Origin of the sequence: Acinetobacter sp. YH12128, from assembly GCF_013418655.1 — a bacterium.
In the GTDB taxonomy this organism is placed as follows: domain Bacteria; phylum Pseudomonadota; class Gammaproteobacteria; order Pseudomonadales; family Moraxellaceae; genus Acinetobacter; species Acinetobacter amyesii.
The window spans coordinates 1-57,671 of the sequence record NZ_VPBO01000010.1; the positions used below are offsets into that span (position 1 = coordinate 1).

57 protein-coding genes (1 of these 57 running past the window's edge) are annotated in these 57,671 nt (G+C 40.9%); 33 read left to right on the forward strand and 24 right to left on the reverse strand.

Features of this window, described 5'->3' with window-relative positions; all coding sequences use genetic code 11:
• Positions 1 to 517: 517 nt before the first annotated feature.
• The 3 genes from FTU64_RS06905 to bfr all read left to right on the forward strand — a co-directional run bounded on the left by FTU64_RS06905 (position 518) and on the right by bfr (position 3,445).
• Entirely contained in the window at positions 518 to 1,306 is a 789-nt protein-coding gene (locus tag FTU64_RS06905) for a hypothetical protein (RefSeq protein ID WP_180011991.1), read from the forward strand.
• Between the two features lie 353 nt (positions 1,307 to 1,659).
• Positions 1,660 to 2,634 (forward strand): 23S rRNA (adenine(1618)-N(6))-methyltransferase RlmF, encoded by a 975-nt coding sequence (gene rlmF / locus FTU64_RS06910; RefSeq protein WP_180059460.1) that lies wholly within the window; start codon positions 1,660 to 1,662, stop codon positions 2,632 to 2,634.
• A gap of 346 nt (positions 2,635 to 2,980) precedes the next feature.
• The gene (bfr, locus tag FTU64_RS06915; RefSeq protein WP_180059461.1) at positions 2,981 to 3,445 is read left to right on the forward strand and encodes a bacterioferritin; all 465 of its coding nucleotides are present in this window, start codon (positions 2,981 to 2,983) and stop codon (positions 3,443 to 3,445) included.
• A 57-nt stretch (positions 3,446 to 3,502) separates the two neighbouring features.
• Here the strand turns inward: bfr and FTU64_RS06920 are convergent, their stop codons facing one another.
• The gene (locus FTU64_RS06920; RefSeq protein ID WP_373886573.1) at positions 3,503 to 4,036 is read right to left on the reverse strand and encodes a peroxiredoxin; all 534 of its coding nucleotides are present in this window, start codon (positions 4,034 to 4,036) and stop codon (positions 3,503 to 3,505) included.
• 223 nt (positions 4,037 to 4,259) lie between these two features.
• Between FTU64_RS06920 and FTU64_RS06925 the strand changes: the two genes are divergently transcribed.
• The 6 genes from FTU64_RS06925 to FTU64_RS06950 all read left to right on the forward strand — a co-directional run bounded on the left by FTU64_RS06925 (position 4,260) and on the right by FTU64_RS06950 (position 9,459).
• Positions 4,260 to 4,991: a YqiA/YcfP family alpha/beta fold hydrolase gene (locus FTU64_RS06925; RefSeq protein WP_180059463.1), complete on the forward strand. Its 732-nt coding sequence runs from the start codon at positions 4,260 to 4,262 to the stop codon at positions 4,989 to 4,991.
• An 86-nt stretch (positions 4,992 to 5,077) separates the two neighbouring features.
• The gene (gene bioA, locus FTU64_RS06930) at positions 5,078 to 6,370 is read left to right on the forward strand and encodes an adenosylmethionine--8-amino-7-oxononanoate transaminase (RefSeq protein WP_180059464.1); all 1,293 of its coding nucleotides are present in this window, start codon (positions 5,078 to 5,080) and stop codon (positions 6,368 to 6,370) included.
• Positions 6,367 to 7,524: an 8-amino-7-oxononanoate synthase gene (locus tag FTU64_RS06935; RefSeq protein WP_180059465.1), complete on the forward strand. Its 1,158-nt coding sequence runs from the start codon at positions 6,367 to 6,369 to the stop codon at positions 7,522 to 7,524. The genes bioA and FTU64_RS06935 overlap by 4 nt, the downstream gene beginning before the upstream one ends.
• Before the next feature lie 7 nt (positions 7,525 to 7,531).
• Positions 7,532 to 8,320 (forward strand): malonyl-ACP O-methyltransferase BioC, encoded by a 789-nt coding sequence (gene bioC / locus FTU64_RS06940; RefSeq protein WP_180059466.1) that lies wholly within the window; start codon positions 7,532 to 7,534, stop codon positions 8,318 to 8,320.
• A complete protein-coding gene (bioD, locus tag FTU64_RS06945; protein WP_180059467.1) occupies positions 8,317 to 8,961 on the forward strand; it encodes a dethiobiotin synthase in 645 nt (214 codons plus the stop codon). The genes bioC and bioD overlap by 4 nt, the downstream gene beginning before the upstream one ends.
• A 39-nt stretch (positions 8,962 to 9,000) precedes the next feature.
• Entirely contained in the window at positions 9,001 to 9,459 is a 459-nt protein-coding gene (locus tag FTU64_RS06950; protein ID WP_180059468.1) for a nucleoside deaminase, read from the forward strand.
• Between the two features lie 104 nt (positions 9,460 to 9,563).
• On the opposite strand, the gene FTU64_RS06955 is transcribed toward FTU64_RS06950, so the two are convergent.
• The 5 genes from FTU64_RS06955 to FTU64_RS06975 form a co-directional block, all read right to left on the reverse strand.
• Entirely contained in the window at positions 9,564 to 9,977 is a 414-nt protein-coding gene (locus FTU64_RS06955) for a biopolymer transporter ExbD (protein WP_078190075.1), read from the reverse strand.
• An 18-nt stretch (positions 9,978 to 9,995) separates the two neighbouring features.
• Complete coding sequence (locus FTU64_RS06960) at positions 9,996 to 10,421, reverse strand: biopolymer transporter ExbD (RefSeq protein ID WP_078190074.1); 426 nt, start codon at positions 10,419 to 10,421, stop codon at positions 9,996 to 9,998.
• Positions 10,422 to 10,435: 14 nt separating this feature from the next.
• Positions 10,436 to 11,299 carry a MotA/TolQ/ExbB proton channel family protein gene (locus FTU64_RS06965; RefSeq protein ID WP_078194237.1) on the reverse strand — a complete coding sequence of 288 codons (864 nt, stop codon included), beginning with the start codon at positions 11,297 to 11,299 and terminating at the stop codon, positions 10,436 to 10,438.
• A gap of 28 nt (positions 11,300 to 11,327) precedes the next feature.
• Positions 11,328 to 12,026, reverse strand: coding sequence for an energy transducer TonB (locus FTU64_RS06970; RefSeq protein ID WP_180026721.1), 699 nt, complete (start codon positions 12,024 to 12,026; stop codon positions 11,328 to 11,330).
• 148 nt (positions 12,027 to 12,174) lie between these two features.
• On the reverse strand, positions 12,175 to 14,841 hold the full coding sequence (locus tag FTU64_RS06975) for a TonB-dependent receptor (protein ID WP_168379578.1): 2,667 nt from the start codon (positions 14,839 to 14,841) through the stop codon (positions 12,175 to 12,177).
• A 771-nt stretch (positions 14,842 to 15,612) separates the two neighbouring features.
• Between FTU64_RS06975 and FTU64_RS06980 the strand changes: the two genes are divergently transcribed.
• The 6 genes from FTU64_RS06980 (at position 15,613) to FTU64_RS07005 (ending at position 25,059) form a co-directional block, all read left to right on the forward strand.
• Entirely contained in the window at positions 15,613 to 17,340 is a 1,728-nt protein-coding gene (locus tag FTU64_RS06980; protein WP_180055390.1) for an ABC transporter substrate-binding protein, read from the forward strand.
• 67 nt (positions 17,341 to 17,407) lie between these two features.
• Positions 17,408 to 19,171 (forward strand): ABC transporter substrate-binding protein, encoded by a 1,764-nt coding sequence (locus FTU64_RS06985; protein ID WP_373685813.1) that lies wholly within the window; start codon positions 17,408 to 17,410, stop codon positions 19,169 to 19,171.
• Positions 19,172 to 19,194: 23 nt separating this feature from the next.
• The gene (locus FTU64_RS06990; protein ID WP_180059469.1) at positions 19,195 to 21,210 is read left to right on the forward strand and encodes a M3 family metallopeptidase; all 2,016 of its coding nucleotides are present in this window, start codon (positions 19,195 to 19,197) and stop codon (positions 21,208 to 21,210) included.
• Between the two features lie 10 nt (positions 21,211 to 21,220).
• A complete protein-coding gene (locus FTU64_RS06995) occupies positions 21,221 to 22,159 on the forward strand; it encodes an ABC transporter permease (RefSeq protein WP_078190067.1) in 939 nt (312 codons plus the stop codon).
• 7 nt (positions 22,160 to 22,166) lie between these two features.
• Positions 22,167 to 23,306: an ABC transporter permease gene (locus tag FTU64_RS07000; RefSeq protein WP_078194230.1), complete on the forward strand. Its 1,140-nt coding sequence runs from the start codon at positions 22,167 to 22,169 to the stop codon at positions 23,304 to 23,306.
• A 13-nt stretch (positions 23,307 to 23,319) separates the two neighbouring features.
• Positions 23,320 to 25,059: an ABC transporter ATP-binding protein gene (locus FTU64_RS07005; protein WP_180059470.1), complete on the forward strand. Its 1,740-nt coding sequence runs from the start codon at positions 23,320 to 23,322 to the stop codon at positions 25,057 to 25,059.
• Between the two features lie 50 nt (positions 25,060 to 25,109).
• On the opposite strand, the gene rluB is transcribed toward FTU64_RS07005, so the two are convergent.
• The 3 genes from rluB to FTU64_RS07020 are packed head-to-tail and all read right to left on the reverse strand — an operon-like array spanning position 25,110 to position 27,657.
• Entirely contained in the window at positions 25,110 to 26,228 is a 1,119-nt protein-coding gene (gene rluB, locus FTU64_RS07010) for a 23S rRNA pseudouridine(2605) synthase RluB (RefSeq protein WP_180059471.1), read from the reverse strand.
• Between the two features lie 41 nt (positions 26,229 to 26,269).
• Entirely contained in the window at positions 26,270 to 26,866 is a 597-nt protein-coding gene (gene scpB / locus FTU64_RS07015) for an SMC-Scp complex subunit ScpB (RefSeq protein ID WP_168379583.1), read from the reverse strand.
• Positions 26,863 to 27,657: a ScpA family protein gene (locus tag FTU64_RS07020; RefSeq protein ID WP_078190062.1), complete on the reverse strand. Its 795-nt coding sequence runs from the start codon at positions 27,655 to 27,657 to the stop codon at positions 26,863 to 26,865. The genes scpB and FTU64_RS07020 overlap by 4 nt, the downstream gene beginning before the upstream one ends.
• Positions 27,658 to 27,996: 339 nt before the next feature.
• Between FTU64_RS07020 and FTU64_RS07025 the strand changes: the two genes are divergently transcribed.
• Positions 27,997 to 28,716: a GNAT family N-acetyltransferase gene (locus FTU64_RS07025; RefSeq protein ID WP_180059472.1), complete on the forward strand. Its 720-nt coding sequence runs from the start codon at positions 27,997 to 27,999 to the stop codon at positions 28,714 to 28,716.
• Positions 28,717 to 28,730: 14 nt separating this feature from the next.
• Here the strand turns inward: FTU64_RS07025 and FTU64_RS07030 are convergent, their stop codons facing one another.
• The 3 genes from FTU64_RS07030 to FTU64_RS07040 form a co-directional block, all read right to left on the reverse strand.
• Positions 28,731 to 29,060 (reverse strand): hypothetical protein, encoded by a 330-nt coding sequence (locus FTU64_RS07030; protein WP_180059473.1) that lies wholly within the window; start codon positions 29,058 to 29,060, stop codon positions 28,731 to 28,733.
• A 103-nt stretch (positions 29,061 to 29,163) separates the two neighbouring features.
• Positions 29,164 to 29,781 (reverse strand): L-threonylcarbamoyladenylate synthase, encoded by a 618-nt coding sequence (locus FTU64_RS07035; protein WP_078190059.1) that lies wholly within the window; start codon positions 29,779 to 29,781, stop codon positions 29,164 to 29,166.
• A gap of 89 nt (positions 29,782 to 29,870) precedes the next feature.
• Positions 29,871 to 30,533, reverse strand: a complete 663-nt coding sequence (locus FTU64_RS07040; RefSeq protein WP_180059474.1) for an elongation factor P hydroxylase — start codon at positions 30,531 to 30,533, stop codon at positions 29,871 to 29,873.
• Positions 30,534 to 30,630: 97 nt separating this feature from the next.
• Here FTU64_RS07040 and FTU64_RS07045 point away from each other — a divergent pair, with 97 nt between their 5' ends.
• The 8 genes from FTU64_RS07045 (at position 30,631) to FTU64_RS07080 (ending at position 35,723) form a co-directional block, all read left to right on the forward strand.
• A complete protein-coding gene (locus tag FTU64_RS07045; RefSeq protein ID WP_078190057.1) occupies positions 30,631 to 31,188 on the forward strand; it encodes a DUF177 domain-containing protein in 558 nt (185 codons plus the stop codon).
• Between the two features lie 77 nt (positions 31,189 to 31,265).
• On the forward strand, positions 31,266 to 31,448 hold the full coding sequence (gene rpmF, locus FTU64_RS07050; RefSeq protein ID WP_004279227.1) for a 50S ribosomal protein L32: 183 nt from the start codon (positions 31,266 to 31,268) through the stop codon (positions 31,446 to 31,448).
• Between the two features lie 205 nt (positions 31,449 to 31,653).
• Positions 31,654 to 32,634, forward strand: a complete 981-nt coding sequence (gene fabD, locus FTU64_RS07055; RefSeq protein WP_180059475.1) for an ACP S-malonyltransferase — start codon at positions 31,654 to 31,656, stop codon at positions 32,632 to 32,634.
• Positions 32,631 to 33,365 carry a 3-oxoacyl-ACP reductase FabG gene (fabG, locus tag FTU64_RS07060; RefSeq protein WP_078190055.1) on the forward strand — a complete coding sequence of 245 codons (735 nt, stop codon included), beginning with the start codon at positions 32,631 to 32,633 and terminating at the stop codon, positions 33,363 to 33,365. Before fabD ends, fabG begins: the two co-directional genes overlap by 4 nt.
• 85 nt (positions 33,366 to 33,450) lie before the next feature.
• Positions 33,451 to 33,687 (forward strand): acyl carrier protein, encoded by a 237-nt coding sequence (gene acpP, locus FTU64_RS07065; protein WP_078190054.1) that lies wholly within the window; start codon positions 33,451 to 33,453, stop codon positions 33,685 to 33,687.
• Positions 33,688 to 33,878: 191 nt separating this feature from the next.
• Positions 33,879 to 34,352 (forward strand): peptidoglycan-binding protein LysM, encoded by a 474-nt coding sequence (gene lysM, locus FTU64_RS07070; protein ID WP_180008199.1) that lies wholly within the window; start codon positions 33,879 to 33,881, stop codon positions 34,350 to 34,352.
• A gap of 108 nt (positions 34,353 to 34,460) precedes the next feature.
• Entirely contained in the window at positions 34,461 to 35,429 is a 969-nt protein-coding gene (locus FTU64_RS07075) for a hypothetical protein (protein WP_180059476.1), read from the forward strand.
• A gap of 51 nt (positions 35,430 to 35,480) precedes the next feature.
• Positions 35,481 to 35,723: a hypothetical protein gene (locus FTU64_RS07080; protein ID WP_180059477.1), complete on the forward strand. Its 243-nt coding sequence runs from the start codon at positions 35,481 to 35,483 to the stop codon at positions 35,721 to 35,723.
• 69 nt (positions 35,724 to 35,792) lie between these two features.
• Here FTU64_RS07080 and hemJ read toward each other — a convergent pair whose 3' ends face one another.
• Together hemJ and FTU64_RS07090 are read right to left on the reverse strand one after the other, a co-directional pair.
• Positions 35,793 to 36,245 (reverse strand): protoporphyrinogen oxidase HemJ, encoded by a 453-nt coding sequence (hemJ, locus tag FTU64_RS07085; protein WP_180059478.1) that lies wholly within the window; start codon positions 36,243 to 36,245, stop codon positions 35,793 to 35,795.
• 68 nt (positions 36,246 to 36,313) lie between these two features.
• Positions 36,314 to 37,543, reverse strand: coding sequence for a beta-ketoacyl synthase N-terminal-like domain-containing protein (locus FTU64_RS07090; RefSeq protein ID WP_111885033.1), 1,230 nt, complete (start codon positions 37,541 to 37,543; stop codon positions 36,314 to 36,316).
• A 273-nt stretch (positions 37,544 to 37,816) separates the two neighbouring features.
• Here FTU64_RS07090 and FTU64_RS07095 point away from each other — a divergent pair, with 273 nt between their 5' ends.
• The 7 genes from FTU64_RS07095 (at position 37,817) to rimI (ending at position 45,681) form a co-directional block, all read left to right on the forward strand.
• Positions 37,817 to 39,277: an EcsC family protein gene (locus tag FTU64_RS07095; RefSeq protein ID WP_180059479.1), complete on the forward strand. Its 1,461-nt coding sequence runs from the start codon at positions 37,817 to 37,819 to the stop codon at positions 39,275 to 39,277.
• 155 nt (positions 39,278 to 39,432) lie between these two features.
• A complete protein-coding gene (gene rpsL, locus FTU64_RS07100) occupies positions 39,433 to 39,807 on the forward strand; it encodes a 30S ribosomal protein S12 (protein ID WP_000246374.1) in 375 nt (124 codons plus the stop codon).
• Positions 39,808 to 39,985: 178 nt separating this feature from the next.
• Positions 39,986 to 40,456, forward strand: coding sequence for a 30S ribosomal protein S7 (gene rpsG, locus FTU64_RS07105; RefSeq protein WP_005011815.1), 471 nt, complete (start codon positions 39,986 to 39,988; stop codon positions 40,454 to 40,456).
• A gap of 131 nt (positions 40,457 to 40,587) precedes the next feature.
• Complete coding sequence (fusA, locus tag FTU64_RS07110; protein WP_180004228.1) at positions 40,588 to 42,723, forward strand: elongation factor G; 2,136 nt, start codon at positions 40,588 to 40,590, stop codon at positions 42,721 to 42,723.
• Positions 42,724 to 42,816: 93 nt separating this feature from the next.
• Entirely contained in the window at positions 42,817 to 44,007 is a 1,191-nt protein-coding gene (gene tuf / locus FTU64_RS07115; RefSeq protein WP_180002848.1) for an elongation factor Tu, read from the forward strand.
• A 216-nt stretch (positions 44,008 to 44,223) separates the two neighbouring features.
• Positions 44,224 to 45,105: a metal-dependent hydrolase gene (locus FTU64_RS07120; protein ID WP_078193116.1), complete on the forward strand. Its 882-nt coding sequence runs from the start codon at positions 44,224 to 44,226 to the stop codon at positions 45,103 to 45,105.
• Between the two features lie 117 nt (positions 45,106 to 45,222).
• Positions 45,223 to 45,681 (forward strand): ribosomal protein S18-alanine N-acetyltransferase, encoded by a 459-nt coding sequence (gene rimI, locus FTU64_RS07125; protein ID WP_180059480.1) that lies wholly within the window; start codon positions 45,223 to 45,225, stop codon positions 45,679 to 45,681.
• Between the two features lie 84 nt (positions 45,682 to 45,765).
• Here rimI and FTU64_RS07130 read toward each other — a convergent pair whose 3' ends face one another.
• From FTU64_RS07130 to trxB, 3 genes are all read right to left on the reverse strand, one after another.
• Positions 45,766 to 46,581 (reverse strand): arginyltransferase, encoded by an 816-nt coding sequence (locus tag FTU64_RS07130; protein ID WP_180059481.1) that lies wholly within the window; start codon positions 46,579 to 46,581, stop codon positions 45,766 to 45,768.
• A 21-nt stretch (positions 46,582 to 46,602) separates the two neighbouring features.
• The gene (gene aat, locus FTU64_RS07135; RefSeq protein WP_180041054.1) at positions 46,603 to 47,334 is read right to left on the reverse strand and encodes a leucyl/phenylalanyl-tRNA--protein transferase; all 732 of its coding nucleotides are present in this window, start codon (positions 47,332 to 47,334) and stop codon (positions 46,603 to 46,605) included.
• A gap of 110 nt (positions 47,335 to 47,444) precedes the next feature.
• Positions 47,445 to 48,398 carry a thioredoxin-disulfide reductase gene (gene trxB / locus FTU64_RS07140; protein ID WP_180024006.1) on the reverse strand — a complete coding sequence of 318 codons (954 nt, stop codon included), beginning with the start codon at positions 48,396 to 48,398 and terminating at the stop codon, positions 47,445 to 47,447.
• 253 nt (positions 48,399 to 48,651) lie between these two features.
• On the opposite strand from trxB, the gene FTU64_RS07145 reads away from it, so the two are divergent.
• Positions 48,652 to 51,765: a DNA translocase FtsK gene (locus FTU64_RS07145; RefSeq protein ID WP_180059482.1), complete on the forward strand. Its 3,114-nt coding sequence runs from the start codon at positions 48,652 to 48,654 to the stop codon at positions 51,763 to 51,765.
• A 43-nt stretch (positions 51,766 to 51,808) separates the two neighbouring features.
• Here FTU64_RS07145 and FTU64_RS07150 read toward each other — a convergent pair whose 3' ends face one another.
• Positions 51,809 to 52,705, reverse strand: coding sequence for a LysR family transcriptional regulator (locus tag FTU64_RS07150; protein WP_180059495.1), 897 nt, complete (start codon positions 52,703 to 52,705; stop codon positions 51,809 to 51,811).
• 104 nt (positions 52,706 to 52,809) lie between these two features.
• On the opposite strand from FTU64_RS07150, the gene FTU64_RS07155 reads away from it, so the two are divergent.
• Positions 52,810 to 53,712, forward strand: coding sequence for an AEC family transporter (locus tag FTU64_RS07155; RefSeq protein ID WP_180026554.1), 903 nt, complete (start codon positions 52,810 to 52,812; stop codon positions 53,710 to 53,712).
• Positions 53,713 to 53,793: 81 nt separating this feature from the next.
• Here FTU64_RS07155 and FTU64_RS07160 read toward each other — a convergent pair whose 3' ends face one another.
• The 6 genes from FTU64_RS07160 to FTU64_RS07185 all read right to left on the reverse strand — a co-directional run.
• Positions 53,794 to 54,081: a PA4642 family protein gene (locus FTU64_RS07160; RefSeq protein ID WP_067766167.1), complete on the reverse strand. Its 288-nt coding sequence runs from the start codon at positions 54,079 to 54,081 to the stop codon at positions 53,794 to 53,796.
• A 288-nt stretch (positions 54,082 to 54,369) separates the two neighbouring features.
• A complete protein-coding gene (gene minE, locus FTU64_RS07165) occupies positions 54,370 to 54,642 on the reverse strand; it encodes a cell division topological specificity factor MinE (RefSeq protein WP_078190039.1) in 273 nt (90 codons plus the stop codon).
• A gap of 2 nt (positions 54,643 to 54,644) precedes the next feature.
• Complete coding sequence (gene minD / locus FTU64_RS07170; RefSeq protein WP_067670152.1) at positions 54,645 to 55,457, reverse strand: septum site-determining protein MinD; 813 nt, start codon at positions 55,455 to 55,457, stop codon at positions 54,645 to 54,647.
• Positions 55,458 to 55,522: 65 nt separating this feature from the next.
• Entirely contained in the window at positions 55,523 to 56,242 is a 720-nt protein-coding gene (gene minC / locus FTU64_RS07175) for a septum site-determining protein MinC (RefSeq protein ID WP_078193110.1), read from the reverse strand.
• 125 nt (positions 56,243 to 56,367) lie between these two features.
• Positions 56,368 to 57,432 carry a preprotein translocase subunit SecA gene (locus FTU64_RS07180; RefSeq protein ID WP_373683471.1) on the reverse strand — a complete coding sequence of 355 codons (1,065 nt, stop codon included), beginning with the start codon at positions 57,430 to 57,432 and terminating at the stop codon, positions 56,368 to 56,370.
• A 15-nt stretch (positions 57,433 to 57,447) separates the two neighbouring features.
• Positions 57,448 to 57,671 carry the final stretch of an acyltransferase gene (locus FTU64_RS07185; RefSeq protein ID WP_168379082.1) on the reverse strand. 700 nt of this gene lie beyond the right edge of the window, so 224 of the gene's 924 nt are visible here — the last part of the coding sequence; its start codon lies off the right edge, out of view; its stop codon occupies positions 57,448 to 57,450.

The following is a 57,671-nucleotide window of genomic DNA, read 5'->3' on the forward strand; positions in this document are numbered from 1 at the left end:
TTATAATCAGCGAAGAATTCAAAAAGGCTTGGATTTTAAGACACCAAATCAAATGGCAGAAGACTTTTATCGGTTAGCTGCCTAGAATCTCCCAAGTGAAAGTCTCCTGCTAATTCAGCACACATCAAAATACTAGATACCATTTTTATCTAAGTCAAAGAGAATGAAGAATATTACTTATACCCGTTTTTAGAAGATCTGATTATAGGTATTAATCATAAAAGTACGAAGCAATCTGTAGCCAATCTATTTGGCCCCCCCCCCCGAAAGAGAAGGTGACAGTTGGCTTAAATACAGAATATTTGATAACTATTTACATTTTGAATTTGATGATTCATTAGAGTTAAAACAAGTCACAATAGGCAAATGTTGAGACTATTATATTAATTTTTATGTATTTTTTTAAATTTAAGACCTAGACCAGTGCCTAGGTTTTTTCATTTCGTATAACAGCCATTATGTTAAATGGAGGAGATCTGACATAATTCTTGGCTTCAGTTAACTTTCTAAAAATCTTATGACTACACTTAATATCGAAAAGAAAGCAAATCCCCTTTTAAGTGATGAGGCTCAAGAATTGTTGTGTTTTGCAACAATTAGTGAATCTAAATCTTGGAAAGATGTTCTCAATTTGTATTTAGAAATTAAAGCAAAAAATGCTCCTAAGAAAGTGTTAATGCTTTTAGAAGATATAGGACAGTGTGAATATACGTCTATGCATGCTTCGATGGGAGATGGACTTTATTTTGATACATCGGAAATTATTGAAGAGGGTGAAGATGAAGATATAAGCTATGACAACACCCTGCCATTTCAGGTTAAGTATCATATTGATCAATTATTAAGATCTGAAAATAAGGTGAACATTCATGATCTACATGGAAAATTTAATTATAGTGATCAAGACCTATCTGTTTTATTAAAAATTAATGAGCAGCCTGAAAAAATTTTAGATGAAGTTATTCAAATTAAATTAGTTAATTCTGAAAATGATCATGAAAAATTTGCAGCACAGCTCAATGGATATTTTAGTTGTGATCTATCTCCTTTTGAATCTTTCAGTTTAATCCAATATTTGGATAAGAATTTTGATCTAGAATATGTTGGCTTAGGTGCGAGTTTATTATTTTTTATCAAGAAGCCAAGCTTTACCTTAGAGAAACTGGATTCTCTCTTCGAAGAATTAGATAACATTTATTCTTATAATCAAGAAACTAGTAGTAGGTTGAAACGACATTTATCAGATCATAATTATATGATCTTACCGTATGTTGATTCTCTAGATATATTTGATTTAGATGGATAATGAATATTAAGTTCCCCTAAAATTAACATAATACACGCTATACGAATACTAACTTTTATTTCATATAAATCATTATTTTATGCTGATATGAAAAGCCCTATCATCACAGATTGGGCTTTTTTGTTGATTCTTCATCTTCCACGGTTTTTTTAATGAAATCTAATGCTATAGCAACCAAAAATGTACAGATTAAATAAGAATAGATGTCCACGTGGTTATTGATTTGCAGAAAGACAAATAACAGGTTGGGGGAGCAATTGGGGGGTAAATTCACGTACAATATCAACTAATTTGCAGGTAGATATCCTGCCTTATCAGATGATTCTGTTCTCCCGTTGAATATTGGCATACATATGGCGCAAGCAAAGAAATCTTTTCCGCAGCAAAAGTCGGAATTACATGCACGAAATCTGCACCGTAGTCGTTACGATTTTCCTCAGTTAATCAAGAGCTGTAAGGAACTTGCACCTTTTGTCAGCCCAAATAAATATAACGATTTATCGGTAGATTTTTCTGATCCGCACGCTGTGAAAATGTTGAATAAAGCATTGCTCAAGCATTTTTATGGCATTCAATATTGGGATATTCCTCAAGATTATCTTTGTCCGCCTATTCCGGGGCGAGCGGACTATATCCACTATTTGGCTGACTTGTTGAGTGCTAACAATAAAGGTCTGATTCCAGCTGGAAACACCGTTCAAGTCTTAGATATTGGCGTTGGCGCGAACTGTATTTATCCGATCATTGGTCATCGAAGCTATGGCTGGAAATTTGTCGGCTCAGACATTCATGCTGCATCGGTTAAAAGTGCCCAATTTATTGTGGAGGCAAATCCGAATCTGCGTAAAGGTATTCAGATTCGATTGCAGAAAAAAGCGAGCAATATTTTCATTGGTGTGATCAAACCTTCAGATCGTTTTGATTTGACCATGTGTAATCCGCCATTTCATGCCTCGCAAGATGAAGCCAACGCGACAGCAACGCAAAAATTAAGAAAACTGGGCAAGCCGGTTGATCGTACCAAGGTGGTGTTAAACTTTGGAGGTCAAAAAAACGAACTCTGGTGTGATGGCGGCGAAGAACGATTTGTCTGCCAAATGGTGCAAGAGAGCATTCAGTTTGCAGAGCAATGCCTTTGGTTTAGTACACTAGTTTCCAAGAAAACAACATTGCCAGTGCTTTTAAAGGCCTTAGCGAAGAGCGGCGCAGTGGATGTGAAAACTATTAAAATGACTCAGGGACAAAAAGAAAGCCGTTTTGTCGCTTGGACTTTTTTAGATTCAAAGCAGCAGCAAGCATGGAACAATGCACGTTGGACTTCAGCTTAAGTCTGTCTTCTTTGGAAATTTGGGTCATCAGTGCACTATTCCATGAATAGAGGCGAGGCATTGCAAGTATGGCGTCTTGGATCAATCCGGCGAATTTTTGCTAAACAAGACGCATTGTTAATTGTTACAAAAAACAGCATCTAGCGATTTTTGCTTATTTTGTGTTCTAAGCGCTTTGAATATTCTGCAAGGGCTTCTTTTATATGTGAAAAATGCGCGGAATTGAACTGCAAATGCGTATGTTTATCATTTAAATTTTATATAAATCATAAGCTTACAAAAATTATATTTTGCATTCATTTTGAAACTTGTCCATAATATTTGAAAAGGGTATGGAGTGAAGAAAATGCGTGGCAATCCAGAAGTCGTAGACTACTTAAATATGCTGATCGGTGGCGAACTGGCTGCTCGTGATCAATACTTAATTCATTCCCGTATGTATGAAGATTGGGGTTTAAGTAAAATCTTTGAACGTATCGATCATGAAAGCCAAGAAGAAGGCTCACATGCAGATGCATTGATTCGTCGCGTATTGTTCCTTGAAGGAACGCCGAATATGAATCGTGATGATATTGAAGTTGGTACAGACGTTGTGACCTGTTTAAAAGCAGATTTAGCGCTTGAATATCATGTTCGTGAGAAACTTGCACAAGGCGTAAAATTGTGTGAAGAAAAGGGTGACTATGTGACCCGTGACATGCTACGTCAGCAAATGTCAGATACTGAAGAAGATCATACCTACTGGCTTGAAAAGCAAATGCGTTTGATCGAACTGATTGGCTTACCAAACTATATTCAGTCTCAAATATAAATTTCGAAAGAATCTAAAGACCCAGCACAAGCTGGGTTTTTTATTAAGTCATGAAAACTATTGTTGTAGTTTTTTGATATCTGCCAAAACTTGCGCCGCATGTGTCTGTGTATTCACACTGGTGTAGTGATACACAATAATGCCTTTCGGATCAATCAGAAAGGTTTCACGTTTGGCAACTTTCAAAATCCCTAAGTTTCGTACAATACCTAGCTGAGTCGCCAGCTTATGCTGTTGGTCGGCAAGAATTGGAAAGGGAAGTCCGAGTGCTTTAGAGAACTTTTGATGTGATGCAACATCATCTAAGCTTGCGCCCAAAACAACCGCATTAGTTTTAAAAAATTGTGGATACAGGGTTTTAAATTGATTGGCTTCTTCTGTACAACCGGGTGAGTTGTCTTTGGGATAAAAGTACAGAACAAGCCATTTCCCTTGATATTGCTTCAGTTCGTGCCATTTTCCATTTTGATCTTGCAATTTAAAGTTGGGTGCGGGTGTGCCTACCCATTGTTTTTGTTTGTTTTGACTGGTGCTGAGTATTGATGTTTCGGCAACTGTGATTTGGGTAGTTGCTATTAAAGCATATGTCATGAAACAGATTTTTAGCAATGAAGAAACTTTCATAGAGCATCAGTTTATATCGTTCTTTATCTGATCTTAGCAAATTTTAAAGCGCTGTAGGCTAGCTGATTTTATATTTATCAAAGTCGATTGCGAATGTCTTTTGGCAAATCGGTTGATGTGCTGAAATGCCACTTTCAAACTTGCTTTGAGCTTTTATACTATTTGGAATCGTTTAATTTTAGAGTTTGCATTGAAACAAAAGATTTTACTTATTACTGGTTGGGGCGGCGGTCGTAAATTACTGGCTCCTTTACAGCAGGCATTGATCGCGCAAGGTTATCAGGTCGAATTATGGAATATTTTTGATGCCTTAAATCTAGAAGTGCTTGAACAGAAAGTTGAATCGGCGCAGCAATTTGATGTGATTATTGGCTGGTCTCTTGGTGGCCAATTGGCAACGATTTTGGTAGATGAAATTCAAAAAAAATATCAACAACAGAAAGTGCTGATCACATTAGGTTCAAATCCAAGTTTTGTGGCTGATGAAAAGTGGCCTGCTGCGATGGATCAAGTGAGTTTTCAAAGCTTCAAACAATCTTTTGAGCAGGATGCAATTTCGACCCTAAAAAAGTTTGGTTATATGGTTTGTCAGGGCGCTGATAGCAGCAAGCAAGATTTCATCACCTTGCAAAATTTGATTCAAGCGCAAAATTTAGATGTGCTTCGAGCAGGATTGAACTGTTTGGAGAAGCTTAATAATGTCAGTATCTTGAAAAACTACACAGGTCATCAATACCATATTTTTGCTAAGCAAGATTATTTGGTTAGTTACAAAGTTGAACGCTTACTGCGTAATTTAGCTGTAAAGTTTTTGGAGACTGAATTGGTTTCTGGCTCACATGGCTTTCCATTGTTTGAATCTGAAGTCATAAGTTGCAAAATCTTCCAATATTTAAAGAAAATAGAACAAATCTCTGAATAGCTGGGCTTTATGGCAATTTATTTTTCATTGGCGTGGGGGTAACATCTTGCCACATTGATGTTTTAGCCTGATACATGGAGTGAGGGATGGTCAATTTAACCGATCTACAATTTGATCAGCAGCATATTTGGCATCCCTATACATCGATGACTCAGCCCCTTCCAACGTTTAAAGTGAAACGTGCGCAAGGGGTAATGATTGAGCTTGAAGATGGTCGTCAATTGATTGACGGTATGTCTTCATGGTGGTGTGCGATTCATGGTTATAACCATCCCGAGCTAAATCAAGCTGTGACCGATCAACTGCAACAAATGTCACATATCATGTTTGGTGGATTGACGCATGATCCTGCGATTCAACTTGCTAAGTTACTGTTAAAAATCACCCCGCCCAGTTTAGATAAAATTTTCTTTGCCGATTCAGGTTCGGTTGCTGTCGAAGTGGCCTTAAAAATGGCAGTGCAGTATTGGGCGTCTTTGCATCAACCGAATAAAACCAATTTTGTCACTCCACGTTCTGGCTATCATGGCGACACTTGGAATGCGATGTCTGTGTGTGATCCCGTGACAGGGATGCATCAGATATTTGGTTCCAGTTTGCCCAATCGTATATTCGTTCCAGCACCGCAAATTGGCTTTGACCAAGTGTGGAATCCTATGGATATTGCTGAACTAGAAAAGACACTTGCTGAACAGCATGAAAATATTGCGGGATTGATTCTAGAGCCGATTGTGCAAGGTGCAGGAGGCATGCGTTTCTACCATCCTGAATATTTGCGTCAAGCTAAATTACTCTGCGAAAAATATAATATCTTACTGATCTTTGATGAAATTGCCACAGGCTTTGGGCGAACAGGAAAGCTCTTTGCTTGGGAATGGGCCGCAGTTGAGCCAGATATTATGTGTATTGGTAAAGGACTGACAGGCGGTTATATGACCTTGTCTGCAACCCTGACTACGCAGAAAGTCGCGAATACTATTAGCCAAGGCGAAGCCGGCGTGTTTATGCATGGCCCAACCTTTATGGCGAATCCGCTGGCGTGTGCAGTTGCGCTGAAAAGTACCCAACTTTTAATGCAACAGGACTGGGCGAGTAATATTCAACGTATAGAACAACAGCTAAAGTTGGGCTTGAGTTCGTTAGCTAAACTCAATTATGTGCAAGATGTGCGAATACTTGGTGCTATTGGTGTGGTGGAATTGACCTTTAATGTCGATATGAAAACGCTACAACAGGAGTTTGTTCGTCGTGGTATTTGGATTCGTCCATTCGGTAAGCTAGTGTATGTGATGCCACCCTATATTATTTCTGAGTATGAATTAAAAATTTTGCTAGAACAAATGGTTGAGGTGGTGAAAAACATGGGGCAGTCGGTATGAATCTGCTTAGCCATTTTTCAGATCAACTTGATCAACTAAAACAGCAAGGCAACTTACGTCAGTTCACTTCGAATCATCAGCATGATCGTTACATTAGTATTCACGATCATACCATGTTGAATTTAGCGTCAAATGACTATTTAGGTTTGGCTTCAAACCTACATCTACGTGAACAATTCTTTGATGAAACCCCGAACGCACAGCGTTGGATGAGTTCATCCTCATCGCGTTTATTGACAGGAAACTTTTCTGAATATGAACAACTTGAATCAACATTAAGTGATGCCTTTCATGGTCGATCTGCACTGTTATTTAACAGCGGCTATCACATGAATATCGGGATTTTACCTGCACTGGCAGACAGTAAAACCTTGATATTGGCGGATAAGTTAATTCATGCCAGTTTGATTGATGGCATCCGATTATCGAGTGCGAAATATGTACGTTATCGCCATAATGATTTGGCGCATCTTTCTCAGCTTTTATGCAAATATCATGAAGATGAGGCTTTTGAGCGGATCATTGTGGTGACTGAATCGATTTTCAGTATGGATGGTGATGAAACCGATTTGGCTGAACTGGTAAGGATCAAAAAACAATTTCCCAAAGTGATGTTGTATGTCGATGAGGCACATGCAATCGGTGTGCGCGGTGAGCGTGGTTTAGGCTGTGCTGAACAATATCAAGTGATTGATGATATTGATCTTTTAGTCGGGACATTTGGTAAAGCACTGGCTTCAATAGGGGGGTATCTCATCTGTCATGCGATTATTCGTGACTATTTGATTAACTCGATGCGACCGTTGATTTTTAGTACTGCACAGCCCCCGATCTGTATGGCTTGGACAGATTTTATTTTCAAGAACGTTTTAAATTTAAAAGAAGAGCGTCACCATTTACAACAAATCAGTCAAAGTTTGCAGCAAGCTGTGCAAGCTAAAGGTTTTGATTGTCCATCTACATCACATATTGTGCCCGTCATTATTGGCGAGTCGAATAAAACAGTTGCCAAGGCTCAATCATTGCAAACGGCAGGTTTTTATATCATGCCTGTACGTCCACCCACTGTGCCGCAGCATAGTTCGCGCTTACGCATTTCACTCACTGCTCAGATTACACAAACAGATCTTGATCAGTTGACTCAATTGTTGTGAGTGACTTGTGAATAATATTGAGATTGATAAATCCCAAGTGGCGTTGCGATTTGCTCAGGCAGGGCAGAGCTATGCTGAACATGCCGTTGTACAAAAAGAGATTGCTCAACATTTATTTGAGTTGATGCAGCAGTATTGTCCAAAGTTGCAAAATCATCCTGTAGAAACCGTTTTTGAAATCGGATGTGGTTCGGGGAATTTAAGCCATTTGATGCTGGAAAATATGCAAATCAATCATTTGGTTTTAAATGATCTATATGCAGAAATTCAACAGCATTTTTCATCAAGTCAGCAGATTCAGTATTGGCTTGGAGATATCGAACAACTTGAATTTCCACAGCATATCGACTTGATCGCATCTAGTTCAGCTTTGCAATGGGTAGGGAACTTAGCGGGCATTGTTGAGAAAGCCTTTCAAAGTTTAAATCCAGAGGCATATTTTTGTTTTTCGACCTTTGGGCAGCAGAATTTACAGGAAATAAAAGCTTTGACTGGGCAGGGTTTGGACTACCTCGATGTTGATATGCTTCAAATCATATTAAGTCAAAATGGTTTTGAAATTCTGCATCTTTCAGAGCAGACAGCGGCATTATATTTTGATCATCCAAAGCAGGTTTTGCAGCATTTAAAAGCGACAGGTGTGACTGCGACAGCCTCACATTTTCGTTGGACGAAACAATCGCTCTTTGATTTTTATTCAGCATATCAACAGTTTTCTTTGCGTGATGAATCTGGGCAGATGCGTTATGCACTGACCTATCATCCGATTTTTTGTATTGCACGGAGAATGCCATGACAGGGCAAGTTTATTTCATTAGTGGGATCGATACAGGCATCGGGAAAACATATACCACGGGCTATTTGGCTAAAATATGGAATGAACAAGGGGCGCGAACGATCACGCAAAAGTTGATCCAAACAGGCAATGTCGATATTTCTGAGGATATAGAACAACATCGTCAAATTATGGGTACGGGGTTGTTGGTCGAAGATGAAACCAAACTCACGATGCCTGAAATATTTAGTTATCCTGCGTCGCCACATCTCGCCACCAAACTCGATGGACGTGACATTGATTTTGCTAAAATTGAATATGCGACAAAACGTTTAACTGAAAAATATGACAACGTTTTACTCGAAGGTGCGGGTGGTTTGATGGTGCCATTGACTACGGACCTTTTAACCATCGATTATGTTGTAGAGAAACAATATCCCGTTATTTTGGTGACATCAGGTCGTTTGGGCAGCATTAATCATACGATTTTAAGTTTGGAAGCATTAAAAAGTCGTGGCTTAGTGCTTTATGCACTCGCTTATAATTTAAATGATGAATCGCAAGATGCATTGATTTCTAAAGATACTGCTGAATATTTAAAAGCATATTTAGCGAAACACTTTCCACAAGCATTATGGATTGATGTTCCTGTATTGGCATAATGGGCTAACTCTATATATTGACAATGATTGGGTGTAATTATGACGGATCATGCGTTTATAGAACTTGCGATTCAACTTGCGAAAGAAAATATTGAGCAAGCTGGTCGACCATTTGGTGCTGTGATCGTTAAGCATGGCGTTGTGGTGAGTACAGGGGTGAATCAAATATTAATCTCAGGCGATCCCACATCTCATGCCGAGTTAAATGCATTAAGACAAGCCGCACAAAATTTAAATACGACGTCTTTGAAGGACTGTGTCGTTTATGCGAGCGGACAACCGTGTCCAATGTGTTTGGCGGCTCTGCGAATGGTTGGAGTTGAAAAAATTGTGTATGCCTATTCAAATGCTGATGCAGAAGCCTCTGGTTTATCTACAGCAGAGATTGCCGAAAAATTAAGACATGAACCACATGAACAGCAAGGGTTGAGTTTTAGTCAGTTAAAGCCAAACTCTGATCATGAGCTATATGATTTTTGGAAGCAGAAAAATACTTAATAAATACTATGTGTTTATTTCTGAGTCACTAACTGTATAGATTTCTGTGAAGAATTAAAAAAGCCAACTGAGGTGATCAGTTGGCTTTTTTTGTTGGGGAGCAATTATTGATTTGCTGAGACCCCAATTTTTTTGACATTCAAACGTTGTGCTGCGGCCATCACCATTGCGACATCTTTATATTCTGTCATTTTGTCAGGTTGCACTTTGATCGTATCCTGATCTGCTTGTTGTGCAACACCAGCAAAAAGTGTTTCTAAAGCTTGCTTATTGGCAACGGGTTGACCATTCCAAAATAATTTACCTTGTGCATCAATGCGTAAAGTGACCGGCTCAGGCGGCTTTTCATTGGTTGGCGGTGGCGTACCGTTTGGCAAATCAATATTGATCGAATTATTTGGAATTGGAATTGTGATAATAAACATAATGAGCAAAACCAACATCACATCGATCAATGGCGTCATGTTGACGTCCAACATAACATCATCGTCTTTATCGGAACCGACATTCATTCCCATACCTTGTCCCTCATCCGATTATGGTGCGGCAACAGGAGTAGTGACAAAAGCAATTTTGCCAATTCCTGCTGCTTGTGTTGCACTAATGACTTCATCAATCGCTTCATATTTTGTCACCTGATCGCCACGGATATGAACTTCAGGTTGCGGACGCTTTTTAGCTTCCGCTTGTAGTCGACTGATCAGCGTATCTTTATCTGCAATGTATTTTTCATTCCAGAAGATATCGCCATTTTTATTGACAGCAATCTGAATATTGATCGGTTTGGTTTCATAAGGAGTGTTCTTTTCCTCAGGTAACTTCACCGGAACTGTATGGATTGCAACAGGTACTGTAATTAAGAAAATAATGAGCAGTACCAACATAATATCAACCAAAGGTGTTGTATTAATGGCTGAAATTACATCATCTTCGTCACCATCTGAATTGACCATCATTCCCATGGCTGATGCCTCTCTTATTTGGTGTCGTTATTATTGTTTTTGATCTCACCGCTTAAAAGTACGGTGTGTAGATCTGAACCAAAGGTACGAACATTATCTAGAACTGCCTTATTACGACGTGTTAACCAGTTATAGCCAAGAACCGCAGGTACTGCTACAGCCAAACCAATTGCCGTCATAATCAGGGCTTCACCGACTGGGCCAGCAACTTTATCAATAGATGCCTGACCTGAAATACCAATTGCCGTTAAAGCATGGTAAATACCCCAAACTGTACCGAACAAACCCACAAATGGTGCAGTCGAACCGACAGTTGCGAGAAAAGCCAATCCACCACTTAAATGGCTTTGAATTTTATCGATAGCACGCTGGATTGAAATAGTCACCCATGTGTTGAAGTCGATACGTTCCAGCAGATTACCGCCATGTTTTTTGGTTGAATTAATGCCTTTTTCTGCAATAAAGCGGTATGCACTCGATTCGTCTAAGGTTTCTGCTGCGCTATCAATTGAAGCAGCATCCCAAAATTTAGCTTCGGCTTCTTTGCCTTGACGTTTAATTTTAGCTTGTTGAATAAATTTAGTGACCATGATGTACCAAGTTCCAATCGACATCAGGACCAAGATAAAGAGTGTCGATTTAGCAACGATGTCACCTTCACGCCATAGTGCTTCTAAGCCATACGGGTTATAGACTTCTTTGGTTGCTGTAGGCATTGGTGGCGGTGCAGGTGTATTTGTTGTATTCGTAGTTTCTACTTGTGTTGTTGCAGTATTTGCAGATTCTTCAGCAAATGCTGCTTGCAGTGGGAGTAATGTACTTGTTACTAAAACTGTAGCAGATGCAAAAATACGCGCAGATTTCATCATTTTATTCATTTATATTCTCCAAATTTTTGTAGATTCATTAATCAAGTTTAAATTCGTATTCAATATCAAACCAATCTTCAACTGGCTCACCATTTTTGAGTGCAGGCTTAAATGTACATAAGCTGAATGCTTTGCTAGCAGCCTTATCTAGAGATTTAGTACCACTCGATTTTTTGACCTTCACTTGTTTCGCACTGCCGTCAGGCCCAACCAATACAGAGATGCGGACAGTTCCTACTTCTTCTGCCATTGCAGCTTCACGAGGGTAATCTGGTTCTTTACATCCAACGCTACCCTCAGATGCACCACGTGTTTCCCCAGCTGGTTTTGGAGCAGGGGCAGGAGCGGGTGCTGCCGCAGCGATTGGTGCAGGTGCTGCAACAGGGCTAGGAGATGGAGAGGCTGTAGGCGTAGGTGTTGAAACGGCTTTCACTGTTTGTGTTGGTGCAGCTTTTTCAACAACCTTTTGTTCAGGTTGAGGGTCTGGTGTTTTGAGCACTTCCTTAACGAGTTTTGGTAATTCAGGTGGTTTTTCAATTGGTTTCGGTTTTTCTGGCTCAGGTTTTTTATCTTGAATAATGATTAATTCAACAGGTTCTTCTACAGTTTTCTCACCTTTTTTGGACAGGCCAGTAATTAATCCGTAGAGTACAATGAGATGCAGAAGAATGACTGCCCCAATTCCGATCAGGCGTTTGCCGGAATTATTTTCTAATTCGGAAAAGCTTTTGCCCATTACTACTCCTGAAATGTGAGACAAACAATCAATAGTGAAATTGGCACTTGAGATATAAGTGTTTTTTGCATTTTTTATGTTTGACTAATTAAATAAATTAACGCTACTAACACGGTTAGACGAGTAACCGTGTTAGCAAAGTTATGTTTTAGAAGAATTTATATGTACCACGTACAAAGTAAGTACGTCCTGTTGGATCGCTGTAGCGAGGGTCATAACCATACTGTGCATTGTTTTTTGCGTCAGATGCAGCTGGCTCGGCATCAAACATATTTTTGATACCTGCTGTAAGCTCTAGATTTTTAAAGCCTTTGTAAGTACCTGCAACGTTATACAAGGTATAGTCAGCAACATCACGAGTTTCAGATGCGTCTTCATAACCGCGGGTGAATTGTTGTTCGAAACGCAATCCCCAGTTTTCATATGCCCAATTTAGGTTGGCCGTATGTTTCCAGCGGACAACTGCAGGGTCATCATAAACACCGACTAAGCCTTCCCATTCACCGCCTTTTTCAGTTTGGTAATCCATTTTGATGACATAAGTACCATCAATACCGAAGCCCCAACGTCCTGTAGGTGTATTTGGAGTTTGATAATTTAGACTTAAATCAACACCAGAAGTTTTTAAACCACCCATGTTTTGCAGTGTTGTATTTAAATACTGAATTCGGCCATCTGGTGCATATACAATTAAGTTACCGTATTGACTAAGATTGTCGAAAATCATGTCAGGTGTAATTGAACCAACAAGATCTTCAATTTCAATATTGTAGTAATCAGCAGTAAAGACTAAGTTTTTGATTGGTTCAAAGACGAAACCAGCTGTATATGATGTTGATTCTTCAGGTTGAAGATCTGGGTTACCACCTTGCTTGCGTTTGAATTGCATACCACATTGGTCGGCGTAGTTAACATCATTTGGCTTGCCCTCAGCATCACAAAATCTTGGATTGTCGAAGCTGGCGCTAGTGTATGTTTCGCTTTGTGGAGCGTTGATTTCCCAAAGGCTTGGGGCACGGAAACCAGTGCTATATGACGAACGGAACATCAATTGCTTTGTCGGTTCCCAACGTAATGAAACTTTCGGGTTGAATGTATCGCCGAAATCACTGAAATCATCATAACGCGCTGCAAGTTGAGCTTCTAAGGTTGGTAAAATCGGAATGTGGAATTCTGTAAAGAATGCTGTATTTTCACGATCACCTTTACTGATTGGTTTATCAGGGTCTATACCACTACCAGGAACTAAAGCGACAATCGGTGAGTTTACTTTAGCCTCCCAATCTTGCTTAGTGAAACTACCACCGAATGCAAAACCAACTTCACCCGCAGGTAGTTCGAAAATTGGTCGGCTAATTGTGAAGTCAACAGAAGTTGATTCTAAACTCGCGACGTTTGTTTTACCTCTAACATCAAAAGTCGACCATTTCCCTGCATCTTCAGGTGCTTGCGCACCAAATGGATTAAGTGTTCCATCATTCAGCGCATCTTGTACTTTCTCCATGTTGAGATAGCCGCTCTTGAAGCTGTCACTTGATTCACCTTTGGCATATGTCACCCCAGCATTCACATCCCAGCCTAAAGCTTCACCTTCAATTCCGGCAAAGACACGATTCGATTCATTAATGGTGTGTGATACACGATTACCAGCTTGAGAACGAAGATAAAGGGCAGCTTCATCATCTTTTAAACCAGTTATACCTGGAGTTATGCCATTGCCAGGGTAGTATTTACTTGTATTCGGAATAGTTAGGCTACCACCCCAAACATCTGGAGCAATAGAAGTGGTGACTTCGCTTTTTGTATAGATGTATTCAGCAACAGCATTGATATTGTCATTGATTTTAATTGTAGCTTTACCAAGAGCAGATAGTGTTTCTTCTTCCGGAATAATACCAATCAATGCTTGGGTATTAAGTAAACAGCGTGTACCAGAGACAAATGTATTTGGTGCATTATTACAGTTATCGTTGATATACGGGTTAACAATACCAACGCCTGAATCACCGATATTTGCAGGGAATCCAGCTGTCGATCCAATTGCCATACCGAGTTCAGGAATTAAACCGCCACGTTTACTGACTTTACGATCTTTAGCCCAGATTGGGTCGGTTTTACGATAATCGATAACACCATAGACATTAAAACCTTGTTCATCTAAATCGCCATAACCACCAAAAATAGAGACGTCCTTTTTATCGCCTCCAGCTTCTTCAGGTGCAAATATACCTCCGCTAATACCAGCGCCTGTATATTGTTTTTTAGTGATAAAGTTGATTACACCTGCGATTGCATCTGCACCATAAACGGCAGATGCACCATCACGTAGGACTTCGACGCGGTCTACCATTGCCAATGGAATGATATTCAAATTGACTTCTGAAGTACTGAATGGACTATTTGCCAGACGGCGACCATTTAAAAGGACAAGTGTTTTATCGGTACCAATACCACGTAAATTTGCTGAAGAACCAGAGGTATTACTTTTACCAATATTCTGGGAAGTCACAAAGCCAGCCTGGTTAGCACTGACTTTATTCATCGCTTCTTCCACAGTGGTAACACCCTGTTTAATTAATTCTTCAGCTTTAATCACCGTAATTGGTGATGCACTCTGTGCTGCTACCCCTTTAATTGAAGAGCCTGTTACGGTCACTTTAGCTACTTTTGGCTGAGCTTTCTCTTCTTCGTCCGTATTATCTGCTGCATGCGCTAAAGATAAACACAGCATACTTAAACTAAGAGTACTTAATTTAAGTATTGTTTTGCTAAATGGTGTGCCCCCCACAGATTTAGCATTTTTTTTCTCTTTCATAGTAAAAGTATTCCTTTTTGTTGTAGTTAGCGATATTGCTTGATTCTTTTTAAGCAATTCAAGTGCCATATTTATATTTAAATTTTATTTTCAAATATAAAATACTGATAAATATCTACATTATTGATTTTAAATTGGAGAAATTTAAGATGAACGGTAAGTATATTTTTTAAAATTATCCTTTTGATTGGGGTTTGTTGGGAATTTAACATTTGATCAAAAAAAATTTAAAAACATGATTAGGTGCAAATTAAACCATAAAAAGTGTGATTTAATTCATATTTATGTGTTTGATTTATAAGGCTAATAAGAGAAATAAATAAAAAATAAAAACCATAAATTCAGTGGCTTAGTTGTCTGTTGTCTGTCATTTCATCTGAACATGATCCATTATGAATCAGGAATGTATTATATTTGTGCAGAATGTGCATGGATGAGTACACATCCAAGAGTTGAATTTTTGATAAAAACGAGCTTTACTCGGAAAGTCGCTATTAGTATAAATTTATCTTAAAAAATGAATTTAAAAGGATATTTAATTCAGATAACTTTCAACCAAGGAGTGGTGGCATGAATTTCGCTTTATATTAATTGCTGTATTAAGTTCTACGTTTAAAACTCAATTTAAACTAGATTGTTTTATTTTAGTGAGGGTGGCTTTATTTAAAGTCTGCTTGCGGCTTTGTATTATTAAAAAATCATCAGAAAGGAAAAGGTTTGGAAACTAGAAAATTTAAAATAGCGCTCCTTGCATTATTAATTTCAACAGGGATGATGGCCGAGGTTCAAGCTTCTGCACAATCGAATAAAGTTTTAAATATTGCATTTGAAGCACCTGATGATGGTTTTGATATGGTCAAAACCTATAATTATTATAGTGGCAATATTGCGGAAGCGATTTTTGAACCCTTATTAAAATATGACTATCTAGCACGTCCTGTTGTTCTTGTTCCAAATACCATTGAAGCGATGCCAAAGATTGAACAAGAAGGAAAAGTCTATACCTTCAAAATCAAACGAGGCATCCATTTTTCAGATGATCCAGCCTTTAAGGGGAAAAAACGCGAGCTGGTTGCGCAAGATTACATTTACGCAATTCAGCGAATTTTAGATCCAGCTAACCGTTCTCCGACTTATTCATTTATTGATGGCAAGATCTTAGGGGGGGATGCGGTCGTTGCGGATGCAAAAAAGTCAGGAAAATTTAATTACAATGCAGCAATTGCCGGCCTAAAAGCGATAGATCCTTATACTTTGCAAATTACTTTGACGCGCCCTGACTATAATTTCCAATATATTTTGGCCTATGTTACGTTTGGAGCAGTTTCAAAAGAAGTTGTTGAATTTTATGGCAATAAAATTGCACAACATCCTGTAGGAACGGGGCCGTATCAGCTCAGTAAATATGTGCCACGTAGCAAGATCGAACTGGTTGCAAACCCGAATTATCGTGGTTTTGTTTGGAATTTTAAATCGACAGGCACAGCTTGGGACAATCAGTTAGTTAAAGAAATGAACGGGAAGAAAATGCCGCAAATCGGCAAAGTTTCCGTCAGTATTATTGAAGAAGAACAGTCACGGTGGTTAGCATTTAAAACAGGGCAGCTGAATTTTGATAAATTGACCTCAAATGCAGTACCGCAAGCCTTAGATTCGCAAAATAAACTTAAGCCTGATATGCAAAAGCTCGGCATTAAGCATTATCCAAATAAAGATGCTGAAATCACCTACAGCATGTTCAATATGCAAGACCCGCTTGTCGGTGGTCAAAGCCTTGAAAAGATTGCGTTACGCCGTGCTATCAGCATGTCATACAATCAAGCTGAAGCGATTAAACAGTTATATCAAGGGCAGGCCGTAAAGGCTGAAATGTTTTTGCCAGAAGGTGTGAGTGGCTTTAATCCAAAATATCGCAGCAGTTTGGGATATAACCCATTGCTGGCCAATAAATTACTGGATCGATTTGGGTATAAGAAAGGTGCTGATGGTTATCGAACCTTGCCCGATGGTAAAGCGTTGACCTTAAAAATAAATACTGAAAATAGCTCTAAATCAGTGATTCAATCTGAGTTGTGGAAAAAAAATCTCGATGCCATTGGGATACGGGTACAGTTTAAGGTCAGTAACTTTGCTGATAATTTAAAAGAAGCAATGCAATGTAAATATATGATGTGGTCAGGAGCGTGGATTGCAGATTATCCTGAAGGGGAGAACTTTGCTCAATTACTATATGGGCCAAATTCAGGACAAGGGAATTTAAGTTGTTATCAATCTAAAGCTTATGACGCTTTATATAAACAAGCAATTGTGTTGAAACCTAAAGATCGTGAACCTTTTTATGAAAAAATGAACCGTCAAATTGAAGCGGATAACCCTTGGATTATCCATTCTACACGGATTCGTAATTGGTTAATTCACCCTGAAATTCAGGGGTATAAAACACATCCAATGATGAACACCAGTTGGCAATATCTCGATATTCAGCCTAGTAAAAAATAATTGAGTCAGGATTACAATGAAGCGAAATTCGAATTTTACGCTAACCAAATTTGCTACAGCGTGTTTGATGGGGGGAGTGCTATTCAGTGCGATGCCGACATTAGCAATGGCAAAGAATCCAGCAGATCCAAATAAAGTTTTACGTCATATTTTCCCTGTCGCAGAAACAGGTTTTGACCCAGTTGGCGTACATGATCTGTATTCTGCACATGTGAATACCTCAATCTTTGAAACCTTATATACCTATGACTATTTAGCATCACCAGCAAAGTTGGTTCCTAAAACGGCGGCTGCGATGCCAGAAATCAGTGCTGATGGTTTGACTTATACCATTCGCCTGCAAAAAGGCATTTATTTTGCTGATGATCCTGTGTTTAAGGGCAAGAAAAGAGAGTTAACCTCGGCTGATTATGCATATACCTTTAGACGTTTAGTCGATCCACAACTTCGCTCACCAAACAGTTGGCTACTCGATGGCCGCATTTTAGGCATGGAGAAGGTTTTAGATAAGGCGAAAAAAACAGGTAAGTTTGACTATGATGCACCAATTGAAGGCATACAAACCCCTGATCGGTATACCCTTGTCATTCGTTTAAATTCTCCAGATCAAAACTTTCCAATGTTATTGGCTCATCAACCTGCATCGGCTATGGCACGTGAAGTGGTCGAAAAATATCGAGACAAAGCGGGTTTTGTGATGGGTAAACCGGTGGGTACAGGGCCATATATTTTGACGCGCTGGACACCTGGCTCACGAATTATTTTAAAGGCCAATCCCAACTATCGTGGTTTTGTCTGGGACTTCAAGGCATCAGATGCCAAAGATGAAAAGATCGTAAAAGCCATGCAAGGCAAAAAAATGCCACAAATTGGTGTGATTGATATTCAGGTGATGGAAGAATCACAATCACGTTGGTTGACCTTTGCAAAAAATGAAGCTGATTTGTTGGTGCTCGATGGAGATTTGTCGGTACAAGCCTTAAAAGATGGAGAGCTAAAGCCTGAGTTGGCTAAAAAAGGCATCCAAATGTCGCGCATTTCTGACCCCTCTATCGACTATCACTATTGGAATATGCAAAACCCTGTGGTTGGTGGTTTTAGTAAAGAAAAAATTGCATTACGTCGTGCAATGGCGATGGCTTATTCAGCAGATAATCAAATCAAAATTTTGATGAATGGTGATGCGCAAAAATTACAAAGCCCAATTCCATTCGGTGTTGTCGGCTATGACCCGAATTATAAGTCGAGTATTCCATATTCGGTCAAAGCGGCAAATTTATTGCTCGATCGTTATAACTATAAAGTCGGCGCAGATGGTTGGCGTACTCAACCGAATGGTAAACCGCTAACGATTGAAATGACGATAGCGGGCAATAGTAGCCGTAGTCAGCAGTCGGGCGAATTTTGGAAGAAAACTTTTGATAGCATCAAAATAAAAATGACAACAAAGTCGATGCCATTTGCAGAAGCTTTAAAAGCCGAAAAACAGTGTAAAACCATGTTTAAAGCATCTGCATGGATCGCAGACTATCCAGATGCAGACAATTTTATGCAATTGTTCTATGGCAAAAATATTAATGTCACCAACAACGGCTGTTCAAAAATACCTGAATACGACCGTTTATATGAACAAACACAGCGTATGAAACCGGGACCAGAGCGGGATGCAGTCTATCGGAAAATGTCACGCATATTAGAAGTGTATATGCCTGTCCAAATTAATTATGCACGTTACCGTAGTGTGTTGTCGCAACCACGCGTGATTGGTTATAAAAAGCATCCAATTTTGGCAACAGAATGGATGTACATCGATATTGACCCGAAAAAATAAAATGGAACAAAACTGGAGAAATTATGAAAAATAAAGCTTTGAAACTCACCACCCTCAGTATGTTGATGATCGGCGCTAGCCAATTCGTTCAAGCCGAAGATTCAATACGGAGTACTTTGCCAAAGTTCCAAGCCAAAGAAATACCTGCGCTGTGTGATGCCAAAATTCAGCAAGTGAAAACAGATTTAGCGGCATTTGAGCAAAAAAAGATAAAAAATAATGCAAAAGCAGCACCTGTTTTGGCGGAGTGGGATCAAATTTTTGCCAAATTTGAAGATTTTTATGGACCAATCGGACTATATAGCAACGTCGATCCTGATGAGGCTTTACGTAAGGCTGCGGAAGATTGTGAAATTAAAATTATGGAGTTTCAAACTTCGGTTTATCAAAATCCAAAACTTTATGAGCAAATTAAAAAACTCAAAACCAATGACGAAATTGATAAAAAAATGCGTCAAGACATCTTGGATGGTTTTGAAAATACAGGGGTGCAATTTACACCTGAAAAACGTGCACGTTTGAAAGCTATCTTTGATGAATTGGCAAAAATTGAACAAGAATATGCGCGTAATGTACGAGATAATAAAGAAAAACTGGAGTTTACACCGGCGGAGTTGAAAGGCTTGCCAGACAGCTATATTTCGGGCTTAAAGAAAAATGAAAAGGGCAATTATTTGCTCGGTTTTGAATACCCAGAATACCGTCCATTTATGGAACTAGCAGAAAGTGATGATGCGCGTAAGCGTTACCAAACTGCATTCACGCGTCGTGGTACTGAGAAAAACTTAGTATTGTTAAAGCAAGCAATGGATTTACGTTATGAAATTGCGCAGCTCTTTGGCAAAAAAAGCTATGCCGAATGGGTGTTGCAACACCGTATGGCAAAAGACCCTGAAACAGTGAATAAGTTCTTAGCCGATGTTCATCAAACGGTGGCACCTTTAGAGAAAAAAGAAGTTGAGACTTTACGTGAGTTCAAAGCGAAAAGCCTGAAAATTCCACTCGAAAAAGCTGAAATCAATCGCTGGAGTGAGAGTTATTGGAGTGAAAAACTTCGCAAAGAAAAGTATCAAATCGATCAAGAAAAATTGCGTGACTATTTCCCAACCCAAGCATCTCAAGAATGGATTTTTGCCATTTCATCTGACCTTTATGGTATTGAATTTAAGCCTGCGAAAGTTGATGTTTGGCAGTCAGAAGTTGAATATTATGATGTAAAAGATAAAAAGACCGGTGAGCTGCTTGGTGGTTTATATATCGATAAATACCCACGTGAAGGGAAGTACGGTCATGCAGCTGTTTGGGGCGTAAAAGGTGGTAGTACCTTGACTAAGCGTAAACCGATTTCTGCTTTAGTGACCAACTTTAACCGTAAAGGTTTAAATAGTGGTGAACTTGAAACCTTTGTTCATGAGTTTGGTCATGCTTTACACGGTATTTTGTCCAATACACGCTATGCATCTCAATCGGGGACTTCAGTAGAGCGCGACTTTGTAGAAGCGCCTTCACAAATGTATGAAGAGTGGGCACGTCGTAAAGAAACTTTATCTACGCTTGCAAATTACTGTAATCCAGCGTGTCCACCTGTAGATGATGCCCTGATTAATAAATTAAAAGCAGTTCATAGCTATGGACGTGGTTTACATTATGCACGTCAAGCCTTGTATGCAAAATATGATATGGCACTTCACTCATCAGATGCTTTGAGTGTTAAACCTTTAGATGTTTGGAAGAAAATGGAAGGCGAGACAGCTTTAGGCTATGTCTCAAGTACTGAATTCCCAGGACAATTCAACCATATCATGGGCGGTTATCAAGTTGGCTATTATGGCTATATGTGGTCTGAAGTGATGGCACTCGATATGTTGTCTGCTTTCGGAGATAACCTAAATAACCCTGAAGTGGGACAACGCTACCGCAAAACGATCTTGTCGCAAGGTGGTCAATATGAAGCAGAAAAATTGGTGCATGATTTCTTAGGTCGTAAACCTGATAACAAAGCTTTCTTTGATGAAATTACTGGACAACGAGTGAAGTAAGGACAACTTTATGCTGGCATATATCATACGGCGTATATGGCAGATGATCCCAACGATGTTGGGGGTTGTTCTGCTCATATTCTTCTTATTTAACTGGGTAGGTGGGGACCCTGCATATATTCTAGCAGGCAAAATGTCGAACCCAGAGCAAATTGAAAACATCCGTCAACAGTTGGGGGTTGATCAACCCTATTATGTACAATTGTGGATTTTCATTAAGCAGATTTTAACTTTTGATTATGGAATGAGTTGGAGTACAGGTGAGTCGGTGTCAGATATTATTTTGACCCGTCTAGGACCGTCACTGACGATTTTAATTCCTTTAACTATTTTGCAAACGATCATTTCAATTGGTTTGGCACTTGCTGTGGCTTCAGTTCGTGGCACATTAACCGATCGTATGATTATGATGCTTTGTACGATTGGTATGTCGATCAGTATTTTGGTTTACATTATTGTTTTCCAATACGTATTTGCATATCAGTTGAGTTGGTTTCCGGTTCAAGGCTGGAGTGATCACTTTAGCGAAAACTTATTTAAATACGGTTTACTGCCTATATTAATTATGTTGGTGGTGAGTATTGCGCCAACTTTGCGCTTATACCGCAGTTTTGTATTGGATGAAGTCAATCAAGACTATGTTCGAACTGCGCGCGCAAAAGGTGTGGGTGAAAGCCGTATTTTAGGTGTACATGTACTGCGTAACGCCTCAATTCCAATTATTACCGATGTCATGTCGAGTCTACCGGCACTGCTGATAGGCGCTTTCCTGATTGAACGATTCTTTGGTATTCCGGGTATTGGTCGTGAAGTCATTATTGCTGTTGAACGCAGTGACTTCCCTGTCATTAAGGCGATTACAGTCTACGTTGCAGCGGCTACAATGATTTTTAACTTAATCGCGGATTTGATTTATAAACTTGTCGATCCTCGCGTTCAGTTGAAGTAGGTGGCCTATGCTAGGAATATTCAATAAGACCAAAGCAACGGCATCAACACCTGCATCGACTGGCTTGTGGAAGTTGGCGATGCGACGCCTAAAGGCCGATAAATTAGCGATGGTGTCGTTGTTCGTTGTACTGTGCTATTTCGTGGTGTTGTTATTGTCGATGACAGGCATGGTTGCATCCAATTGGAATAAAGAAGTGGCTGTTAGTTATGCACCTCCAAGTTTTATTGGGGCGGAACTCAATGAAACAGCCAAAACCAAAGCATCAGCAGAAGATATGGCATTGCCTGAAAATCCTGTTGATCCTTTAAAAGATGTAATTGCTGAACTGAATGCAGAGATTGCGACTGAGCAAGGTGGTGCCAATGCAATTGACTACTATGGAGTTGTCGATCCACTAGCAGAAGATATGAAAGCGATTGATCAGCAATTGGGTGGCCATTTGTTAGATCAACAAAGCGAGCTAAAACAAACTTTACCGTTTGGTGCGGATAAATGGGGGCAGGATGTCCTGCAAAAAACCATTAAAGGTGCTGAAACATCTATTATTGTTGGCGTGGTAGCTGCATTACTTGCTGTCGTGATTGGGACAATTTTAGGGGCAATTTCTGGCTATTTCGGTGGTTGGGTCGATGATATTTTAAACTGGTTCTATAACATTTTTACCTCGATTCCGTATTTGCTCTTGGTTCTTGCGATTGCAGCTGTACTACAGCAAAAGGGGATCTTATCGATTGTCCTCATTCTAGGACTTACTGGGTGGACGGGGGTGTATCGTCTGATTCGTGCAGAGTATATGAAACATACTTCGCGTGAATATGTGCTCGCTGCCAAAGCGATAGGGGTGAGTCATTTTCGACGCATCTTTGTGCATATCTTTCCGAACGTCAGTCATATTGCATTGGTGCAAATTTCGATTTTAGTGGTGGCCTTTATTAAGTCAGAAGTGATTTTGAGCTTCTTGGGGTTTGGCGTTCCTGTTGGGGTTGTGTCATGGGGCAGCATGCTTAATGAAGCACAAAGTGAATTGATTTTAGGTAAATGGTGGCAACTTATCGCAGCATCTGTAGCGATGGCGGTTTTGGTTACGGCATTTTCAATGTTTACTGATGCATTGCGTGATGCATTAGATCCAAAATTGAAATAAGGAGGAGTAAAGGATGACGGAACAAAATCAAACTGTTAAACCAACGCTCCTCAGTGTTCAAAACCTGAAAGTGAGCTTTAAAGCCGAAGATAAAAGTTATATCGAAACGGTCAAAGGAATATCTTTTGACATTCCTGCCAATACAACTGTGGCGCTTGTGGGAGAATCTGGCAGTGGCAAGTCGGTGACCTCGTTGGCAACCATGGGGCTGTTGCCACGTGATCAAAGCCGTATAGATACGAGCAGTAAAATAGTTTTTGAAGGGCGGGATTTACTGAGTCTGTCACCAAGAGAAATGCGCAATATCTGCGGTAAAGATATTGCGATGATTTTTCAGGAACCGATGTCGTCACTCAATCCTGTCTTTACGGTGGGTGATCAAATTGCAGAAGTATTACGACTTCATCTAGGTATGGGACGTAAGCAGGCAAGAGCACGGACTTTGGAATTATTGAAGGAAGTGGGTATTCCTTCTCCTGAAACGAAAATTGATGCCTATCCTAGCCAAATGTCAGGTGGCCAACAACAGCGGGTCATGATTGCTATGGCAATTGCATGTGAGCCGAAGTTATTGATTGCAGATGAGCCAACCACAGCACTTGATGTGACGATTCAAAAGCAAATTTTAGATTTACTCGAAGCCTTGCAAAAGAAACGTGAGATGTCGATGCTGTTCATTACACATGATTTAGCATTGGTAAGCGAAATTGCCGATCAGGTGATTGTCATGCGTCATGGAGAAATCCGTGAACAAGGCTTGGTCAATGAAGTGTTGGATCATCCTAAAGATATCTACACTCGAGCTTTGCTCAAATGCCGTCCGCAGATGTCAGAACGTCCTTATAAATTACCGATGATCAGTGATTTTATGCGTCAAAATGGTGATGAGCTGATTGAGGATGTGCATTTATCAGAAGAAACCCGTAGACAACGAACGCGTGGTCTCACAGGTAATGAACAGATTATCTTAGATGTCAAAGACCTGAAAAAATCGTTTTATAGCCGCAAGGGTTTATTTGGTAAGGATGAATATCAGGCGGTCAAAGGTGTCTCGTTTCAACTGGCGAAAGGTAAAACGCTCGGGTTGGTTGGAGAATCTGGCTCAGGTAAAACCACAATCGGCCTTTTACTGATGCGTCTACAGGAAGCGACAGGTGGTCAGGCGCTGTTTGAAGGTCATGATATTTTGGCGATGAGCGAAAAAGAATTTACCCAATATCAGCGCAAAATACAGATCATTTTCCAAAACCCATATGCTTCGCTTAATCCACGTTTTACGGTGGGTCAAATTCTGATGGAGCCGATGCAAGTGCATCAGATAGGGAAGGATGATGCAGAACGAGAGCAAATGGCGTTTGATTTACTAGAGCGTGTCAGTTTGCCAGCCCAAGCATTTTATCGCTATCCACATGAGTTTTCTGGTGGTCAGCGTCAACGTATTGCCATTGCACGATGCTTGACCTTAAAGCCAGAAATTTTGATCTGTGATGAGTCTGTGTCTGCATTAGATGTTTCGGTTCAAGCCCAAGTTCTGAATTTATTGCAAGATTTACAAGATGAATTTGGTTTGAGCTATATCTTTATTTCACATGATTTATCTGTGGTGAAATATATTTCTGATCAAATCATGGTGATGAACCATGGTGATATTGTTGAAATTGCAAACTCGGATGAGTTGTATCGATCACCTCAGCATGAATATACCAAGCGTTTGCTGAGTGCGATTCCACAAACCACTGAACAATTTATTTAGTATTGGTATAAAAAAACCGCTCAAATGAGCGGTTTTTTATGCTTAAGAAATTAAAATTTCTTAAAGCCTTTGTTGTTTCCGCTAAATGCACGACTTGGCACAGAGTCATTACGACGCTCACGATTGCCATAATTGTCGTTACGACGTTCACGGTTACCGAAGTTTTCACTGTTGCGATCATTACGGTTATTGTTGAACCCTTCGTTGCGACGCTCTGAACGATTAAATCCATTGCCTTGGAAACCACCTTCAGTACGACCAGTACGACGTTCGCCACGGTTGTCTTGATAACCATTGCTTTGTTGTGGCAGGTTTTCGTCACTGTCACGACGTTGTTGGCGTAAGTAACCACCACGACGTGCTGCCATTGGTTTGTCTTGCATACGTTCAGTACGACGTTTAGCCATACCAAACAGGCCAGTACCTTGACGTGGTTTAAGCTCAACCGACTTGGTCAAGTTGTCGATATCTTGTTTATCTAGCTCGATCCAGCGACCAGTACGTAGTTCGCGTGGCAGAATTACTGAACCATAACGTGTACGTAAAAGACGGCTCACTTTTAAGCCTTGAGACTCGAAAATACGACGAACTTCGCGGTTACGACCTTCTTTTACGACCACTTGATACCAACGGTTAATACCGTCACCACCAATTTCAGAGAATGACTCAAATTTTGCTGGACCATCATCTAAAACAACACCTTGTAACATGTTGTTTTTTAATTGAGGAGTGACTTCACCCATGACACGAACGGCATATTCACGTTCGATTTCGCTAGAAGGGTGCATTAAACGGTTCGCCAGTTCACCGTCATTCGTGAACAGCAATAGACCTGTAGAGTTAATATCTAGACGACCCACCATTACCCAACGATCGCCGGTAATTTGAGGTAATTGTTCAAATACCGTTGGACGGTTTTCAGGGTCATTGCGTGAACAAATTTCGCCTTCTGGTTTATAGTAAATCAACACACGGCGACGAATTTCGTCTTCAATTTGGAACTGAACTTTACGACCATCGATGCGAAGCTCATCACCTGGTTCAATACGTTCACCCACTTGGGCAATTTGCCCATTTACGCTCACACGACCAGCGGCAATGACTTCTTCCATATAACGGCGAGAACCCAAACCAACGCGTGCGAGCACCTTTTGCAATTTTTCACTCATGACAGCATAACCTTAGAAATTATCATCAACAGTTCACCTATTTATGACTTCGGTGCATTCGCATCGAGGGCCATAAAAGCTTCCTTGGCATCCTGCAGGGGAGGCAATTGGCCCAATGAGGTTAGACCAAAAGCATTTAAAAATTGAGGCGTTGTAACTAACAACGCGGGTCGTCCTGGGAGTTCACGAAAACCAGATTCTTTAATCCAGTTCCAGTCAAATAACGTACGTAAAATTTGACTATTGTTGGTCACCCCGCGGATTTGCTCAATATCTGCGCGGGTTACCGGTTGATGGTAAGCAATGACAGAAAGAGTTTCGAGCAAGGATGGCGATAAACGAGTTGGTCGTTCAGGCCAGGTCTGTGCAATAATATTACGATATTTTGCACGTACTTGAAAACGGAAACCTTGAGCGGTTTCAACAAGTTCAATTGATCTGCCGTGTTGCAGCATTGAAAGCTGCTGCAAATATTGGCGTAATTCAGTTTTACTGAAACGGTCTTGGAAAGCCTCTTTTAAACGGGCAATACTCACTGCCGCTTCACTGGCAAAAATAATGGCTTCAAGCTGCATCAAAATTTCATGCAGATTATCTTCTGAAGTCACCGCAGTCATTTGTTTAAGTTCAGTGTTCATGCACGTGCTCCCTGAATTGCAAGCGGTGCTTCTACACCTGATGCGACAATTTGAACTTTTTGTTGGCGTGTCAGTTCCAACACGGCCATAAATGTCACGACAACACCCATGCGGCCTTGGCTTGGTTTGAGTAAGTCCGCAAAGTCTAATACTTCACCTGACTCAAGCTTAGTTTCAATATAAGCAATACGTTCTTCGAGTAAGACAGGCTCTTGCAAAATTTGGTGGGTAACTGGTTCTGGTCGATTAAAAACACAGAGTATGGCATCACGAAGTAATTGAATGTCATAGCCATCATTGGTTTCGACAATCGTTCCTAAACTGACATTGGTATCGAAAGTATCTCGATCCAATACCGACATTTGACCTAATCTTTCCGCAGCTTGTTTGATGCGCAAATACGTTTCTAAACGGTCAATTAATTCTTGTTTAGGATCTTGTTCATGTGCTGCGGTCGATTTAGGTTTTGGCAATAATAGACGCGATTTTAAATCGGCCAATAGGGCTGCCATCACCATATAGTCTGCGGTTAATTCAATATCTAGCGATTTCATTGCATCCATATAGGACAAATATTGGGATGCAATCGGGGCAATATCGACTTGTAATAAGTCGAAGCCATTTTTTTGAATCAGGTAAATCAGAAAGTCGAGTGGTCCTTCGAAATGCTCTAATAGAATTTCAAATGCAGCGGGTGGAATGTACAAATCTTCTGGAATAGCTTCTTGCCACTCATCCAAAACGCGAATGTGTGGAGCATCTTCCATAGAATTATGGACAGTTTGGTTCATTGCAATTATAGGCCACGCGAATTTTCAAAGGCATGCAGACAGCTTTCGCTTCGATCTCACATCGAAAGTAAAAGCACAAAAGTTATAGGGAATAGTGTAATGGAAAAATGCGTTTAAAGAAATTACTGAACGGTTGAATTGGGTAAAAAACTTAAAATTTATAGGGAATAGGCTTTATTTATACACACGTAAAATTTTAAAGCTGTGATATCGATCACATCTTGTGTTAATTATAAAAAATACACTCATCAATCCGTGAACTCATTTAAGCTGTGATGTCTGGATGATGGGCATCCTTCATGAAATGATTTGAATGAATTGACTAAAAGAATATTAGCTATGCCACAACAATATAATCAATGGGGTCAGGCCGTAGGGATGACGTTGGCGCAGTTTGAACCTAGCCAGTTCAGGTATAAAGCCGAAGAGGGGCAATCTGTTCGACTTATTCCGATGTTGCCCGATCAGCTTGATGTTAGTCTTTTACAGCGGCTATGGCAGACAGTACAACAAGAACCTGATGAAAGTTGTTGGACGTATTTGCCTTATTCTCAAATTCAAAGCATGCAGCAATTGCGTGATTATTTTCAGCAATCCTTTCATTTTGCCGGTTCGATACATTATGTCATTGAGGTTGGTGATGCCATTGTAGGATGGGTTGGTTTGCTTAATGTGCGCCCAGCACATGCTGTCATCGAAATTGGTAATGTCTATTTTTCAAGTTTAATGAAGCAATCAACCGCAGCAACAGAAACCATTTATCTATTGTTAAAAGCATGCTTTGCAGCAGGTTATCGACGGGTGGAGTGGAAGTGTGATGACTTGAACACGCCTTCGAAAAATGCTGCTTTGCGTTTTGGCTTTCAATTTGAAGGGTTGTTTCGTCAACATGTGATAGTGAAAGGTCGTAATCGTGATACTGCTTGGTTTGCGATGTTAGATCAGGATTGGCCAATGTTGTATCAAGCTTACGTAGCTTGGCTCGATACAAATAATTTTGATGAGCAGGGAGAGCAGAAAATTCATTTAAAGGAATTTATGCAGCTTTATTGCGTTTGAGCGAAAGCTAATTATCAAGGCTGTGAGTATGTTGGTAAGACTCTTTGCTCAAGTGCAAATTCGATGATGAGTTGGCACTGCGCTTGCGAGCAGAGATTTTGATTAGCTCTACGTTTAAACAGCGATTTGACCGTTGATGCATGCAGAAAGTAAGAAAAAGCCTGCGGCGGTGTTGTCGCTATTGGTGAAATTAAATTTTTATCAGATGCTGCCCTTAGTTGAGCCGTGGATTCTAAAGTCCAAGGCTCAGTGGCATATATAGCAAAATGATTGAGACTGCTTTGCTCGGAGACACTGAGGTCTGTCGCATTTTGCAGCTTTAGTAAAATCTGAAATAAAGTCATCAGGTCGATTCCTTTATCGAAAGGTAATTTAACCGCGCTTTGAGCAGATGACCTTTACATGCTGTGCCTCTGATCGGTAACAGCATGTATTTAACAGTACATGCTATTCAAAGGCACTGACATCACCGACACCACGGCGAATCACTTCAGGGTATTCACCTGCAAGGTTTACAACGCTAGTGGTATTTAAAGTACCTAAACCGCCATCAATTAATACATCTATTCGTTTGCCGATTTGCAGTTCAATTTCATAAGGATCATCAATCGGTTCTTTTTGGCCAGGTAAAATTAAGGTCGATGTTAATAAAGGCTCACCGAGTTCTTTGAGTAATAATTGGCAAATCGGGTTGCTCGGAATGCGTAGTCCAATGGTTTTCTTTTTAGGATGCATTAAACGGCGAGGAACTTCACTGGTCGCAGGCAAAATAAAGGTAGTGACCGCAGGGGTGTTATTTTTCAATAAACGATACATGGCATTATCGACTTTGGCATAAGTGGCAATGTCAGATAAATCTGCACAAATAATCGCATATTGATGTTTAGCATCGAGCTGACGAATTTGGGCAATGCGTTCCATGGCATTTTTGTTCCCAATTTGGCAACCGATGGCATAGGCGGCATCTGTAGGATAAACCACCACATCGCCGGCACGAATCCGTTCAACGGCTTGCGTAATTAAACGGGGCTGAGGATTTTCCGGATGTATTCTTAAATGCAACATGTCGTTTTCCTCTTATTATTAAAAGCTCTAGACATTATGTCGCGGTCTATTCGCTTTGTGCAACGTGAAATGCAGTCAAATTGTATAATTTAATCAAGCATTTCACGTTGAAATTCATTCGCCTGTAACATTTTGCCAGCACGTGTACAGTGGCAAATGCATTGGATAAAGCGCCAAGCATCGCGTGGAAGTTTGGCTTCACCTTTAAAATAAGCCTGTAATTGTGCATAGACATTATCTTTAAAGCTGCTGCCATCTCCTCCTTCACCAGTGAGGTTATCGAGTGATACACGAAACTTACGTCCAAAGGCTTTGGCAAATAACCATTCGATCGCTTGGGGCTTAATTTCTACCTGTTCAAAGAGGGCTTGTTGCTCTTTGCTGCGACCATCTGGTGCATACCAATAGCCTAAATCAGGAAGTAAACGGCGTTGCTCGCCAGCAATAGTCCAATGGCTAATTTCATGCAAAGCGCTATTGAAATAACCATGAGCAAATTGAATACGGGCAGGGCCGTTTGAATCAGCAGGAAAGTACTCGGGCTCAAAGTCACCTTTCACTAAGCTCACATTCAGGTGGGAAAACCAATGATTAAAGTGTAAGATGAGCCAATCGACGTGTTCTGTTTCTGTGGAAAGTTTCTCCCAAGCCGAGAGTTGCACTTGGTCGGCTGAAATGTCAGAATCAAGCGTTGAAATTGTGCTCATAAGTGATGAAACATTCACTTCTGTTTGCGGCTGCAACAGATGCATAACTTAAGTTACCCAAATGGTCTGTCTAAATAAGTACAAAATTGTATCTTAATCTTTGACAGAGTACTGATGAATTTGTAGAATTGCCGCCTTAATTATGTCAGCAAATACCTTTCCGGCACAGATTGAGCCGTTTAAATGGGCTGAACAAGGCTTTAAATGGTCAGGAACACTGCCATTATCTCGCTTTGTTCGTATTGCTCGTGAAGCTGTTGGATCAATTGATGATCAATTGATTAACATAGACTGTAAGCTATCAATGGATGCTTATCATCGCATTGTATGGCTAGATGGTCATGTTGAAACAAATGTTCCAATGGAATGCCAGCGTTGTCTGGATACTGTTGAGATTCCACTTGTTTTAAGTTTTCATCTAGCTCTTGTAGATGACGAGTCACTGATAGAGCGCTTGGATGAGGATGCTGATTTCATCGTTTTAGGTGAAAGTGAAGCAACAACCAAAGGTTCATATGATGCACCTGCGACTGCTGATTTACTCTCACTGATAGAGGATGAATTGTTATTGTTGATGCCTTTGTCACCTAAGCATGACGCTTGTGAACATAAGCATCAACCTGCCGCTGAAGAGCTTGTTGAAGAAAAACGGGACAACCCGTTTGATGTTTTGGCAGGTTTGAAGGGTAAACTTAACTAATTTTTGTGTTATACTCTTAAGTATAAGACAATCGAATTTGTTCTGATCCATTTTTTCGATCTTTGTAAGGAGCCATCATGGCCGTTCAGCAAAACCGTAAAAGTCGCTCTCGCCGTGACATGCGCCGTTCACATGACGCTTTAACCGAGAATGCATTAACTGTAGACCAAGCTACTGGCGAGACTCACCGTCGTCACCACGTATCTAAAGATGGTATCTACCGTGGTCGTCAATTATTCGCTAAAGCATCTGCTGAATAATTGGTGATGTATTAAGCGTCAAGCTTAGTAGAAAAAATGGGAGCGTTAAGCTCCCTTTTTTTGTACCGATTTTTTGTTGCATTTGGCAATTACCAAGACAAAAATTAAGTGTTAAATTTCCGTCCCTGAAACAAGCTTACATGGGATTGTGTTGAATAAATGTCCAAATAGCATAAATTCACCAGTCTTGATAAAGGATTTTTTTATGTCTGCTAAACAACTCGAGCAAGCAGCTCAAGCTACTAAAACTGCATTCGTGTTCCCGGGTCAAGGGTCACAGAAAGTCGGCATGCTCGCTGAACTTGCAGAACAGTTTAGTAGTGTGCAAGCAACATTTGCAGAAGCATCAGAAGTAGTTGGCTTTGATCTTTGGCAAATTGCGCAAAGTGGTGAAGGGTTAAACCAAACAGAATTTACTCAACCTGTACTACTGACTGCCAGTATTGCTTTATGGCGTGTGTGGTTAGAGTTAGGTGGTGTTGCACCGAAATACCTTGCAGGTCACTCATTAGGTGAATACAGCGCCTTGGTTGCTGCGGGAGCGATGAGCCTAGGTGATGCCGTTAAACTGGTGAACCTACGTGGTCAGTTGATGCAAAGTGCTGTACCTGAAGGTCAAGGTGCAATGGCGGCAATTTTGGGTCTAGATGATGCCAAAGTCATTGAACTTTGTGCTCAAGCAGAAGGCCCAGGTTCAGTAGATGCTGCAAACTACAATGCACAAGGTCAAGTTGTCATTGCGGGTGATAAAGCCATGGTTGAAGCGGTTATGGCTGCTGCTAAGGAAAATGGCGGTAAGGCAATTGCACTTCCGGTTTCTGTGCCATCGCATTGTGCATTGATGAAACCTGCTGCTGAACAGTTTGCGACAGCATTGGAACAAACTGCCATTGAGCTGCCTACTATACCTGTAATACAAAATGTAGGCGCTGAAATCGCGACTGATGTAGCGCAATTACGTCAGGCGTTAACTGCACAGTTATACCAATCTGTACAGTGGACAAAGACCATGCAGTATTTGCAAGACCAAGGTATTCAGTACATTGCTGAATGTGGTCCGGGTAATGTCCTTGCGAATCTCGCAAAACGTTTGCCAAATATTGAAAAAGCATTCCCACTCGACACGAAAGGTCGTATGGAAGATGCACTGAATGCCATTTTAGTGGCAGAAGGGAAAATTGCATGACACAAGAACGCAAAGTTGCTTTAGTAACAGGTGCGAGCCGAGGGATTGGAGCAGCAATTGCTCAGCAATTGATTCAAGACGGTTATTTTGTTGTAGGTACTGCAACTTCAGAAGCGGGTGCGGAAAAATTATCTGCTGCTTTTGCTGAAAATGGTGCGGGTAAAGTTCTAGATGTACGTGATGCAACTGCAATCGATGCATTGGTATCAGACATTGAGCAAAACTTTGGTTCTGTATTGGTTTTAGTGAACAATGCGGGTATTACCAAAGATAATTTGTTACTTCGTATGTCAGAAGATGATTGGGATGACATTCTCAACATTCATTTGAAAGCCGTTTATCGACTTTCTAAACGTGTTTTAAAGGGCATGACCAAAGCACGTTTTGGACGAATTATTAATATTAGTTCTGTGGTTGCACATTTTGCTAACCCAGGACAAGCAAACTATTCTGCTGCAAAAGCAGGGATTGAGGCCTTTGGTCGCAGCCTTGCAAAAGAGATGGGAAGCCGCCAAATCACTGTGAATGCAGTGGCTCCGGGCTTTATTGCAACAGAAATGACAGAACAGTTAAGCGAAGAAATTCGTAAAAAGATGAGTGATCAAGTGGCTTTAAACCGTTTAGGTGAGCCGCAAGATATCGCAAATGCCGTAAGTTTTCTTGCTTCTGAAAAGGCAAGTTACATTACCGGAACTGTATTACATGTAAATGGTGGTTTATACATGAGCTAAGCGCTCAAGTATAAACTTTCAAAACGATTTAGATTCAATTAAACTAACGGCATTAAAAACGCCACAAGCAATGAGGAGAATTCCTGTGAGCGATATCGAACAACGCGTAAAACAAGCAGTAGCTGAACAACTTGGTCTTAAAGCAGACGAGATCAAAAACGAAGCTTCTTTCATGGATGACTTAGGTGCAGACTCTCTAGACCTAGTTGAATTAGTTATGTCTTTCGAAAACGATTTCGACATCACTATTCCTGATGAAGATTCAAACGAAATCACTACTGTACAATCTGCAATTGACTATGTTTCTAAGAAACTAGGTTAATTTTAGATTTCAGCGATGCTGATTTAAAAAGCCACCATTCGGTGGCTTTTTTTATGCTGAATATTTTGTTTTTACATTAGCTTACGTTTCTGTCACCAACAACAACTCAAAAGCGGTTATTTTTTAGCTATAAAAATAGAGTTTGAACAATAGTTAAATTATTTAAAACAGTAAAAACAACGGAGAAAAACATGGGTCTTTTTGATTTTGTAAAAGGAATTGGTAAAAAAAATACAGCGCCTGCAGAACCTCAGGCAGCGCCAGCAACACCTTCTGAACCATCTGCACAAGAAATTGCCAATAAGTTATTGGGTCATATCAAAGCACTGGGCTTACCTGTAACTGGCTTGTCTGTGAGTTATAACGGGACTTCAGATCTAGCAACAGTGAAAGGTCAGGTGCAAAGCCAAGCAGATCGTGAAAAGATTATCTTGGCGGTAGGGAATATTGATCATGTGGCGCAAGTGGATGATCAGTTGACTGTAGCAACGCCAGAACCAGAAAGTAAATTTTATACAGTTAAATCAGGCGATAATCTTTCTAAGATTTCTAAAGAATTTTATGGTGATGCAAATCAATACAATAAAATTTTTGAAGCAAACCGTCCTTTGCTAAAAAATGCCGATGACATTTTCCCAGGTCAGGTGCTTCGTATTCCTGCATAAATATTTGTGTTTAAAGTAAAAAAAGCCATCTTGTGATGGCTTTTTTTTGTATGCGTGAATGGTGAAGTTGAATATAATGCGGCTGAAATAATTCAAAATAAGAAATCAATGAAACAAAAAATCATCTTTATTTTCTTGCTGTTGCTTGCAGTTGTTGTGTGTTTTTGTCTTTGGCTGCGGTGGGATGAGCGTATTGATCCTCGGGTGCTCAAGTGGCAGCAGTCTGAAATTTCTTATCATTCAAATTACACACAAGAGCCGTATTTTAACTTGCTTGGGCTGAATGCCGCAGATCGGTTTTCGGCATTGAATGTTGGGCGCTATCGTTATCATCAAGATTGGGCATTTAGTTTGTTGGGGCAAGAGCATCAGAATGTTTTGGGCCAGCCATTGAATGCGAAGCTAACACGTGAAAAGTGGTCAGAAGAACAGACGAATTTAGTTGCGGAGTTTCAGCAATTGCTGGTCGATGATCCTAAGGCAGCTAGCGCATTTGTTGTTGAGCATCATCAGGTGCTCGGTGCGCTGATACAGCAAGAAAAGGTGCCGTTGCAGCGCTTTAACACATGGTTGCAGCATGCAGACCAATACCGCAGTTTAAGTATGCCGAGCAATTCCGCATATCCAGACTTTAAGTATTTAAATCAGTTGGCGATCCTTTATCAGATCAATATTGCGTTAAATAAAGAGGATAAGCTGGATGCATATATGGCTGAATATCACAGATTGCAGCAGATACTTGAGCGCCCGATCTCATTGGTTGAAAGGATGCTGATTCAAAGCTGGCTGGCACGTTATGTTCGAATTATACGTAATGAGCAATTAAAGACTGGACAAGTTGTTTATTTAGAGCCTTTAAGTGCCAGTCAGTTAAGTTTGCGCTCAGCAGCGCAATTGGAAGCCTATGGCGTATATGCGGTGTTGAAGCAGGTGCAGCAATCATTGGGCTGGAATACCTCCTTGATGTATTGGTTGTATTTGCCAAATCAAACTGTAAATCAATTGTTTAAGCAATATGAAGAGGCGGCACAGCTATCTGAGCTTTCTTATGATTCGTTTAGGATGCAGGGTGGTTAAAAACAGGGACAGTATTCATCTTGGCATATCAAAAATTATTTGGGCAATACTTTGTCCAATATAGAGGGGGTGCCTTGGGAGCGCTCTGTGCTTGCAGGGCGCATTTTGAATGATCGTATTATGATTTTTAATTTGTTGAATCAGGGTGCGATTGATTTAACGCAGTTGAGTCAAAATAGCCACGGTCGACGTTTCTTTAAGAAAGAGGGGATGTTGTGTGCTGAAGTGCCGTATCCGCGTGAGCAATTTAGAGCACACAATTGGAATATTTTAGATAGCTGTGTGCAGTTGTAGTTTTTGTATATAAACATTTTGGTATAGAAATAAAAAAGCCCCAATGAGTAGGGGCTTTTTTACAGTCGTTTAGAAGCTTGGCTTCACTACAACTAAAATGACAACCGCAAATAAAATCAAAGTTGGCATTTCATTAAAAAAACGCCAGAACTTATGCGATTTATAATGTGCATTTTCGATAAGCTTTTTACGGTAATAACCACATACAAAATGATAAATCACCAATAGTCCAACTAATCCAACTTTTAGGTAGAACCAAAGCGCTTCATGGTAGTGTCGAGTTGCATCACCCCAATCGACGAGGAAGTGCGCCGTGATCAGTGTAGCAATCATAGCGGGCCACATAATGCCGCGGTATAGCTTACGTTCCATGATTTGAAAGCGCTGATGACTGGTAGCATCTTCACTCATAGCATGGTAGACAAAAAGGCGAGGGAGATAAAATAGCGCTGCGAACCAGCAAACAACTGCGATGATATGCAATGCTTTTACCCAGAGGAAAGCATCTGATGGAGCATCCATATATTAACCCTTAAAAGGGCGGTGGGTATGTGCTTTGGCACCGAAGCGCCAAAGCAGCAAACTTTATATTATGCTTCCCATTTTTTGAAAACGAGGCAAGCGTTTACACCGCCAAAACCAAAACTGTTACTCATCACAGTATTCAATTTTGCATCACGTTTTTCAAGTACGATATCAAAAGGTTTTGCACCTTCGTCAAGTTCAGTCACGTTGATATTTGGTGCAATAAAGTCATTTTGCATCATCAAAATAGAATAAATCGCTTCTTGTACACCTGCAGCACCCAGGCTGTGACCAGTCATCGACTTGGTTGAGCTGAGTGGAGGAACTTGTCCTTCACCGAAAGCACGCTCCATCGCTTTAAGTTCAGTGACATCGCCTGCCGGAGTAGATGTACCGTGTGTATTAACATAGTCGATGGTATCTACACCATGTTGTTTAGCTTCTTCTAAAGCCATAAGGATACAACGCGTCGCACCTTCGCCCGATGGTGCAACCATGTCAGCGCCGTCAGAATTTGCTGCATAGCCGACAACTTCAGCCAAAATGTTTGCACCACGTGCTTGAGCATGTTCAAGTGACTCTAGTACAACGAAGCCACCGCCGCCAGCGATCACGAAACCGTCACGGTCAGCAGAGTAAGGGCGTGAAGCAGTCTCTGGAGTGTCGTTATATTTTGAACAAAGTGCGCCCATTGCATCAAATAAAAGACTTTGTGACCAATGGTCTTCTTCACCACCACCGGCAAGCATTAAGTCTTGTTTGCCTAATTGAATCAAATTGTATGCATAACCAATGGCATCTGCAGATGTTGCACATGCGCTAGTAATGGTGTGTGCAATACCTTGCATTTTAAATGCAACACCCACGTTTGCAGTAATGGTGTTGGTCATATTACGTGGTACAAAGAATGGACCAACTTTACGTGCACCTTTGGTGTCTAGAAGTTCTTTCATTTCAACAACAGATGCAGTTGAACCACCACCTGACCCACCCGCAATACCGTAACGTGGATTACCACCGATTTGTTCTGCTGTTAAGCCTGCATTTTCTACCGCAGCCAAAGCTGAGTTGTATGCATACATTGCGCATACGCCCATAAAGCGTTTTAAACGGCGGTCAATACCGTCAAAGTTTTGTTCTGCAGCCGCACTGACATGACTTTTAAAATTAAGTTCAGCATAACTTGGGTTGAAACGTGTTCCAGAAATCCCGTTTTGCAAAGAATGAGTGACATCTTCTAATGTATTACCAATGCATGAGTTGATGCCCATACCAGTGATTACAACACGTTTCATCTACAGATCCTTTATAGGTAGTGTGTGAGCAAGCTATAGAAAGTATACGAAGGAAACTTTCTAAATAGGCGAACTCATATAATTTGATTGGAATAATGATAGCAGAAAGCTTTTTGAATTCTTATGGCAAATCCTATGCCTATTGTTGACTGAGCTAATTTGCAACTTTGCAGCAAAAAACTTAACTTAAAGATACATATTCAAGTTGTGATAAAGTTTGACTACACCTAGTATTTATCAATAATTTCAAGAATAGTTTTAATGAGGTAGGGAATGGTGAAAACGAATAATAAACCAACGGCAGGTCTACTCTCAAACGCCTTTGGAGTGGCTAAAAAGTTCAGTTCTACTGGGGTGTCCATCATTAATCATGTCGCACCCGAATCCGTAACTAAGGTCATTCAACCTCAAAAAAATGGTCAAACCTTGGAGGGGCAGTCAAGGCAAGCGGGCGTATTTGATGTAAAAAAATATGATAATCCTCAGCAAATCTTACGTGAACACGTTCCAAATGTTTCTAGACAATTATTCGGTCGACATTTTAATACTGTAAATAATGTGGCTAATTTTGTTGCTCCTCAATTTAGTGACAAAATTTCTGATTATTTATTTGATCGACTTAATCATTTTAGTTCGGATATTTCATCTGTAGATGCTGTACTGGATGAAGCTGGGGTACGTGATTTAGAAGAGTTGACACAAGATGTCGATCGTTCGCGTCGTATTAGTCAGGCTCTGGGTGAGCAAAATAAATGGATTGCTTCGATTCAAGGGGCTTTAACAGGTGCGACAGGTGTCATTGGTTCAAGTATTGATATCCCTGCTTCACTGATTATGACTCTGCGAGTGATTTATCAAGTTGGACGTTCTTATGGTTTCGACTTAAGCAAAGAAAGTGACCAAGATATTGTTCAGTTAATTTTTAAACAGGTCGACTTGAGTTTAATTGCAGAAAAACAAACTTTGCTTATGGCAATAAAAGCTCTGAGTAGTACGCTACAAAATAGTGATTTACATCAATTGCAGCAATTGGTGGGTTCAGATACTGATGCAGCAGCATTGAAAAAATATGTACTAGATGAAAATGGTCAGTTTAAGTGGGCATGGCTCAATCAAATGCCAAAAGTTTCATTGTTAAATCAGCTATCACGATTATCTCCTGTGGCGAGTGTTGGTGTAAGTGTAGTGTATAGTCGCCGTTTAGTGGATGAAGTGAATCAGAAGGCACAGCAAGTCTTTTCTAATGCGCGCCAATATATTTTGCAGCATCAGGATATTAGCTTGTCACCTTTACATGCCTATGAGCGTTCTCTTGAGTTGCTTGCTCAAGCAACACCTAAATTACTAGAAGGTATTAAGGCGAAAGATATTGATTTGGCTGAGCCGGTACTAGATCAGACCATAGATGTTGCAGGTCATGAGAGTATCCGCGCAGTAAAAGTCATCAAAAAAGCACAAGTTAAAAACTCTGATGCAGCCGAAGTGGAAGTAGAGCAGGAACAAAAAGTCTCAGAAGGTTTGGAGGCACTTGCGGAGAAAGTTGTTGAGCCTCATGCACCCGGGGCTGCGCAAAAACCTACTTTAGCTGAAAAAGATGAGTTTGATGTGTTGGAATCTGTACAGCAGGAGGATGTCCCAGTGGAAAAAGCTGCACCCAAAACTAAGCCGCGTAAAGCCAAAACAGCAGCCGTAGATAAAGTTACAAAAAAATCAGCAGATTCTTCTGAAAAATAAACTATTTATTTGTGGGTGAAAAATTGCGCAAATCACGATGAATAAATGTTTTCGATGATCGTATATTGTTGACCAATTTTAAGTCTTCGCTTACAATTGCATGCCCTCAAAAAGTAGTATTTTTTGGGGCTTTTTATTAACGGGAGAATTGCCAAATGGCAACAACAAATCAGTTGATCCGTAAGGGTCGTACAACTTTAGTTGAAAAATCTAAAGTTCCTGCGTTGAAGGCTTGTCCACAACGTCGTGGTGTTTGTACACGTGTTTACACAACTACACCTAAAAAACCTAACTCAGCAATGCGTAAAGTTTGCCGTGTTCGCTTAACTTCAGGTTTCGAAGTTTCTAGCTACATCGGTGGTGAAGGCCATAACCTACAAGAGCACAGTGTTGTTCTTATCCGTGGTGGTCGTGTTAAAGATTTACCGGGTGTACGTTACCATACCGTTCGTGGTTCTTTAGACTGTGCTGGTGTTAAAGATCGTAACCAGTCTCGTTCTAAATACGGTGCTAAACGTCCTAAGAAATAATCTGAAAAGATTAACTTCTTAGTTCGTTAGAACTGCAATCCTTTATCGTCTCGCTTGTCTGATTTCTGCATTTTTTGTGAAAATTCCAAGCGACGTATAGTAAGGCCAGCGAAAGCACATGACACTTTGTGCACCTGCTGGAGTAACCTGAAGTGTCATATTTATTAGGTGTATTAAAATGCCAAGACGTCGCGTAGTTGCTGCCCGTGAAATCCTTCCGGATCCTAAGTTCAGCAGCCAAACAATCGCTAAATTCATGAACCACGTAATGCAAGATGGTAAAAAATCTATTGCTGAAAGTATCGTTTACGGTGCTTTAGACCGCGTTCAAGAAAAATCTAAAGTAGACCCAGTTGAATTTTTCGAGACTACTCTTGAAAAAGTTCGTCCTATGGTCGAAGTAAAAGCACGCCGTGTTGGTGGTGCTACATACCAAGTGCCTATGGAAGTACGCCCATCCCGTCGTACTGCCTTGGCTATGCGTTGGTTAGTAGATGCTGCTGCTAAGCGTTCTGAAAAAACTATGGCTTTACGTCTTGCTGGTGAGTTGCTTGATGCAGCTGAAGGTAAAGGCGCAGCGATCAAAAAACGTGAAGATGTGCATCGTATGGCTGAAGCCAACAAAGCCTTCTCTCATTACCGTTTCTAAGCGGATAAAACAGCCCCTATTCAGGAGGGTGACAAATCAGTTGTCACTGTTTTGTCATCGAATCGCTTTAAGTTGCTATGCAGCTTAAAGCGTCCTGTTTTAAACAACAAAATTTAGGAATGCTAGAAATCATGGCTCGTCAAACCCCAATTTCTCGTTATCGTAACATTGGTATCTCTGCGCACATTGATGCTGGTAAAACTACCACTTCAGAACGTATTTTGTTCTACACAGGTGAGAGTCACAAACTTGGTGAAACTCACGAAGGTTCTGCAACTACAGACTGGATGGAACAAGAGCAAGAACGTGGTATTACTATTACCTCAGCGGCAGTAACATGCTTCTGGAAAGGGATGGGTAACCAATTCGAACAGCACCGTATTAACGTAATTGATACCCCAGGACACGTAGACTTCACTATTGAAGTTGAACGTTCTATGCGTGTTCTTGACGGTGCATGCATGGTTTACTGTGCTGTAGGTGGTGTACAACCTCAGTCTGAAACTGTATGGCGTCAAGCAAATAAATATAAAGTTCCACGTATTGCATTCGTGAACAAAATGGACCGTACTGGTGCGAACTTCTTCCGTGCTGTTGAACAAGTTAAAACACGTCTTGGTGGTAATCCAGTGCCAATCGTTGTTCCAATCGGTGCAGAAGAAAACTTCCAGGGTGTTGTTGACCTAATCGAAATGAAAGCGATTATCTGGGACGAAGCGTCTCAAGGTATGAAGTTTGAATATGGCGAAATCCCTGCTGAATTAGTTGAACTAGCTAACGAATGGCGTACTAACATGGTTGAAGCTGCTGCGGAAGCATCAGAAGAACTCATGGACAAGTACCTTGAAGAAGGTGAGTTAACTAAAGAAGAAATCGTTTCAGGTTTACGTGCACGTACATTGTTGAATGAAATTCAACCAATGCTATGTGGTTCAGCGTTCAAAAACAAAGGTGTTCAACGTATGTTGGATGCTGTAATTGAATTCTTACCTGCGCCGACTGATGTCGAGGCGATTAAAGGTATCCTTGACGACAAAGACGAAACTGAAGGTTCTCGTGAAGCGTCTGACGATGCTCCGTTCTCTGCGCTTGCGTTCAAAATCATGAACGACAAATTTGTAGGTAACTTAACATTCGTACGTGTTTACTCTGGTGTGCTTAAAGCAGGTAGCCCTTGCTATAACCCAGTTAAAATGAAGCGCGAACGTGTTGGCCGTATCGTACAGATGCACGCAAATGACCGTCACGATATTGAAGAAATTCGTGCGGGTGATATCGCAGCATGTGTAGGTCTTAAAGATACTACGACTGGTGATACATTATGTGATGAAAACAATGTAATTACACTAGAGCGTATGGAATTCCCAGAGCCAGTAATTGCGCTTGCGGTTGAGCCTAAAACTAAAGCTGACCAAGAAAAAATGTCTGTTGCTTTAGGTCGTTTGGCGAAAGAAGACCCTTCATTCCGCGTACGTACTGACGAAGAATCTGGTCAAACAATTATTGCTGGTATGGGTGAGCTTCACCTTGACATTATTGTTGACCGTATGAAGCGTGAATTTAACGTTGAAGCGAACATTGGTAAACCAATGGTAGCTTACCGTGAAACGATCAAAAAATCAGTTGAACAAGAAGGTAAGTTCGTACGTCAAACTGGTGGTAAAGGTAAGTTTGGTCACGTATACGTACGTTTAGAACCACTTGCTGAAGATGCTGGCAAAGATTACGAGTTCGCTGAAGAAGTTGTAGGTGGTGTAGTACCTAAAGAATTCTTCGGTGCGGTTGACAAAGGTATCCAAGAACGTATGAAGAATGGTGTCCTAGCTGGTTATCCAGTTGTTGGCATCAAAGCGACATTGTTCGATGGTTCTTACCATGACGTCGACTCTGACGAATTATCGTTCAAAATGGCTGGTTCTTACGCATTCCGTGACGGTTTCATGAAAGCAGATCCTATCTTGCTTGAACCTATCATGAAAGTTGAAGTAGAAACTCCAGAAGACTACATGGGCGATATCATGGGTGACTTAAACCGTCGTCGTGGTCTTGTTCAAGGTATGGACGATTTACCTGGTGGTACTAAAGCTATCCGTGCAGAAGTTCCACTTTCTGAGATGTTTGGTTACGCAACTCATATGCGTTCTATGTCTCAAGGTCGTGCAACTTATTCTATGGAATTCGCTAAATACGCTGAAACACCACGTAACGTGGCTGAAGGCATCATCGCTAAGTTCCAATCTGGCGGTAAAAAAGGTGACGACGAGTAATCTTTCGATTACTATAAGCCCAAACTAATTCATAGTTAAAAACCAAATGCTCATGCAGTATCCCTGCATGAGTAGTTTAAAAAGGAAGATCTCATGGCTAAGGCTAAGTTCGAACGTAATAAGCCACACGTTAACGTGGGTACAATTGGTCACGTCGACCACGGTAAAACTACTTTAACAGCTGCAATTGCAACTGTATGTGCAAAAAAATTCGGTGGTGAAGCGAAAGATTACGCTGCAATCGACTCTGCACCAGAAGAAAAAGCACGTGGTATTACAATTAATACTTCACACGTAGAATACGATTCTCCAATCCGTCACTACGCTCACGTAGACTGCCCAGGTCACGCCGATTATGTTAAAAACATGATTACTGGTGCTGCGCAAATGGATGGTGCGATCCTTGTATGTGCTGCGACTGATGGTCCAATGCCACAAACTCGTGAACACATCCTTCTTTCTCGTCAGGTAGGTGTACCTTACATCGTTGTATTCCTAAACAAATGCGACCTTGTTGACGACGAAGAGCTTCTTGAATTAGTAGAAATGGAAGTTCGTGAACTTCTTTCTACTTATGACTTCCCAGGCGACGACACTCCAGTAATCCGTGGTTCTGCTCTTGCAGCGCTTAATGGTGAAGCTGGTCAATACGGCGAAGATGCTGTAGTTGCTCTTGTTGAAGCTCTTGACTCTTACATTCCAGAACCAGAACGTGCTATCGACCAAGCATTCCTTATGCCAATCGAAGACGTATTCTCAATTTCAGGTCGTGGTACAGTAGTAACTGGCCGTGTTGAAACTGGTATCGTGAAAGTAGGCGAAGAAGTTGAAATCGTTGGTATTAAAGATACAGTTAAAACAACTGTAACTGGCGTAGAAATGTTCCGTAAACTTCTTGACGAAGGTCGTGCGGGCGAGAACTGTGGTGTTCTTCTACGTGGTACTAAACGTGAAGACGTTCAACGTGGTCAAGTACTTGCTAAACCAGGTACAATCAAACCGCATACTAAATTCGACGCAGAAGTATACGTACTTTCTAAAGACGAAGGTGGCCGTCATACTCCATTCCTTAACGGTTACCGTCCACAGTTCTACTTCCGTACAACTGACGTAACTGGTGCGATCGCGCTTAAAGAAGGCGTTGAAATGGTTATGCCTGGTGACAACGTAGAAATGTCAGTAGAATTAATCCACCCAATCGCAATGGACGCTGGCTTACGCTTTGCGATCCGTGAAGGTGGCCGTACAGTTGGTGCTGGTGTAGTTTCTAAAGTAACTGCATAATCACTAAATGTGTGTAAAAAAGCGCCTCTTTGAGGCGCTTTTTTTTATGTTTATTCAATGTGATAGGGAAATTGTCTGACAATATTTTTTAAAGCTGTCCTTTAGTGATAATTCACTGTCCTTAACTGAAATAATTACGCGTCAATAAAACCGTAATATGAACTCAAGAAAACCAATAAAAGTTTGAGTATTTCATAACTCAAAAAGGAGTTAGGCATGAACGCTAAAGTAAAGATTACTAATCGAGCAGGTGCAAGTTTCCCTGTACGCCGCATGAATTTTGATTTTGATGCGGTACCAGAGTACTGGATGAACGGCTCAGCTGGTTTGACACATTTTATGACCGCATTATCTGCTTTATTTCCCGCGGGTGAAATGTTCTTTATTGATAGTGTGCGTGCAGTACGTAAACATCCCGCGATCGCAAATAATGAAGCCCTACAAAAAGAAATTAGTGCTTTCATTGGTCAGGAAGCCATGCATACGCAAGAGCATGAAGGTTTCAATGCCTCTGCACAAAAATACGGTCATGATGTCGAAACGCTTGATAAGGCAACGGGTCGAGTTATCCAAGGTGTGCGAAAAGTTTTTGCACGTATTGGTAAACCTGTTGGTATCACTCAAGAAATGGTAGATCTTACCGCAACTACGGCACTTGAGCATTTCACTGCAACCATCGCTTCACAGTTATTGGTTAACCCACATATTCAAGCTTTAATGACAGATGAAACCATGAAAAATATGTGGTTGTGGCATGCGATTGAAGAAAATGAACATAAAGCCGTGGCTTATGATGTTTTTGAAGGTGTCTTTGGTCAGGGAATTAAGGCCTACGCACTCCGAACAGGCTCATTGATTGGCGCAATGGTGACTTTATTCTTCGTACAAAGCTACTTTGTTGCTCGTTTATTAAAAGAAGATAACAAGCTTAATTTTGAAGCATTAAAAGATATTTATACCTATGGTTATAGCCCTTCAAAAGGCATCATCACTGGTATGGGTAAAGAAATGCTGATGTATTTTAAACCTGGTTTTCACCCGAATGATTTAGATACTTCAGGTTTGTTAAAAACGTGGAAAGCATATTTGGGTCTCTAATCACAGCGCTGTGGTGACTTTTTGAGAAGGGCGATGTAAATCGCTCTTTTTTTTATTCAACTTTAGAGGCAAACTTTTTATAATGCGCATACCCTAGCTATAGAAAGATAAACGAAGATGATTCGTTTGATGCAAGACGCTGATGTACAGCAGGTTTACGATATCGAGCGCCGCGTACAAAGCCATCCTTGGACCATAAAACAATTTCAAGAATCGATTGCTGCCTATCAAAGTACGGTGATTGAGCGACAAGGAAAAGTTGTAGGTTTTTGCATTTTACAACCCGTTTTAGATGAAGCAAATTTATTGCTAATGGCGATCGATCCGAGCCAGCAAGGCAAAGGCTTAGGTTTTCAATTGCTCGATGAATCTATTGCTTTACTCAAAAATAACCCCATTCAAATCTTCTTAGAAGTACGAGAAGGTAATCAACCTGCGATCCGTTTATATGAAAAAGCGGATTTTCATCAAATCGATTTGCGAAAGAATTATTATCCAAATGCCGATGGAACACGAGAACATGCCATTATTATGGTGAAGGCTTGTAGTGATGATTTTGCAGCTTTATTTAAATAAAAGTGGTGAAGCGTAGTCAGATTTAAAGAAAGCATTCGTGAATAAACGGATGCTTTTTTATTGAATATCTTTTGTTGATCCCTTTTATTTAATAATAGGATTATTCCAACCAGAAGGCAGGGTGGTCATCAGGGAATCCCCCAGTTGACTGATTTCTTCTTGGGTCAGTGGTCGGTTGAGTCGGTGCCACTGTCCATCAAGCAGAAGTTCCAGTGGAATGTACTGAGATTTATAATTCATTTTTTGCGAATCTGGCACCCAATAGCCCAAGTAGACATATTGCAGTCCAAGCTTTTGTGCATGCTCGATTTGTTTCAAAATGGCAAAAGTACCTAATGAGCGACGGCTTTCATCAGGATCAAAAAAGGTATATACCGCTGAAATACCATCATCGAGTGGATCACAGGTAGATACACTGATCAGTTGCTCATCCAACCACAGCTCTAAAAAGAAACTGTCAGTGCAGCTATTGATTAAAAATTTTTCAAATTGATCTTGGCTGGGTGGGTACATATCACCATCAGCATGCCGTTCATTGATATAGCGTTCGTACAGGGCATAATGCTTTGCATCGGCATCTTGAGGGCGGCTAATTTTCACCGTTAAATCTTGATTCCGTTTCCACGCTTTTTTTTGCACGCTGTTCATTTGAAATTCAAGAACAGGCACACGTGAGGACAGACATTGGCGACAAAGATGACATTCAGGGCGATAGACAAAATCACCACTACGACGAAAACCCATGCGGGAAAGTTCAGATAACGTGACCACATCAATACGATGGACAGGGTCAAGAAAGACCATCCGGGCAGATTTATTTTCTAAGTAGCTACAATCATGCGGAGGCGTGATGTAGTACTGTAATTCGTTCAACAGGGACTTCGGTTGATAGGAATTCATCGTAATATCCCTCTTTTATTGTCATGCGCTGAGACTTGCCCATTGCGCTATTGTTTTACTTGAAAATACACTGTCCTGATACTTTTTCCAATCGATAGAGGGTTGTTTAACAACATCTTGTAACGAATTAAGGTATTGTTGGCGAGAAAGTGTACTCGCACCTAAGCTTAAGAGGTGATCGTTGACCAATTGGCAATCAATCCATGGCAACTGATTCTCTTGCCCGATGAGCATTAAGGTGTAAAACGCCATTTTAGAGACATCTGTTCGTGTACTAAACATAGACTCGCCAAAGCAGCCATGACCAATATTGACCCCATAGAGGCCACCTACAACAGTCTCGTTTTCCCAAACTTCAATGCTATAAGCATAGCCTGCGTCAAACAGCGCAGAATATCCCTGAATAATATCTTCTGAAATCCATGTTTCATTGGCATAACTACGCGGCAAAGAACATGAGCGAATCACAGTTTCAAACGCATGATTAATGGTGATCTTATAGTCCATTTTTTTCATGCTGCGTAATAACGATTTACTCGGATGATAGTCATGCGGTCGAATAATGCAGCGGGGTTCAGGACACCACCAACAAATTGGATCACCTTCACTGAACCATGGGAAAAGACCGTGACTATAGGCTTCAAACAGTGTGGAAGGGGAGAGGTCAGCACCGATGCAAATTAAGCCTTCACCTTCGGGATCGCATTCAACAGGATCGGGGAAAGTAAATTCAGAAGGAGGGAGTATCGGCATGCCAAGCTTCTTATTGAGGTATACGGATTTTTATCATACATAAAAAAGCCGACCATCAGGTCGACTAATTTTTAAAACTATTTAGCTAAGCAAATGACTTAAGCAAAAGATTATTCGCCGAGTGCATCAAGGTATTTTTCAGCATCGAGTGCAGCCATACAGCCTGAACCTGCAGAAGTAATCGCTTGACGGTAGATACTATCGGCAATATCACCCGCAGCAAATACGCCTGGAATAGACGTTTGTGTTGCGTTGCCTGCGGTGCCACTTTGAACTTGGATGTAGCCATCACGTAAGTTCAATTGACCTTCAAAAATACCGCTGTTTGGTTTGTGACCAATCGCCACGAACATACCAGTGACATCAACGTTTTGAGTTGAATCATCTTGCGTAGATTTAATACGTACAGAAGTCACACCGGTGTTATCGCCAATAACTTCATCCACTTGGTGATTCCAGATAATACTGATTTTACCTTCTTTTTCTTTTGCAAAAAGATGATCTTGAAGGATTTTCTCTGAACGTAAAGTGTCACGACGGTGTACAAGAGTGACATGAGAAGCAATGTTTGAAAGATACAGCGCTTCTTCCACAGCAGTATTACCACCGCCGACAACCATGACTTTTTGATTTTTATAAAAGAAGCCATCACATGTTGCACATGCGCTTACGCCTTGACCCATGAAAGCAGCTTCTGATTCAAGACCTAAATATTGTGCAGTTGCACCTGTACAAATAATCAATGCATCACAAGTAAACTCTTCCATATCGCCTTTAAGCACGAACGGACGAACATTGAGGTCCACTTCGTTGATATGGTCATACACAATTTCTGTACCAAAACGTTCAGCATGAGCTTGCATTTGTTCCATTAGGGCAGGGCCTGTTAAACCTTCTGCACCACCTGGCCAGTTGTCTACTTCTGTCGTTGTAGTCAATTGACCGCCTAATTGAATACCTGCGATGAGTGTCGGTTTCAGGTTCGCACGGGCAGCGTATACCGCAGCGCTATAACCTGCAGGACCAGAACCTAAAATAATTAGACGTGAGTGACGAGCGCTCATCCGTAGAATCCTTTTTTTATATGATAATTTGTGGAATTATACGTCAAAGTTTGAAACGATTGTGTGAGATTAAAGTCGATATTATTGATCATCGAAATCGTTTTGAGCTATATAGAATAAAGTTAACAACTATACTTAAATTATCTTGCATCTTTTTTATTGAACAGGTGCATAATAACAGGTTTAGATTCAGCCCATTTTTGTTGTGGGTAATGACAAAAACATTCATGAAGAATTGGTTACAGGAACGTATATGACAGCGGTGTCGGGTGCATATGCACAGCGCTTAATAATGACTTTATTCCTTGTTTCATTTGGGATATATCTGTTCCTTGCAACAGTCACATATACGCCATTTGATCCGGGATGGATGCATTTATCCAGTGATACTCAGCAAGTTTCAAATGCCAGCGGCGTCGCAGGTGCATGGATCGCTGATTTACTCTATGGATTTTTAGGTTGGGCAAGTCTGCTGATACCTGTCTATTTATTTCTCGAAGCAATTCAAGTGTGGTGGCCACGTAGTTTTTTAAACCGTCCATTTCGTTATGCCGCTCAGTTCTTTATTTTACTGGCAACTTCAAGTTTACTTTTCCTATTTTGGAATGTCCCTGAAGATACTTTAGAAAATGCATCGGGCGGGATTATTGGTTATGAACTGGGTCAAAGTCTTGAACAAATATTAACGGTCTATGGTGCAGCAGTATTTCTCATTGCATTTTGGATCATGTTGTTCACTTTGGCCTTTGGTATCAAGTGGAATAAGACATGGGCAACCATGAAGTCCACACCGGCTTATCTCCAAGATTTGTTCTATCGCAATGTGCCTGAAGGCGACACCGCATTTGACCGTACAGTACCAACGACTAAAAAAGATAGTGCTGCTGCGCATGCATCAAAAGTGGTTGCACCAGTAACACCGGCCGACGAACATCATGCGGTCGATGTCGATCCTGTGGTACGTGATCGCGTCGCTGAACGTTTATTTGATGATATTGCCGATAAAGAATGGGCAGACAAAGAATGGAACGCACAGCATTCATCTGCGGTAGATTTGGCAGAGACTGCTACGCTATCTGATGAAGATTTTGAACATACCTTGGCGAAAGTGCATCAGCTTGAACAAGATCGACAACGTGTTGTTGCAACAGGTGAAGTTTGGCGCGCATTACATTCCAATGATGACCAACGTCATAAACAAGATATTGATGCTTTACTGAAAGCGGCAGAAGAAGAGCAGCCTGCCAATCAAACTGAATATTTCAACAAAACAGCAGATGTGCATTCGAATTCTCCGACAGAAGCGGTGCAACCTGCTAAAAAATCAGTGGATTGGGATGATGATGAAATCTTCGATGAGCTGTTAGCGGCTGTCCCGAATAGTAAAACAGCGACGGATGTGCATAGCCCATTTAATACAGCGCAAAATGAAAGTCCAACAACGCATTCAAATGAATTTGCTACAGGTGCTGCTGCCACAGTTGCAGGTTTAGGTGTAGCTGCTGCACAGATTACACCGCTGACCACACCGAAAAATATCAGTGCTGAAACCGAATTTAATGATCTTGATGATTTGCTGGTTGAAGAAGCAGAGCGAGCGATAGAACAGGCGCAGCCGGTTCGTACAACCAGTAGTTACGCGCAATCTACGCCTTTGGTTCGTGCTGAAATCAATACGCAGCCGCAGACTTTTGTATCTGATGATGAAAAAGCCTTAATCAGCTCGAATAAAGATGCTTTCCGTGAAGTGTGGCAAGAAACGGCGGGCAAACCTGAAGACATCGATTTAGATCTCGAAGATGATTTTGACTTTGATGCTCCTTTAACCGATGCCTCTGGTCGTCCAATGTCACGTGCGATGCAAGTGGCACAAAAACGCTTGGATTTACCGACTTTGCCGGGCTTGGAAATCTTAGATCCGGTTGATCCGAACAAGAAAGTCAATTTCACTGCAGAGCAATTGTCTCGCTTGTCTGAACTTTTAGAAATTAAACTGCAAGAGTTTAATGTCAAAGCCAAAGTTGTAGAGGCACAGCCGGGACCAGTCGTAACACGTTTTGAACTTGACTTGGCACCTGGTGTGAAAGCGTCTAAAGTCACCAATATTTCACGTGACTTGGCGCGTTCGATGTCTATGGCTTCTGTACGTGTGGTGGAAGTTATTCCGGGTAAACCGTATATCGGGATTGAAGTCCCAAATAGTTCACGTGAAATGGTTCGTCTTATTGAGCTGTTAGAAACGCCGGCATACCGTGATCCAAATGCCTTACTTAGTATGGCGATGGGTAAAGATATTTCGGGTAATCCTGTCTTGGCCGATTTGGCGAAAGCGCCGCATATGTTGGTGGCAGGTACTACAGGTTCTGGTAAGTCAGTCGCAGTCAATGCCATGTTGCTATCGATGTTGTTGAAATACACACCTGAGCAACTGCGACTCATCATGATTGACCCGAAACAGTTGGAACTTGCCAACTATAACGATATTCCACATTTATTAACGCCTGTTGTAACCGACATGAAAGATGCGGTGAGTGCATTGAACTGGTGTGTCAATGAAATGGAGCGTCGTTATAAGCTGATGTCTTTGATGAAAGTGCGTAAGCTGACTGACTTTAACCGCAAAATTGAAGAAGCAATGGCTAATGGTGAAGATCTCATTGATCCAACTTGGAAGCCAGATGACTCAGCAACGCAAAGTCGTGCGCCACGTTTACAGCCTATGCCGTTGATCGTAATTGTTGCCGACGAATTTGCCGACATGATCATGCAAGTGGGTAAAAAAGCTGAAGAAATGATTACCCGTCTTGCACAAAAATCACGTGCAGCAGGGATTCATTTGCTGTTGGCGACTCAGCGTCCAACCGTAGATGTAGTGACAGGTTTGATCAAAGCCAATATTCCAACGCGTGCTGCGCTACGTGTGAACAGTAAACTGGATTCACGTACTATCTTAGACGCTGGTGGTGCGGAAGACTTACTGGGCCATGGTGATATGTTATTCCTCGGACCGGGGAAAATTGAACCTGAACGGGTACATGGCGCGTTTATTTCAGACGATGAAGTGAACCGTATTTGTGATGCATGGCGTGAGCGCGGTGAACCGAATTATGTCGATGAAATCCTCACGCCTTATGATGAAGAGCCGACATCTCGCGGTTTTGAAGATGGTGATGGTGGATCAGACCGTGATGCGCTGTATGATCAATGTGTTAGTTTCGTTTTGGAAACACGTAAAGCATCGACCTCATCTTTACAGCGTAAATTCAGTCTCGGCTATAACCGTGCAGCACGGATTATTGATCAGATGGAAGAAAATGGCATCGTCAGTGGGATGGGGCCAAATGGCAAACGAGATATCTTGGTCTAAGTCCTAAAACAAAAAACCTGCTTCGGCAGGTTTTTTTTTATTTTTAGATTGAGAACTCATCTTGGTAGAACATGGACTGGGCCAATTCGATAAAAGCTTTGCAGGCAGGGCTCATGAGTTTTTGATTTTTTACGGCGAGTCCAATTTGCCGTTGGGTATTTGGAAAGAGTGGACGTTTAACCACATGTGGATGCAACGCCAACAGCTCAGTAGGCATCGCCATATCTGCAACAATAGCAATCCCTTCCTGTAAATTCACCATATTTAAAATGGTTAACAGTTGCGACATTTGATAGGTGATTTTAGGTTGTATGTAGTGTTGTTTAAGCAGTTTTTCGACATGGGACTGGCTGCCCGCACGGGTCATAATAAAGGGGTAATTTTGCAGGTCTTGGATATTTAAATGACTGTGTTTGGAAACTGAATAACTATCTGGAATCAAGGCAATGAAAATGTCTTGAATTAACGGGAAGGTGAACAGCTGCGGCTTAGGGAGTACGGCAAAACCCACATCAATCTGACGTTCAGAAATCCAACGAGACACTTCTGCATCGGTACCTTCTTCGACATAGATCTCAATGTGCGGATAGCGCTCTCTATATGCCTTTAATAGCTCTGGAAGCAGATGAATCGAACTAGAAGAACCAAAAGAGCCAATTCTCAACGTTCCTTGTTGAATACCATGTGCGGCATGCACTTCTTGTTGCATGATTTGTGCCGTATTGATGATTTCTTTGGCATGCAGTAATAACTGCTGACCAATATGAGTCAGGCTAATTTCGCCTTGTTCACGGCTAAATAAGCTGACATTCCAATGTTGCTCTAAACACTTTAGGGTATGAGAGACAGCTGACTGAGTAATTCCCAGCTGTCGAGCAGCGAGAGTAAAGCTTTGTTGTTCTGCGACTTTAATAAAAATTTCAAGCTGAGAAAATGTCATTGCCATGAGTAATTACTCATTTTGTTATGAGTCTAGATGAGGATTATATTGTGCTACATAAATGGTTAAAGATGAAATAGCTACTTTATTTCAAGGCGTACAGCATGAATATCGTCGTCGCATTGTTTCCCCTCGTTGCATTAATCGCGATGGGCTATGTGCTTAAATACACACAGTTTGTTCAGGATGAATTTTGGGCAAATTCAGAAAAACTTAATTACTACGTTTTATTTCCTGTGCTGCTATTTTTGAATGTATCAGCCGTGCAATTGGATATGAACACTGTTTCACGAATGTTGACAGTACTGGTTGCGGGCACCTGTTTGATCAGCATCGTGTTGTGGGGGATCAAGCAGTTTATGCATATCCCCGTGCAGCGTTTTGGCGTGTATATCCAAAGTCATATTCGTTTTAATACCTATATTGGCTTGTCATTAATGGGGGCGCTGTTTGGCTCAGAAGGCATGCAAATGTTTGCGATGTTGATTGCTGTGGCTGTTCCTTTGGTGAATATCATTTCTGTCCTGTCTTTTTCCAATATCAGCGTTAAACAGCTTGGACAAACCTGTATTTCTATCGCGAAAAATCCGCTCATTCTAGGTTGTGTAGTCGGTGTTCTATTTAATTTATCAGGTCTCACCTTATTTAATGGTTTACCCGAGCTGCTAAAAATATTGGCGGCAATGAGTTTACCTTTGGGTTTATTGTCTGTGGGAGCGGCATTACAGTTTCAGCAAATGCGCGCCGATCTACGTCGTTTAAGTTTAAATACGATAGGGCGTCTCATGTTAATGCCATGTATTGCTTATCTATTGAGTACATGGATGGGTTTGACTGATTTTGAGCGGATGATTTTAGTGGTCTTTTTTGCTTTGCCAACTGCATCATCGTCTTATATTTTGACACGCTATTATCGGGGCGATTCACAACTGATGGCGGCGATTATTAGTGTACAAACCATTGGTTTTGGCTTGATGTTTCCATTGCTCATGTTGATCGTGCATTGATCATGATGATATTCAATAACGCCGATTTTAAATCTGATAAAAAAAGCCCGCATCATGCGGGCTTTTTTTTGTTACTCGAAATTAAGCAAATTTTGCCAATACTTCGAGGAAACCTGCGCTTTGACGTGGGTATTGAGCAATCACGTCATGAATACGCTGACCTTCAGGATTAGTTGCGTTCACATCACGGCCATCGGCAACGAATTGAGTCAAAAGACGCTCATAGTCATTTGGACGCATATGTTTGAAAGCATGGTAAAGCACGTGAAAGTCGCCATTCACTCCTTCAGGAGGAAGCTGAGTAAGGTAGGCAAATACACGCTCATCTGACCATTCTTCGTTGAACGTTGCTGGCTGAGATAATGCCATCGCAATCTCCTTGCTGGTTTAAAAATACAAAAAGGCAAAAATGAGTACGCAAGTAAAATGGTTTTATTCGCCATCTCTAAGTTAAGCGACTCATTTTATGGTTGGATCAAAAGTTATTTTTTTTATCCCGTTTACTCGAAGCAAAGCTTTTGATCTAACAAAGGAATAAAACTAATCGAGCCCACTCGAAGCAAAGCTTCTCATCTTGCGGCTGGGTAAAGCAGCGCTTTACTGATCCAGCCTCACATTTTGCCTTGATTCAATTTACTTGGCTAATCAGAATTCAGATTAACGTTCTTCAGGCAAATTGATATTCATTTCAAGCATTTCAATATTCGCTTCAGAACGAACAGACATTTGAATATGTTGCTCATCTACACCACGAACATAGCGGTTTACTACTTGCATGATTTCTTTTTTCATCATGTCAATCTTGTCTTGGCTAAGGCGTTTACCTAGACCATTTTCAGATGCCACGATGACTTTTAAACGGTCTTTTGCCGTTTGTGCGCTTGACGGTTTCTCGTCGCTGCTAAAAAGTTTGCTCCAGAATCCTGCCATGATTACGCTCCAAATAGACGTGCTAACCAACCCTTAGGTTTTACCGTAATATGACGGTAAGGGCGCTCTTCACCAAGGAAACGTGCAACAAGGTCATCATACGCTTGGCCAGCCGCTTCTTCTGTAAACAGAATCACTGGTTTACCTTCGTTTGATGCTTGTAGAACGCTTTTACATTCAGGAATAACACCTAAAGTCGGTACGCGTAAAATATCTTTTGAAATGTCATCAATCGTCAACATCTCTTGTTTATCCGCACGTTCTGGATTGAAACGTGTAATACAGAGATGCTTACGGATACGACCTTCGTTTTGTTCTACTTTTTTGGTTTTGCTGTCGAGCATACCAATAATACGGTCAGAGTCACGTACCGAAGAAATTTCTGGGTTCGTCACAATGATCGCTTCATCAGCATGATACATTGCTAAAATTGCACCACGTTCGATACCCGCAGGTGAGTCACAAATAATGTAATCGAACTCTTGAGAAAGTTCGTCCATCACACGTGCTACACCTTCATCTGTTAACGCGTCTTTATCACGTGTTTGAGATGCTGGCAAAATGTAGAGATTTTCAATATCTTTATCGCGAATAAGCGCTTGTTGTAATCGAGCTTCGTTATTCAATACGTTTACAAAGTCATATACAACGCGGCGTTCACAGCCCATGATCAAGTCAAGGTTACGTAAACCCACATCAAAGTCGATCACAACAGTTTTGTGGCCGCGAAGGGCTAAACCTGTTGCAAAAGATGCGCTTGTAGTTGTTTTACCTACGCCACCTTTACCTGATGTTACGACAACAATTTTCGCCACCGAATCCACTCCTGTTATGGTTTAAATCCCCTTTTTTAATTAGGGGTTTGGTGATTATTTATACATTAAAATTGCAAAGCTTCAAATACTAGCTCTTGCTGGTCATTCAAATAAATATGTACTGGCTGTTTGACCACATGAGGTGGAATGTCATCAGCGACACAGTAAGTCCCTGCAATTGAAACCAATTCAGCTTCTAATGAATGGCAGAAAATACGTGCAGCCGTGTTCCCACCAGCTCCGGCAATGACTCTACCACGAGCACTACCATAAATATGTATATTTCCTGAAGCAATTACTTCTGAACCGCTATTAATACCAGCATTAATAATGATATCGCCATGGTCTTGGACTAAACATTGACCTGTACGCAAGATTTCATTGTGATACGACGTAGCATGACGAATGGTCGGTACTTCGACTGCAGCAATTTTATCTTCGGTTTTTTCTTCTGCAGGCGCGGGTTCTTCAACCACTTGTTCGCGTGTCGGTTTAACTTGTTGTAGTTTGCGATCCGCAGGAACTACGGGAAATTGGATAGCACGTGCTTGGTCCGATAGCGGACCTTCAGTGACACCAATCGGTTGAATTTCAATACTAATAAGTAGTTGAATCAGTGCAATTAGTTCTTGATCAACCGTACTTTCAATCACGGCTAATGTTCCGGGTGGAAAAGCCTTTTGGAACATTGGAGTAAGTTGCTGGCGGATCGCATCATGATCATTGGTATCGAGGTGAATGCGAATCGCATTGACCATTTTGCCTTTTATCCGTATATCAGCCATATTGAATCCTTGAGACTTCTAACTATTACTTTTGTGCCGAAGTAGTTATGTTGTAAATAGAGCAAATCCTAGAACAATTTGCATGAATACTCTAGCGGAGTTCGCAATTATTTTTGACTAAGTGTTTATTCTGTAGCTTGGTCCTGTTCCTGCATAATCTGCTGCCACTGTTTTACTTTCACTTGCTTACGAATAGCCTCTAGACTTTCAAAAACCGCAGAGCGAACCAACTCATCCAGCTGGACATTATTTTCGATTTCAATACGGCTAACACGCTGTGAAATGTCTAAATATAGATTGGGTTTTTGAGCCGTCGATGTATTGGGATAAGCCAATGGGGAAATTAAACCTTGGGTAATATTTTCACCCAAACGTTGCCCGATACTTTGAATCTGCTGTTCAATGCGGCTGCCAACGATTGGCACTAAGCGCAATAGCTGCGTGAGTTCTGGAGTGTCTTCGATGGCCTGACTGACGATTTGTCCGACATTTTTGGCGATCAATTCACGTTCAGTACGTAGCTCTTTGCTTAAATTTTCTTGCAAAATCTCAGCTAAAACTTGGGTGAACATCTCACGGTGATGCTGCACAAGATTACTAATTAGGTCTTTATGGGTTGTACTGGTATTGAGCTCATGCTTAACACCATCTAACACGGTAAGTACCACACGATCTGACAGTTCTTCCATCACGACTCGATAGTAGAACAATGCCTTTTTCTGCCATGCAGAAGGCACGATTTGATAGCCCATTTCATACAGTCGATAAGCAATAATGCCCGCACGAAATAAACGCAGGAAACGTAAATGCGGCACAATAGCTAAAATTTCGTACCAATGTATAAACGGGAAGAAGAACCAGCGCTGATGGTGCTTGTTGATGATGGCAATCGCCCAGCGCACCAACAATTCTACAATCAAAAAGATAATGAACCACGCTTCGGTAGTAATCACCCATGGATGTAAATGTTCACGGTAAAAACTCAGCACATCGGGCAGGTGGATACTGTTAAAGAACCAACTGCCAAGATTGCTCATGAGGAAAAAGTTCATGCACAGGCAGAACAAGTTAAAAACAATAATAAACACCATGAATATGTCATAAATCAAAAACAGTTTGAATGACCAACTGTTTGGATTGACATGATGATATTTAGATTTCTTGTTTTGCGGCATGCTGTTCTGCGACATAAAACTTCTTCTTAATTATTCAGTAACTGAGTATTTAGCTTTCATACGAGTAATGAGTTGGTCTTTCTCCGTCCACAGCTCATCTACCCAATGCTGAAATTTTTCACGGAATTCTGCATCATCTTCATAGTTGCCGCCATGCACCCACGTTGGAATTTCAATTTTACGTAAATCCACGGCGATACGCGGAACTTCACCGAGCCAAAATTCGCCATAACCTGGTGCACCATTTGGATAGA

What these genes read in the sequence shown, in the direction of transcription:
- FTU64_RS06905 (WP_180011991.1), top strand. Translation starts at nt 518, where the DNA reads ATGACTACACTTAATATCGAAAAGAAAGCAAATCCCCTTTTAAGTGAT.
- rlmF (WP_180059460.1), top strand. Translation starts at nt 1,660, where the DNA reads ATGGCGCAAGCAAAGAAATCTTTTCCGCAGCAAAAGTCGGAATTACAT.
- bfr (WP_180059461.1), top strand. Translation starts at nt 2,981, where the DNA reads ATGCGTGGCAATCCAGAAGTCGTAGACTACTTAAATATGCTGATCGGT.
- FTU64_RS06920 (WP_373886573.1), bottom strand. Translation starts at nt 4,036, where the DNA reads ATGACATATGCTTTAATAGCAACTACCCAAATCACAGTTGCCGAAACA.
- bioA (WP_180059464.1), top strand. Translation starts at nt 5,078, where the DNA reads ATGGTCAATTTAACCGATCTACAATTTGATCAGCAGCATATTTGGCAT.
- FTU64_RS06935 (WP_180059465.1), top strand. Translation starts at nt 6,367, where the DNA reads ATGAATCTGCTTAGCCATTTTTCAGATCAACTTGATCAACTAAAACAG.
- bioD (WP_180059467.1), top strand. Translation starts at nt 8,317, where the DNA reads ATGACAGGGCAAGTTTATTTCATTAGTGGGATCGATACAGGCATCGGG.
- FTU64_RS06950 (WP_180059468.1), top strand. Translation starts at nt 9,001, where the DNA reads ATGACGGATCATGCGTTTATAGAACTTGCGATTCAACTTGCGAAAGAA.
- FTU64_RS06955 (WP_078190075.1), bottom strand. Translation starts at nt 9,977, where the DNA reads ATGGGAATGAATGTCGGTTCCGATAAAGACGATGATGTTATGTTGGAC.
- FTU64_RS06960 (WP_078190074.1), bottom strand. Translation starts at nt 10,421, where the DNA reads ATGGGAATGATGGTCAATTCAGATGGTGACGAAGATGATGTAATTTCA.
- FTU64_RS06965 (WP_078194237.1), bottom strand. Translation starts at nt 11,299, where the DNA reads ATGAATAAAATGATGAAATCTGCGCGTATTTTTGCATCTGCTACAGTT.
- FTU64_RS06970 (WP_180026721.1), bottom strand. Translation starts at nt 12,026, where the DNA reads ATGGGCAAAAGCTTTTCCGAATTAGAAAATAATTCCGGCAAACGCCTG.
- FTU64_RS06975 (WP_168379578.1), bottom strand. Translation starts at nt 14,841, where the DNA reads ATGAAAGAGAAAAAAAATGCTAAATCTGTGGGGGGCACACCATTTAGC.
- FTU64_RS06980 (WP_180055390.1), top strand. Translation starts at nt 15,613, where the DNA reads ATGATGGCCGAGGTTCAAGCTTCTGCACAATCGAATAAAGTTTTAAAT.
- FTU64_RS06985 (WP_373685813.1), top strand. Translation starts at nt 17,408, where the DNA reads ATGGGGGGAGTGCTATTCAGTGCGATGCCGACATTAGCAATGGCAAAG.
- FTU64_RS06990 (WP_180059469.1), top strand. Translation starts at nt 19,195, where the DNA reads ATGAAAAATAAAGCTTTGAAACTCACCACCCTCAGTATGTTGATGATC.
- FTU64_RS06995 (WP_078190067.1), top strand. Translation starts at nt 21,221, where the DNA reads ATGCTGGCATATATCATACGGCGTATATGGCAGATGATCCCAACGATG.
- FTU64_RS07000 (WP_078194230.1), top strand. Translation starts at nt 22,167, where the DNA reads ATGCTAGGAATATTCAATAAGACCAAAGCAACGGCATCAACACCTGCA.
- FTU64_RS07005 (WP_180059470.1), top strand. Translation starts at nt 23,320, where the DNA reads ATGACGGAACAAAATCAAACTGTTAAACCAACGCTCCTCAGTGTTCAA.
- rluB (WP_180059471.1), bottom strand. Translation starts at nt 26,228, where the DNA reads ATGAGTGAAAAATTGCAAAAGGTGCTCGCACGCGTTGGTTTGGGTTCT.
- scpB (WP_168379583.1), bottom strand. Translation starts at nt 26,866, where the DNA reads ATGAACACTGAACTTAAACAAATGACTGCGGTGACTTCAGAAGATAAT.
- FTU64_RS07020 (WP_078190062.1), bottom strand. Translation starts at nt 27,657, where the DNA reads ATGAACCAAACTGTCCATAATTCTATGGAAGATGCTCCACACATTCGC.
- FTU64_RS07025 (WP_180059472.1), top strand. Translation starts at nt 27,997, where the DNA reads ATGCCACAACAATATAATCAATGGGGTCAGGCCGTAGGGATGACGTTG.
- FTU64_RS07030 (WP_180059473.1), bottom strand. Translation starts at nt 29,060, where the DNA reads ATGACTTTATTTCAGATTTTACTAAAGCTGCAAAATGCGACAGACCTC.
- FTU64_RS07035 (WP_078190059.1), bottom strand. Translation starts at nt 29,781, where the DNA reads ATGTTGCATTTAAGAATACATCCGGAAAATCCTCAGCCCCGTTTAATT.
- FTU64_RS07040 (WP_180059474.1), bottom strand. Translation starts at nt 30,533, where the DNA reads ATGCATCTGTTGCAGCCGCAAACAGAAGTGAATGTTTCATCACTTATG.
- FTU64_RS07045 (WP_078190057.1), top strand. Translation starts at nt 30,631, where the DNA reads ATGTCAGCAAATACCTTTCCGGCACAGATTGAGCCGTTTAAATGGGCT.
- rpmF (WP_004279227.1), top strand. Translation starts at nt 31,266, where the DNA reads ATGGCCGTTCAGCAAAACCGTAAAAGTCGCTCTCGCCGTGACATGCGC.
- fabD (WP_180059475.1), top strand. Translation starts at nt 31,654, where the DNA reads ATGTCTGCTAAACAACTCGAGCAAGCAGCTCAAGCTACTAAAACTGCA.
- fabG (WP_078190055.1), top strand. Translation starts at nt 32,631, where the DNA reads ATGACACAAGAACGCAAAGTTGCTTTAGTAACAGGTGCGAGCCGAGGG.
- lysM (WP_180008199.1), top strand. Translation starts at nt 33,879, where the DNA reads ATGGGTCTTTTTGATTTTGTAAAAGGAATTGGTAAAAAAAATACAGCG.
- FTU64_RS07075 (WP_180059476.1), top strand. Translation starts at nt 34,461, where the DNA reads ATGAAACAAAAAATCATCTTTATTTTCTTGCTGTTGCTTGCAGTTGTT.
- hemJ (WP_180059478.1), bottom strand. Translation starts at nt 36,245, where the DNA reads ATGGATGCTCCATCAGATGCTTTCCTCTGGGTAAAAGCATTGCATATC.
- FTU64_RS07090 (WP_111885033.1), bottom strand. Translation starts at nt 37,543, where the DNA reads ATGAAACGTGTTGTAATCACTGGTATGGGCATCAACTCATGCATTGGT.
- FTU64_RS07095 (WP_180059479.1), top strand. Translation starts at nt 37,817, where the DNA reads ATGGTGAAAACGAATAATAAACCAACGGCAGGTCTACTCTCAAACGCC.
- rpsL (WP_000246374.1), top strand. Translation starts at nt 39,433, where the DNA reads ATGGCAACAACAAATCAGTTGATCCGTAAGGGTCGTACAACTTTAGTT.
- rpsG (WP_005011815.1), top strand. Translation starts at nt 39,986, where the DNA reads ATGCCAAGACGTCGCGTAGTTGCTGCCCGTGAAATCCTTCCGGATCCT.
- fusA (WP_180004228.1), top strand. Translation starts at nt 40,588, where the DNA reads ATGGCTCGTCAAACCCCAATTTCTCGTTATCGTAACATTGGTATCTCT.
- tuf (WP_180002848.1), top strand. Translation starts at nt 42,817, where the DNA reads ATGGCTAAGGCTAAGTTCGAACGTAATAAGCCACACGTTAACGTGGGT.
- FTU64_RS07120 (WP_078193116.1), top strand. Translation starts at nt 44,224, where the DNA reads ATGAACGCTAAAGTAAAGATTACTAATCGAGCAGGTGCAAGTTTCCCT.
- rimI (WP_180059480.1), top strand. Translation starts at nt 45,223, where the DNA reads ATGATTCGTTTGATGCAAGACGCTGATGTACAGCAGGTTTACGATATC.
- FTU64_RS07130 (WP_180059481.1), bottom strand. Translation starts at nt 46,581, where the DNA reads ATGAATTCCTATCAACCGAAGTCCCTGTTGAACGAATTACAGTACTAC.
- aat (WP_180041054.1), bottom strand. Translation starts at nt 47,334, where the DNA reads ATGCCGATACTCCCTCCTTCTGAATTTACTTTCCCCGATCCTGTTGAA.
- trxB (WP_180024006.1), bottom strand. Translation starts at nt 48,398, where the DNA reads ATGAGCGCTCGTCACTCACGTCTAATTATTTTAGGTTCTGGTCCTGCA.
- FTU64_RS07145 (WP_180059482.1), top strand. Translation starts at nt 48,652, where the DNA reads ATGACAGCGGTGTCGGGTGCATATGCACAGCGCTTAATAATGACTTTA.
- FTU64_RS07150 (WP_180059495.1), bottom strand. Translation starts at nt 52,705, where the DNA reads ATGACATTTTCTCAGCTTGAAATTTTTATTAAAGTCGCAGAACAACAA.
- FTU64_RS07155 (WP_180026554.1), top strand. Translation starts at nt 52,810, where the DNA reads ATGAATATCGTCGTCGCATTGTTTCCCCTCGTTGCATTAATCGCGATG.
- FTU64_RS07160 (WP_067766167.1), bottom strand. Translation starts at nt 54,081, where the DNA reads ATGGCATTATCTCAGCCAGCAACGTTCAACGAAGAATGGTCAGATGAG.
- minE (WP_078190039.1), bottom strand. Translation starts at nt 54,642, where the DNA reads ATGGCAGGATTCTGGAGCAAACTTTTTAGCAGCGACGAGAAACCGTCA.
- minC (WP_078193110.1), bottom strand. Translation starts at nt 56,242, where the DNA reads ATGGCTGATATACGGATAAAAGGCAAAATGGTCAATGCGATTCGCATT.
- FTU64_RS07180 (WP_373683471.1), bottom strand. Translation starts at nt 57,432, where the DNA reads ATGTCGCAGAACAGCATGCCGCAAAACAAGAAATCTAAATATCATCAT.